At 74.0% G+C, this 57,671-nt stretch carries 47 protein-coding genes and 1 pseudogene (2 of these 48 running past the window's edge); 30 read left to right on the plus strand and 18 right to left on the minus strand.

From position 1 onward, the window contains the following. The 7 genes from OVA14_RS07510 to OVA14_RS07540 form a co-directional block, all read left to right on the plus strand. Positions 1-674: the end of an ABC transporter ATP-binding protein gene (locus OVA14_RS07510; protein ID WP_267503309.1), read on the plus strand. It extends 856 nt beyond the left edge of the window; only the last 674 of its 1,530 coding nucleotides appear in the window; the start codon falls outside the window, past its left edge; the stop codon is at positions 672-674. Next, the gene (locus OVA14_RS07515) at positions 671-2,095 is read left to right on the plus strand and encodes an ABC transporter permease (protein ID WP_267503310.1); all 1,425 of its coding nucleotides are present in this window, start codon (positions 671-673) and stop codon (positions 2,093-2,095) included. Before OVA14_RS07510 ends, OVA14_RS07515 begins: the two co-directional genes overlap by 4 nt. Then, positions 2,092-3,387 carry an ABC transporter permease gene (locus OVA14_RS07520; RefSeq protein ID WP_267503311.1) on the plus strand — a complete coding sequence of 432 codons (1,296 nt, stop codon included), beginning with the start codon at positions 2,092-2,094 and terminating at the stop codon, positions 3,385-3,387. The genes OVA14_RS07515 and OVA14_RS07520 overlap by 4 nt, the downstream gene beginning before the upstream one ends. Positions 3,388-3,391: 4 nt before the next feature. After that, a complete protein-coding gene (locus OVA14_RS07525; protein WP_267503312.1) occupies positions 3,392-3,805 on the plus strand; it encodes a cytidine deaminase in 414 nt (137 codons plus the stop codon). A gap of 135 nt (positions 3,806-3,940) precedes the next feature. Further along, complete coding sequence (locus tag OVA14_RS07530) at positions 3,941-5,230, plus strand: thymidine phosphorylase (RefSeq protein ID WP_267503313.1); 1,290 nt, start codon at positions 3,941-3,943, stop codon at positions 5,228-5,230. A 97-nt stretch (positions 5,231-5,327) separates the two neighbouring features. Continuing rightward, a complete protein-coding gene (locus OVA14_RS07535) occupies positions 5,328-6,446 on the plus strand; it encodes an adenosine deaminase (protein WP_267503314.1) in 1,119 nt (372 codons plus the stop codon). Continuing rightward, positions 6,443-6,880 (plus strand): PTS sugar transporter subunit IIA, encoded by a 438-nt coding sequence (locus OVA14_RS07540; protein ID WP_267503315.1) that lies wholly within the window; start codon positions 6,443-6,445, stop codon positions 6,878-6,880. The genes OVA14_RS07535 and OVA14_RS07540 overlap by 4 nt, the downstream gene beginning before the upstream one ends. A 45-nt stretch (positions 6,881-6,925) precedes the next feature. Here the strand turns inward: OVA14_RS07540 and panD are convergent, their stop codons facing one another. The 3 genes from panD to OVA14_RS07555 all read right to left on the minus strand — a co-directional run bounded on the left by panD (position 6,926) and on the right by OVA14_RS07555 (position 9,931). Further along, complete coding sequence (gene panD / locus OVA14_RS07545; RefSeq protein WP_267503316.1) at positions 6,926-7,345, minus strand: aspartate 1-decarboxylase; 420 nt, start codon at positions 7,343-7,345, stop codon at positions 6,926-6,928. A 112-nt stretch (positions 7,346-7,457) separates the two neighbouring features. Further along, positions 7,458-9,104 (minus strand): phospho-sugar mutase, encoded by a 1,647-nt coding sequence (locus OVA14_RS07550; RefSeq protein WP_267503317.1) that lies wholly within the window; start codon positions 9,102-9,104, stop codon positions 7,458-7,460. Further along, positions 9,101-9,931, minus strand: a complete 831-nt coding sequence (locus OVA14_RS07555; RefSeq protein WP_267503318.1) for a purine-nucleoside phosphorylase — start codon at positions 9,929-9,931, stop codon at positions 9,101-9,103. Before OVA14_RS07555 ends, OVA14_RS07550 begins: the two co-directional genes overlap by 4 nt. 59 nt (positions 9,932-9,990) lie before the next feature. Here OVA14_RS07555 and OVA14_RS07560 point away from each other — a divergent pair, with 59 nt between their 5' ends. The 4 genes from OVA14_RS07560 (at position 9,991) to OVA14_RS07575 (ending at position 13,924) form a co-directional block, all read left to right on the plus strand. Continuing rightward, positions 9,991-10,530: a YaeQ family protein gene (locus OVA14_RS07560; RefSeq protein ID WP_267503319.1), complete on the plus strand. Its 540-nt coding sequence runs from the start codon at positions 9,991-9,993 to the stop codon at positions 10,528-10,530. Between the two features lie 47 nt (positions 10,531-10,577). After that, positions 10,578-12,020 carry an NAD(P)H-quinone dehydrogenase gene (locus OVA14_RS07565; RefSeq protein ID WP_267505526.1) on the plus strand — a complete coding sequence of 481 codons (1,443 nt, stop codon included), beginning with the start codon at positions 10,578-10,580 and terminating at the stop codon, positions 12,018-12,020. Between the two features lie 199 nt (positions 12,021-12,219). Then, entirely contained in the window at positions 12,220-12,594 is a 375-nt protein-coding gene (locus OVA14_RS07570; RefSeq protein ID WP_267503320.1) for a hypothetical protein, read from the plus strand. Positions 12,595-12,646: 52 nt separating this feature from the next. Then, entirely contained in the window at positions 12,647-13,924 is a 1,278-nt protein-coding gene (locus OVA14_RS07575; protein WP_267503321.1) for a DUF6596 domain-containing protein, read from the plus strand. Here OVA14_RS07575 and OVA14_RS07580 read toward each other — a convergent pair. Next, a complete protein-coding gene (locus OVA14_RS07580) occupies positions 13,899-15,662 on the minus strand; it encodes an acetyl/propionyl/methylcrotonyl-CoA carboxylase subunit alpha (RefSeq protein ID WP_267503322.1) in 1,764 nt (587 codons plus the stop codon). The genes OVA14_RS07575 and OVA14_RS07580 overlap by 26 nt on opposite strands. A 199-nt stretch (positions 15,663-15,861) precedes the next feature. On the opposite strand from OVA14_RS07580, the gene OVA14_RS07585 reads away from it, so the two are divergent. From OVA14_RS07585 to OVA14_RS07595, 3 genes are read left to right on the plus strand one after another with little or no spacing between them, the layout of a single operon-like run. Next, on the plus strand, positions 15,862-16,437 hold the full coding sequence (locus OVA14_RS07585) for a TetR/AcrR family transcriptional regulator (protein ID WP_267503323.1): 576 nt from the start codon (positions 15,862-15,864) through the stop codon (positions 16,435-16,437). 34 nt (positions 16,438-16,471) lie between these two features. Then, entirely contained in the window at positions 16,472-18,196 is a 1,725-nt protein-coding gene (locus OVA14_RS07590) for an ABC transporter ATP-binding protein (protein ID WP_267503324.1), read from the plus strand. A 2-nt stretch (positions 18,197-18,198) separates the two neighbouring features. Continuing rightward, positions 18,199-20,241, plus strand: coding sequence for an ABC transporter ATP-binding protein (locus OVA14_RS07595; RefSeq protein WP_267503325.1), 2,043 nt, complete (start codon positions 18,199-18,201; stop codon positions 20,239-20,241). A gap of 73 nt (positions 20,242-20,314) precedes the next feature. On the opposite strand, the gene OVA14_RS07600 is transcribed toward OVA14_RS07595, so the two are convergent. Together OVA14_RS07600 and OVA14_RS07605 are read right to left on the minus strand one after the other, a co-directional pair. Continuing rightward, positions 20,315-21,106: a hypothetical protein gene (locus OVA14_RS07600; protein ID WP_267503326.1), complete on the minus strand. Its 792-nt coding sequence runs from the start codon at positions 21,104-21,106 to the stop codon at positions 20,315-20,317. A gap of 16 nt (positions 21,107-21,122) precedes the next feature. Continuing rightward, positions 21,123-21,758 (minus strand): Maf family protein, encoded by a 636-nt coding sequence (locus tag OVA14_RS07605; protein ID WP_267503327.1) that lies wholly within the window; start codon positions 21,756-21,758, stop codon positions 21,123-21,125. Positions 21,759-21,903: 145 nt separating this feature from the next. Between OVA14_RS07605 and OVA14_RS07610 the strand changes: the two genes are divergently transcribed. Further along, entirely contained in the window at positions 21,904-23,172 is a 1,269-nt protein-coding gene (locus tag OVA14_RS07610; RefSeq protein WP_267503328.1) for a class I SAM-dependent RNA methyltransferase, read from the plus strand. Positions 23,173-24,056: 884 nt separating this feature from the next. On the opposite strand, the pseudogene OVA14_RS07615 reads toward OVA14_RS07610, so the two are convergent. The 4 genes and pseudogenes from OVA14_RS07615 to OVA14_RS07630 all read right to left on the minus strand — a co-directional run. Then, positions 24,057-24,530, minus strand: a pseudogene (locus tag OVA14_RS07615) (FAD-dependent monooxygenase); the annotation flags it as partial. Positions 24,531-24,624: 94 nt separating this feature from the next. After that, positions 24,625-25,587: a DNA topoisomerase IB gene (locus tag OVA14_RS07620; protein ID WP_267503329.1), complete on the minus strand. Its 963-nt coding sequence runs from the start codon at positions 25,585-25,587 to the stop codon at positions 24,625-24,627. Between the two features lie 42 nt (positions 25,588-25,629). Then, entirely contained in the window at positions 25,630-25,848 is a 219-nt protein-coding gene (locus OVA14_RS07625; RefSeq protein WP_267503330.1) for an acyl-CoA carboxylase subunit epsilon, read from the minus strand. Then, positions 25,845-27,446, minus strand: a complete 1,602-nt coding sequence (locus OVA14_RS07630) for an acyl-CoA carboxylase subunit beta (protein ID WP_267503331.1) — start codon at positions 27,444-27,446, stop codon at positions 25,845-25,847. The genes OVA14_RS07625 and OVA14_RS07630 overlap by 4 nt, the downstream gene beginning before the upstream one ends. A gap of 125 nt (positions 27,447-27,571) precedes the next feature. Between OVA14_RS07630 and OVA14_RS07635 the strand changes: the two genes are divergently transcribed. The 4 genes from OVA14_RS07635 (at position 27,572) to OVA14_RS07650 (ending at position 31,340) form a co-directional block, all read left to right on the plus strand. Then, positions 27,572-28,297, plus strand: a complete 726-nt coding sequence (locus OVA14_RS07635) for a biotin--[acetyl-CoA-carboxylase] ligase (protein ID WP_267503332.1) — start codon at positions 27,572-27,574, stop codon at positions 28,295-28,297. A 17-nt stretch (positions 28,298-28,314) separates the two neighbouring features. Continuing rightward, on the plus strand, positions 28,315-28,797 hold the full coding sequence (locus OVA14_RS07640) for a PH domain-containing protein (protein ID WP_267503333.1): 483 nt from the start codon (positions 28,315-28,317) through the stop codon (positions 28,795-28,797). Between the two features lie 111 nt (positions 28,798-28,908). Continuing rightward, on the plus strand, positions 28,909-30,222 hold the full coding sequence (locus OVA14_RS07645; RefSeq protein WP_267503334.1) for a UDP-glucose dehydrogenase family protein: 1,314 nt from the start codon (positions 28,909-28,911) through the stop codon (positions 30,220-30,222). After that, entirely contained in the window at positions 30,219-31,340 is a 1,122-nt protein-coding gene (locus OVA14_RS07650; protein WP_267503335.1) for a 5-(carboxyamino)imidazole ribonucleotide synthase, read from the plus strand. Before OVA14_RS07645 ends, OVA14_RS07650 begins: the two co-directional genes overlap by 4 nt. A gap of 204 nt (positions 31,341-31,544) precedes the next feature. On the opposite strand, the gene OVA14_RS07655 is transcribed toward OVA14_RS07650, so the two are convergent. Continuing rightward, positions 31,545-32,495 carry a hypothetical protein gene (locus OVA14_RS07655; RefSeq protein ID WP_267503336.1) on the minus strand — a complete coding sequence of 317 codons (951 nt, stop codon included), beginning with the start codon at positions 32,493-32,495 and terminating at the stop codon, positions 31,545-31,547. Positions 32,496-32,715: 220 nt separating this feature from the next. On the opposite strand from OVA14_RS07655, the gene purE reads away from it, so the two are divergent. Further along, positions 32,716-33,216 (plus strand): 5-(carboxyamino)imidazole ribonucleotide mutase, encoded by a 501-nt coding sequence (purE, locus tag OVA14_RS07660; protein WP_267503337.1) that lies wholly within the window; start codon positions 32,716-32,718, stop codon positions 33,214-33,216. 23 nt (positions 33,217-33,239) lie between these two features. Beyond that, entirely contained in the window at positions 33,240-34,586 is a 1,347-nt protein-coding gene (locus tag OVA14_RS07665; RefSeq protein ID WP_267503338.1) for an LCP family protein, read from the plus strand. Positions 34,587-34,596: 10 nt separating this feature from the next. Here OVA14_RS07665 and OVA14_RS07670 read toward each other — a convergent pair whose 3' ends face one another. Genes OVA14_RS07670 through rfbB form a run of 3 tightly spaced genes read right to left on the minus strand, consistent with a single transcriptional unit; the run spans position 34,597 to position 37,536 of the window. After that, on the minus strand, positions 34,597-35,706 hold the full coding sequence (locus OVA14_RS07670) for a glycosyltransferase family protein (RefSeq protein ID WP_267503339.1): 1,110 nt from the start codon (positions 35,704-35,706) through the stop codon (positions 34,597-34,599). Then, the gene (rfbD, locus tag OVA14_RS07675; protein ID WP_267503340.1) at positions 35,703-36,548 is read right to left on the minus strand and encodes a dTDP-4-dehydrorhamnose reductase; all 846 of its coding nucleotides are present in this window, start codon (positions 36,546-36,548) and stop codon (positions 35,703-35,705) included. Before rfbD ends, OVA14_RS07670 begins: the two co-directional genes overlap by 4 nt. A gap of 4 nt (positions 36,549-36,552) precedes the next feature. After that, positions 36,553-37,536: a dTDP-glucose 4,6-dehydratase gene (rfbB, locus tag OVA14_RS07680; RefSeq protein ID WP_267503341.1), complete on the minus strand. Its 984-nt coding sequence runs from the start codon at positions 37,534-37,536 to the stop codon at positions 36,553-36,555. A 131-nt stretch (positions 37,537-37,667) separates the two neighbouring features. Here rfbB and rfbA point away from each other — a divergent pair, with 131 nt between their 5' ends. Next, complete coding sequence (gene rfbA, locus OVA14_RS07685; RefSeq protein WP_267503342.1) at positions 37,668-38,534, plus strand: glucose-1-phosphate thymidylyltransferase RfbA; 867 nt, start codon at positions 37,668-37,670, stop codon at positions 38,532-38,534. A gap of 10 nt (positions 38,535-38,544) precedes the next feature. Here rfbA and OVA14_RS07690 read toward each other — a convergent pair whose 3' ends face one another. Further along, entirely contained in the window at positions 38,545-39,441 is an 897-nt protein-coding gene (locus OVA14_RS07690; RefSeq protein ID WP_267505527.1) for a glycosyltransferase, read from the minus strand. A 184-nt stretch (positions 39,442-39,625) separates the two neighbouring features. On the opposite strand from OVA14_RS07690, the gene OVA14_RS07695 reads away from it, so the two are divergent. Both OVA14_RS07695 and OVA14_RS07700 read left to right on the plus strand, forming a co-directional pair. After that, entirely contained in the window at positions 39,626-41,437 is a 1,812-nt protein-coding gene (locus OVA14_RS07695; protein ID WP_267503343.1) for a rhamnan synthesis F family protein, read from the plus strand. Beyond that, a complete protein-coding gene (locus OVA14_RS07700; RefSeq protein ID WP_267503344.1) occupies positions 41,437-42,489 on the plus strand; it encodes a glycosyltransferase in 1,053 nt (350 codons plus the stop codon). Before OVA14_RS07695 ends, OVA14_RS07700 begins: the two co-directional genes overlap by 1 nt. 19 nt (positions 42,490-42,508) lie before the next feature. Here the strand turns inward: OVA14_RS07700 and OVA14_RS07705 are convergent, their stop codons facing one another. Then, positions 42,509-45,451, minus strand: coding sequence for a glycosyltransferase (locus OVA14_RS07705; protein ID WP_267503345.1), 2,943 nt, complete (start codon positions 45,449-45,451; stop codon positions 42,509-42,511). 52 nt (positions 45,452-45,503) lie between these two features. Between OVA14_RS07705 and OVA14_RS07710 the strand changes: the two genes are divergently transcribed. The 5 genes from OVA14_RS07710 (at position 45,504) to OVA14_RS07730 (ending at position 54,164) form a co-directional block, all read left to right on the plus strand. Next, positions 45,504-47,021 (plus strand): glycosyltransferase family 2 protein, encoded by a 1,518-nt coding sequence (locus tag OVA14_RS07710; protein ID WP_267503346.1) that lies wholly within the window; start codon positions 45,504-45,506, stop codon positions 47,019-47,021. A 31-nt stretch (positions 47,022-47,052) separates the two neighbouring features. Continuing rightward, positions 47,053-49,107 (plus strand): acyltransferase family protein, encoded by a 2,055-nt coding sequence (locus OVA14_RS07715; RefSeq protein WP_267503347.1) that lies wholly within the window; start codon positions 47,053-47,055, stop codon positions 49,105-49,107. Positions 49,108-49,185: 78 nt separating this feature from the next. Next, a complete protein-coding gene (locus OVA14_RS07720) occupies positions 49,186-50,055 on the plus strand; it encodes an ABC transporter permease (RefSeq protein WP_267503348.1) in 870 nt (289 codons plus the stop codon). Continuing rightward, positions 50,055-51,272, plus strand: coding sequence for an ABC transporter ATP-binding protein (locus OVA14_RS07725; protein ID WP_267503349.1), 1,218 nt, complete (start codon positions 50,055-50,057; stop codon positions 51,270-51,272). Before OVA14_RS07720 ends, OVA14_RS07725 begins: the two co-directional genes overlap by 1 nt. A 135-nt stretch (positions 51,273-51,407) precedes the next feature. Next, the gene (locus OVA14_RS07730) at positions 51,408-54,164 is read left to right on the plus strand and encodes a hypothetical protein (protein WP_267503350.1); all 2,757 of its coding nucleotides are present in this window, start codon (positions 51,408-51,410) and stop codon (positions 54,162-54,164) included. A gap of 132 nt (positions 54,165-54,296) precedes the next feature. Here OVA14_RS07730 and OVA14_RS07735 read toward each other — a convergent pair whose 3' ends face one another. Further along, positions 54,297-55,586, minus strand: a complete 1,290-nt coding sequence (locus OVA14_RS07735; protein WP_267503351.1) for an O-antigen ligase family protein — start codon at positions 55,584-55,586, stop codon at positions 54,297-54,299. A gap of 108 nt (positions 55,587-55,694) precedes the next feature. On the opposite strand from OVA14_RS07735, the gene OVA14_RS07740 reads away from it, so the two are divergent. Continuing rightward, positions 55,695-56,456: a polyprenol monophosphomannose synthase gene (locus OVA14_RS07740; protein ID WP_267503352.1), complete on the plus strand. Its 762-nt coding sequence runs from the start codon at positions 55,695-55,697 to the stop codon at positions 56,454-56,456. Between the two features lie 42 nt (positions 56,457-56,498). Here the strand turns inward: OVA14_RS07740 and OVA14_RS07745 are convergent, their stop codons facing one another. Then, a protein-coding gene (locus tag OVA14_RS07745; RefSeq protein ID WP_267503353.1) for an acyl-CoA dehydrogenase family protein crosses the window boundary here: on the minus strand, positions 56,499-57,671 show its 3' portion. 6 nt of this gene lie beyond the right edge of the window; 1,173 of the gene's 1,179 nt are visible here — the last part of the coding sequence; the start codon falls outside the window, past its right edge — the gene reads right to left on this strand; it ends in the stop codon at positions 56,499-56,501.

The following is a 57,671-nucleotide window of genomic DNA, read 5'->3' on the forward strand; positions in this document are numbered from 1 at the left end:
GCATCGCGGGCGTCCAGGGCAACGGCCAGACCGAGCTCACCGAGGCGATCCTGGGCCTCCAGCAGCGCGCCTCGGGCTCGATCTCGCTCAACGGCCGCGAGCTGCTCGGCCGCTCGGTGCGCGAGGTGCTCGACGCCGGCGTCGGCTTCGTGCCCGAGGACCGCAAGGTCGACGGCCTCGTCGGCGACTTCTCGATCGCCGAGAACCTCATGCTCGACCGCTATCAGGGCGCGCCGTTCACCAAGGCCGGCACGATCGACCGCGCGGAGCGCGACCGCTTCGCCGAGGAGAAGCTCGGCGCGTACGACGTGCGCGCGCAGGGCATCGAGACCCACGTCGGCACCCTGTCCGGCGGCAACCAGCAGAAGGTCGTGCTCGCCCGCGAGCTCGGCCGCCCGCTCGCGCTCTTCGTCGCGTCGCAGCCCACCCGCGGCCTCGACGTCGGCTCGATCGAGTTCGTGCACAGCCAGATCATCGCGACGCGCGACGCGGGCATCCCCGTGATCGTCGTCTCGACCGAGCTCGACGAGGTCGTGGGCCTCGCCGACCGCATCGCGGTGATGTACCGAGGCGGCGTGGTCGGCATCGTGCCGGCCGACACCAGCCGCGACGCGCTCGGCCTCATGATGGCCGGCGAGCGCCCTGCAGACCACGCGGAAGGAGCCGCAGCGTGAACGACCGGACGCGCGACGCCGACGACCCCATCCAGCCCGGCGACCGTCACGGCGACGGCGCCCCCGACTCCGGGGTGCAGCCGACGATCGTCCACGCCCCCGAGGTGACGGAGGTGGCGACGGCGACCCCTGTCGCCCCCACCGACGACCGCGTGGCCGAGGAGGAGGACCCCTGGGGCTCCGCCTTCCGGCGCATCATGGGCGGCAACCTCGTGATGTCGGTGCTCGCGGTGCTCGCCTCGCTCGTCGTCGGCGGCATCCTCATCGCCGCGACCGACGAGCGCGTGCAGGCCGCGAGCGGCTACTTCTTCGCGCGTCCGAGCGACGCGCTCGGCGCGGCCTGGGACGCGGTGTTCGGCGCCTACTCGGCCCTCTTCCAGGGCTCGATCCTCAACTTCTCGCGTGCCGACGCGGGCTTCGCCCAGCTCATCAAGCCGCTCACCGACACCCTGAACTTCGCCACCCCGCTCATCGCGGCGGGCCTCGGCGTGGCCATCGCCTTCCGCGTGGGCCTGTTCAACATCGGTGGCCGCGGCCAGATGCTGTGGGCCGCCGCCGCGGCCGGCTGGGTGGGCTTCTCGTTCGAGCTGCCGCCCGTGCTCCACGTGCTCGTCGCGATCGCCGTCGGCATCCTCGCCGGCGCGATCTGGGGCGGCATCGCCGGCGTCCTGAAGGCCTACACGGGAGCCCACGAGGTGATCGTGACGATCATGCTCAACTTCGTCGCGCTCTGGTTCATCACGTGGATGCTGCGCACCCCCGGGCTCCTGCAGGCGCCCGGCAGCAACAACCCGATCTCGCCGCCCATGCCCGAGACCGCGGTGCTGCCGTCGATCTTCGGCCCGCCCTTCGTGCTCCACTGGGGCTTCGTGCTCTCGGTCGGCGCCGTCGTGTTCTGCTGGTGGCTCATCGAGCGCTCGAGCCTCGGCTTCCAGTTCCGCGCGGTCGGCTTCAACCCGAACGCCGCGCTGAACGCCGGCATGGACGTCAAGCGCATCACGGTGCTCGCGATGCTCTTCGCGGGCGGCTTCATGGGCCTCGCCGGCGCGCAGCAGGTCACGGGCTCCGTCACGACGGGCTTCACCTCGGGCATCGACGCCGGCATCGGCTTCGACGCCATCACCGTCGCGCTGCTCGGCGGCTCCACGCCGTGGGGCACGCTCGCCGCGGGCCTGCTCTTCGGCGCCTTCAAGGCCGGCGGCTTCCGCATGCAGGCCGCAGAGGGCGTGCCGATCGACATCGTCCTCGTCGTGCAGTCGTTCATCGTGCTCTTCATCGCCGCGCCGCCCCTGGTGCGCGCCATGTTCGGCCTCCCGCAGCCGGGGAGGAAGTCGCGCAGGCAGCGGCGCGAAGAGGCCGCGCTCGCCGCGGCGCTCGCCCCGAAGGACGCCGCCACCGACCGGAAGGGAGCGGGCGCATGACCACCCAGCAGCCCATCGACGCCCGCACCGCCTCGCCCTCCGAGCCGGAGGCCCTCGAGCGCGCCGTCGTCAAGCACTGGAAGGGGCCGATCTCCTTCGCCGTGCTCACCGTCGTCGCCGCGATCCTCATGATCGGCCTGGGCCGCGACGGCTCGGCGACCCTGCGCCTCGCCTCCGGCGGCGACTTCGTGCAGATCCCCGACGCCGTGCTGCCCGCGCGGCCGACCGGCATCGTCGTCGTGCTGCTCCTCGCGGCGCTCACGGCGCTCTCGTTCTGGGCCACAGCGACCGTCCGCAGGCTCGGCCCCTGGCTGCCCGTGGCCTTCGGCGTGCTCTTCGTGCTCGGCTTCCTCACCTGGGCCGGCGCGGGCGCGATGATCCCGATCACGGGCCTGCTCTTCGCGACCGTGGGGCTCTCGGTGCCGCTGATCTTCGGCGCCATGGGCGGCGTGATCTCGGAGCGCGCGGGCGTCGTGAACATCGCGATCGAGGCGCAGCTGCTCGGCGGCGCGTTCACGGGCGCCGTCGTCGCCTCGGCGACGGGCTCGACGATCGTCGGCGTGCTCGCTGCGATGCTCGCCTCGGTGCTCGTCTCGATGGTGCTCGCGGCCTTCGCGATCCGCTACCTCGTCGAGCAGGTCATCGTCGGCGTCGTGCTCAACGTGCTCGTCGTGGGCCTGACGAACTTCTTCTACTCGTCGGTGCTCACGGGCAACCCCGCGCTCAACTCGCCCGACCGCCTCGACCGCATCCCGATCCCGGGCCTGTTCAACATCCCGGTCATCGGCCCGGCGCTGTTCAACCAGACGATCATCGTCTACGCGATGTACATCGTGGTGCCGGCGATCGCCTACGGCCTGTTCCGCACCACGTGGGGACTGCGCCTGCGCGCGATCGGCGAGCACCCGCTCGCGGCCGACACCGTCGGCATCCGCGTCAACCCGCTGCGGTTCTGGAACGTCTCGCTCGCGGGCGCGATCGCCGGCCTCGGCGGCGCCTACTTCACGCTCGACTCCAACGGCTCGTTCACGCGCGAGATGACGGCGGGCCTCGGCTACATCGCCCTCGCCGCCGTGATCTTCGGCCAGTGGCACCCGATCAAGGCGGCCGCCGCTGCGCTGCTGTTCGGCTTCGCCTCGGCGCTGCAGCAGACGCTCGGCGCGATCGGCTCGCCGGTGCCGAGCGAGTTCATGCTCATGCTCCCGTACGTCATCACGATCCTGGCGGTCGCCGGGTTCATCGGCCAGTCGCGCGCGCCCGCCGCGAGCGGCAAGGCCTACGTGAAGCAGTAGGGGCATGGCGGAGATCGACTGGCAGGCGCTGCACGAGGCGGCGGTCGCCGCGAGCGCGAAGGCCTACGCGCCGTACTCGCGCTTCGCCGTGGGCGCCGCGGCGCTCGTCGACGACGGCCGCATCGTCTCGGGCGCGAACATCGAGAACGCGGCCTACGGCGTGACGCTGTGCGCAGAGTGCTCGCTCGTCTCCGAGCTCGTCATGGGCGGCGGCGGCAGGCTCGTCGCCTTCGCGTGCGTCGACGGCAACGGCGACCGGCTCATGCCCTGCGGCCGCTGCCGCCAGCTGCTGTTCGAGCACGCGGCCGAGGGCTGCCTGCTCGACACCGTGAGCGGCATCCGCACGATCGACGAGGTGCTGCCCGACGCGTTCGGGCCGCGCACGCTCGAGGCGTACGCCGAGACCCGGCGGCCCTAGCCCACCCATCCATCCACCACGCCCGACCCCGACCGCCCACCCGGCGGCCGCGGTCGGGCGGCAGCATCCGGGCCGACGGGCGCCGGATGGAGATCCGCGGCCGACCGCCGCGACCCAGCGAAGCGAGGAAGCACCATGGCCGAGGCGTTCGACGTCGTCGACATCATCCGCACGAAGCGCGACCGGGGCACGCTCTCCACCGAGCAGATCGACTGGCTGATCGACGCCTACACGCGCGGCTACGTCGAGGACCCGCAGATGGCGTCGCTCGCCATGGCGATCCTGCTGAACGGCATGGAGCGGCGCGAGATCCACGACCTCACGAGCGCCATGATCGCCTCCGGCGAGCGCATGGACTTCTCGTCGCTCGAGGCGCCCACGGTCGACAAGCACTCCACGGGCGGCGTCGGCGACAAGATCACGCTGCCGCTCATGCCGCTCGTCGCGGCCTTCGGCGCCGCGGTGCCGCAGCTCTCCGGCCGCGGGCTCGGCCACACGGGCGGCACGCTCGACAAGCTCGAGTCGATCCCCGGCTGGCGCGCCGACCTCTCGAACGCCGAGATGCTCGAGCAGCTGCGCACGGTCGGCGGCGTCGTGTGCGCCGCGGGCACGGGCCTCGCGCCCGCCGACAAGCGCCTCTACGCCCTCCGCGACATCACGGGCACGGTCGAGGCGATCCCGCTCATCGCGTCGTCGATCATGTCGAAGAAGATCGCCGAGGGCACGGGCGCGCTCGTGCTCGACGTGAAGTTCGGCTCGGGCGCCTTCATGCAGGAGTTCGCCCGGGCGAAGGAGCTCGCCGAGACGATGGTGGCGCTCGGGCGCGACGCCGGGGTCGAGACGCGCGCGCTGCTCACCACCATGGACACGCCGCTCGGCCTCGCGATCGGCAACGCCAACGAGGTGCGCGAGTCGGTGGAGGTGCTCGCCGGCGGCGGCCCCGCCGACGTGGTCGAGCTCACGGTCGCGCTCGCGCGGGAGATGCTCGACGCGGTCGGCAAGGGCGACGCCGATGTCGAGGCCGCGCTGCAGGACGGCCGGGCGATGGACGTCTGGCGCCGCTTCGTCGTGGCGCAGGGCGGCGACCCCGACGCGGCCCTGCCGACGCCGAACGAGACGCACACGGTCGTGGCCGAGGCCGACGGCGTGCTCGTGCGCCAGGAGGCGCTGCCCTTCGGCGTCGCCGCCTGGCGCCTCGGCGCCGGCCGTGCGCGCGCGAGCGACCCCGTGGTGCACGCCGCGGGCATCGACCTGCACGTGAAGCCCGGCGACGCCGTGCGCGCGGGCGACCCGCTGTGGACGATCTCGGCCGACGACGCCACGCGCATCCCGCGGGCGCTCGAGGCGCTCGAGGGCGCCTGGGAGCTCGCCCCCGCGGGCACCGAGGTCGTCGTGCCCTCGATCGTGCGCGAGCGGATCGCCTGAGCCGGCGCTGCGCGGGCGGCGGGCGGATGCTCGCCGCCCGGCAACGTGCCCGCAACCTCCGACTTGTACGATCGGAGCCGCACCACCCCCTCGGACGATGGAGACCATGATGAGCCGCTACGAGGTCGACGGCGTCGACATCCAGAGCCTGCCGAAGGTCAGCCTCCATGACCACCTCGACGGGGGCCTGCGTCCGCAGACGATCCTCGAGCTCGGCGACGAGATCGGCCTCGAGCTGCCCGCGAGCGACGCGGCCGCGCTCGGCGCGTGGTTCGCGAAGCAGTCGAACTCGGGCTCGCTGCCCGAGTACCTGACGACCTTCGACATCACGACCGCGGTCATGCAGACCGAGCACGGCCTGCACCGCGTGGCGAAGGAGTTCGTGCTCGACCTCGCCGAGGACGGCGTCGTCTACGGCGAGATCCGCTGGGCGCCCGAGCAGCACCTGACCCGCGGGCTGTCGCTCGACGCGGCCGTCGAGGCCGTGCAGGCGGGCATCGACGAGGCGGTGGCGCTCGTCGCGACCCACGGCGGCGGCATCCGGGTGGGGCAGCTCATCAGCGCGATGCGGCACCTCGACCGCGCCGACGAGATCGCCGAGCTCGCGCTCCGCCACCGCGACCGGGGCGCCGTCGGCTTCGACATCGCGGGCCCCGAGGCGGGCTTCCCGGCCTCGCGCCTGGCCTCCGCCTTCGACCTCCTCGCGAAGGCGCACTTCCCGGCGACCGTCCACGCGGGCGAGGGCGCGGGGCTCGAGTCGATCCAGGACGCGCTCTTCGCGGGGCGCGCGCTGCGCCTCGGCCACGGCACGCGCATCGCCGAGGACATCGTGGTCGAGGAGGAGACCGCCGACGCCGTCGTCGTGCGCCTGGGCCAGACCGCCGAGTGGGTCAAGGACCGGCAGATCGCGCTCGAGGTGAGCCCGAGCTCCAACCTGCAGACCGGCACGATCGCGCAGTGGGGCGAGGAGCTCGTCGACCACCCGATCGACCTGCTGCTCCAGCTCGGCTTCGCCGTGACCGTCAACGTCGACAACCGCCTGCAGTCGGGCACCTCGCTCACGCGCGAGCTCGGCCTGCTCGTCGAGGCCTTCGACTGGGACCTCGACGACCTCGAGCAGGTGCAGCAGCACGCCGCGGCGGCCGCCTTCCTGCCCTTCGAGGAGCGCGAGGACCTCGCCGACGAGATCGCCGACGGGTTCGACCGCCTGCGATGACGCTGCCCCTCGCCGACGCCTCGTTCTCGCCCGGGGTGCACGCCGCCGACTGGCGCGCCGCCGTGCGCGCCGCGGGCGTCGACCTCGTGCACTCTGGGGCCGTCGGCCGCGCCTACGTCGACGAGATGGTGCGCCAGATCGACGACTCGGGGCCCTACTGCGTCGTCGCGCCCGGCGTCGCGGTGCCGCACGCGCGCGCGAGCGCCGTGGTGCGCCGCGACGCGCTCGCGATCGTCGTGCTCGACGCGCCCGTGCCGTTCGGGCATCCGCACCACGATCCCGTGCGGGTGGTGGTGGGGCTCGCAGCGACGAGCCCGCGCGGGCACCTGCGGATGCTCGCGGAGCTCGCGAACGAGCTCGACCGGCCCGGGGTCATCGACCGCCTCGCGGCGGCGGCGACGCGCGAGGAGGCGCTCGCGGCCCTCAGCGCCTGAGCGCGATCGACGGAGGTCGGCGAGCCGAGCTGCTGCGAGGGCGGCTCAGTCGGCCATGGGGCGCGCTGCGGTGCGCAGGTGCGAGCCCTCCGGCGCGTGGCCGGGGTCGCGGCCCGTCTCGACGACGCGGTTCGCGTCGTCGACGAACACGACCGAGGGGCGGTGCGCCCTGGCCTCGGCGTCGTCGAGCTGCGCGTAGGCGATGACGATGACGGTGTCGCCCACGTGCACGAGGCGCGCCGCCGCGCCGTTGACGCACAGGATGCCGGAGCCGCGCTCGCCGGGGATCGTGTAGGTCGTGAAGCGGGCGCCGTTGTCGACGTCGACGATGTCGACCTCCTGCCCGGGGAGGATGTCGGCCGCGTCGAGCAGGTCCTCGTCGACCGTGAGCGAGCCGACGTAGTGCAGCTCCGCCTGCGTCACCGTCGCCCGGTGGATCTTGCCCTGCAGCATCGTGCGCAGCATCCGGATGTCCCTCCCCGCCCGCCCGGTCGGGCGGCTCCGGGGCTCCATCCTGCCACCGACGGCGAGGGGCCGCGCTCCGCCCAGGGCGGAACGCGGCCCCTTGAGGCGGGCCTCAGCCCAGCAGCGGCCGCACGGCCTCAGCGATCGCCGCGACCTTCGCCTCGGCGGCGCGCACGCGCTGCGCGGGCGAACCCTCGTGCGAGACCGCGTCGATGTAGACCTTCACCTTCGGCTCGGTGCCGGAGGGGCGCACCATGACGCGCGTGCCGTCGCCGAGCGTGAAGCGCAGGATGTCGCCGATCGATCCGTGCTCGGCGAGCGAGAGGTCGTCTGCGGCGGTGACCGCGAGGCCCGCGAGCTCGGCCGGCGGCTCGGCGCGCAGCGCCGCCATGATCGCCGGGATGCGCGCGAGGTCGGTGACGCGCACCGAGACCTGGCCCGAGGCGAAGGCGCCGAACTCGCCCGCGAGCGCGAGCAGCTCCTCGGCGAGCGACGAGCCGCGGGCGTGCAGCTCGGCGGCGAGCGTCAGCACGCGCACGAGCGCCGAGATGCCGTCCTTGTCGCGCACCGTGCCCGGGTTCACGAGGTAGCCGAGGGCCTCCTCGTAGCCGTAGACGAGGTCGGGCACGCGCGAGACCCACTTGAAGCCCGTGAGGGTCTGCACGAAGTCGAGGCCGTGCGCCTCGGCGATCGCGCCGAGGCCGGGGGAGGAGACGATCGAGGCCGCGAGCGCGCCGTGGCCGCGGGCCGAGCGCGCGGCGTCCCAGCCGAGCAGGAGGCCCACCTCGTTGCCCGTGAGCATCCGCCAGGCGCCGCCCTCGGGCACCGCGACCGCGAGCCGGTCGGCGTCGGGGTCGTTCGCGAGCACGAGGTCGGCGCCCTCCGCCTCGGCGAGCGCGAAGGCGAGGTCGAGCGCGCCGGGCTCCTCGGGGTTCGGGAAGTCGACCGTGGGGAACGCGCCGTCCGGCTGCGCCTGCTCGGGCACCGCGACGACGGGCGCGAAGCCCGCGGCCGCGAGCACGGCCTCGACCGTCTCGAGGCCGACGCCGTGCATGGGCGTGTAGACGACCTTCGGGCCCGCGCCGCCGCCGGCGGGCGGCTGGCCGAGGCTCGCGGTGGCGGCGACGTAGGCCTCCCAGACGCCCTCGCCGGCCGTCTCGACCTCGCCGCGCGGGTACTCGGCCACAGGCGTCGCCGCGGCCTCCTCGATGCGCGCGGCGATCTCGCCGTCGACGGGCGGCACGATCTGGCTGCCCTCGTCGGCGCCGCCGAGGTAGACCTTGTAGCCGTTGTCGCCGGGCGGGTTGTGGCTCGCCGTCACCATGACGCCGGCGCTCGTGCCCAGGTGCCGCACCGCGAACGCGGTCACGGGCGTCGGCAGCAGGCGCGGCAGCAGGATGGCGCGCACGCCCGCGCCCGCGAAGACCTCGGCTGCGTCGCGCGCGAAGATCTCGGAGCCGCGGCGGCCGTCCCAGCCGATCACGACCGAGGGGTGCGGCTCGCGGCCCACGAGGAACGCCGCGAGGCCCGCGGACGCCTGCTGGACGGTGACGCGGTTCATGCGGTTGGGCCCGGGGCCGATCGCGCCGCGGAGCCCCGCGGTGCCGAACTGCAGCCGGCCGCGGAACGCGTCCTCGAGCTCCGCCCGCGCGGCCTCGTCGCCCGCCTCCGCGGCGGCGACGGTCGCCTCGAGCGCCGCGCGGGTCGCCTCGTCGGGGTCGGCGGCGGCCCAGGCGCGGGCCGTCTCCGCCGCGCTCACGCCGTGGCCCCGATCGCGCCGACGACGTCCGCGAGCAGGCGCGAGATGCGGCCCTCGGCGGCCTGCCCGGCCTCGATGACCTCCTCGTGCGAGAGCGGCGTCGTCTGGATGCCCGCCGCGAGGTTCGTGATGAGCGAGAGGCCCAGCACCTCCATCCCCGCCTCGCGGGCGGCGATCGCCTCGAGCGCCGTCGACATGCCGCAGATGTGGCCGCCGATCGCCTTCGCCATCTGCACCTCCGCGGGCGTCTCGTAGTGCGGGCCGCGGAACTGCACGTAGACGCCCTCGTCGAGGCTCGCGTCGACCGTGCGGGCGATGTCGCGCAGGCGCGGCGCGTAGAGGTCGGTGAGGTCGACGAACGTGGCGCCCTCGAGCGGGGAGTCGGCGGTGAGGTTGATGTGGTCGCTGATGAGCACGGGCTGGCCGGGCTCCCAGTGGTCCTTGATGCCGCCCGCGCCGTTCGTGAGCACCATCACGGTCGCCCCCGCGGCGGCGGCGGTGCGCACCGAGTGGACGACCCGGCGCACGCCGTGGCCCTCGTAGTAGTGGGTGCGGGCGCCGATCACGAGGGCGCGGCGGCCATCGGCGAGGAGGATCGAGCGGAGGGTGCCCACGTGGCCCTCGAGGGCGGGCTTCGAGAAGCCCGTGACCTCGGTCGCGGGGATCGTGTGCGTGGTCTCGCCGAGCAGGTCGGCGGCCTTGGCCCAGCCGGAGCCGAGCGTGAGGGCGATGTCGTGGGTCTCGACGCCCGTGATGCGGCGGATGTCGTCGGCTGCTGCGGCGGCGACTGCCTTCGGGTCGGCGGGGTGGTCCAGGGGGTGCGTCATGCCGCCCACTCTAGGCGGCGCGACGGGGCCGCGCGGCCCGCTCGCCTAGGCTCGATCGCATGGCCATCGGCGCGACCGTCCACACCTTCGAGGTGCAGCTCTCCGACGTCGATCGCGGGGTCTACGAGGAGCTCTCGCTCAAGGTCGCGCAGCACCCCTCGGAGACGACCGCGTTCATGGTCACGCGCGTGCTCGCGCTCTGCCTCGAGCACGAGGAGGGCATCGGCTTCGGCGACGGGGTCGCGGGCGGCGACGAGCCCGCGGTCGTCGCGCGCGACCTCACGGGCGCGCTCACCGCGTGGATCGAGATCGGCGCGCCCGAGGCCGAGCGCGTGCACCGCGGCTCGATGGCCGCGGAGCGCACGGCCGTCTACACGCACCGCGACCCCGACCGCGTGGCCGGGCGCTGGGCGGGCAAGCGCATCCACCGGGCCGGGGAGGTGCGGCTCGTGTCGTTCGACGCCGGCTTCGTCGACGCGGTGGCGGCGGCGGTCGCGCGCCGCACGAGCATGAGCGTCTCGCGCACCGAGGGCACGCTCTACGTCGAGGTGAACGGCACCTCGCTGTCGTCGGCCGTGCACGAGCGCGCCGCCGGCTGACACCGCCCGCCGTCGCGCGGCCATCCGCCGCTGCGAACTGCGGGATGATGGAGCACGTGAGTGCATTCGAGCGCAAGCAGCGCGTGGTGATCATCGGCGGTGGACCCGGCGGCTACGAGGCGGCGCTCGCGGGCGCGCGGCTCGGCGCGGAGGTGACGCTCATCGAGCGCACGGGCGTGGGCGGCGCGGCGATCCTCACCGACGTCGTGCCCTCGAAGTCGCTCATCGCCACCGCCGAGTCGGCGGCCGCGATCCGCGACGCCGCGCAGCTGGGCGTGCAGTTCTCGGTGCGCGGCGACTCCGGGAGGCCCCAGCGGCCCGAGGTCAACGTCAACCTGCGGGCCGTCAACCGCCGCCTGCTCTCGCTCGCCGCGAAGCAGTCGCTCGACATGAAGGCCGACCTCGAGAAGGCCGGCGTCACGATCGTGCAGGGCGAGGGGCGCCTCGACGGCACGGGCCGCGTGGTCGTCTCGACCGGCAAGCAGGGCGCCGACTTCGACGAGTTCGAGGCCGACACGATCGTCGTCTCGGTGGGCGCGACGCCCCGCCAGCTGCCGAGCGCGATGCCCGACGGCGAGCGCATCCTCACCTGGACCCAGCTGTACGGGCTCGAGGAGGTGCCGGAGCACCTCATCGTCGTCGGCTCCGGCGTCACGGGCGCCGAGTTCGCCTCGGCCTACTCGCTCATCGGCGCCGAGGTGACGCTCGTCTCGAGCCGCGACCAGGTGCTGCCCGGCGAGGACGCCGACGCCGCCGCGGTCATCGAGGAGGTCTTCACCCGCCAGGGCATGCAGGTGCTGTCGAAGTCGCGCGCGGAGCGCGTCGAGCGCACCGACGCCGGCGTCGTCGTGCACCTCACCGACGGCCGCACCGTCGAGGGCTCGCACTGCCTCATGGCGGTCGGCTCGATCCCGAACACCGCGGGCATCGGGCTCGAGGAGGCCGGGCTCGAGATGGCGCCGTCGGGCCACATCCTCGTGAACCGCGTCGCGCGCACGAACCTCCCGAACGTCTACGCGGTCGGCGACTGCGCCGACGCGCTGCCGCTCGCCTCCGTGGCCTCGATGCAGGGCCGCACGGCGATGTTCCACGCGCTCGGCGACGCCGTCGATCCGATCTCGATGCGCACCGTGGCCTCGAACATCTTCACGCAGCCCGAGATCGCGACGGTCGGCTGGTCGCAGAAGCAGATCGAGGAGGGGATCGCGCAGGGCGAGGTCTACCGCATCGACCTCGCGACGAACGCGCGCGCGAAGATGATGGGCATCGAGGACGGCTTCGTGAAGCTGTTCGCGCGCACGGGCTCCGGCACGGTCATCGGCGGCGTCATCGTGGCGCCGAAGGCCTCCGAGCTCATCTACCCGGTGACGATCGCGATGGAGCACCGCCTCACGGTCGACCAGCTCGCCCGAGTCTTCCCCGTGTTCCCCTCCCTCACGGGCTCGATCGCCGACGCCGCGCGCGCGATGCACCGCGTCGACGAGTCCTGACGCCGTCGCGCCGCGCCGCTCGCACCCGACGACCGCGGCTCCGGCGATCGACGACCCCGTCGCGGATCCGCGACCCGTACGACGAGGTCCCGGATGCGCGGAGGGGTCCCGGATCCGCCGCCGTGTCGAATCCTCGGGGGGTCGTGCGTCTTCCGTGCGAGACTGCCGCCAGCGCAGTCCGTGACGGAAGGATGCGGCCATGGCCGACCAGTACATGTTCCTGATCGTCGAGCCCGACTGGGACTCCGACGCCTACCTCGAGGACACCGACCGCATCGGCGCGGAGTTCCCCGAGTTCGAGGTCTTCGAGCGCAAGGTCGAGGAGCTCGGCGCGCGCATCGTCGGCGGCAACGCGCTGCAGCACCGCAAGCACGGCGGCGCCGTGCGCCCGGGCAAGGACGGGCGCGAGCTCGAGGACGCGCAGTGGACCGACGGCGCGAGCCTCGAGGGCGACGAGGTGATCACGGGCTTCTACCTGGTCGAGGCCGAGTCGCCGGAGGTCGCGAAGCAGCTCGCCGTGTTCGTGCCCACGGGCGGCCACATCGAGTGGCGCGCCGTGTTCGACTTCGGGTGATGGCCGGCGCGCGCTCCGCGCCGGACGGTCGACGACGGGCGATCGGCGCCCGGTGATCGACGAGGGGGCGCTGCGCGAGCGGTGGCCGACGGCCTGGCCGAGCGTCGTGCGGCAGCTCGCCGCGCACTCCGGCTCGGTCGACGCGGGGGAGGAGCTCGCGGCCGAGGCCTTCGCGCGCGCCGTCGCGCACCCCGAGCCGATCGACGACCTCGTCGCCTGGTGCGCGACCGTCGGCCGCCGCGCGCACCTCGACCGCGTCCGCCGCGCCGCCGTGCGCGAGCGGGCGGCGCCCGAGCTCGCGCTGCGCGCCGAGGCGGCCGCCGAGCACGCGCCGCCGGGCGCAGGGGGCGTCGACGACCGCCTGGCGCTCCTGCACGTCGCATGCGACCCCGCGCTCGGGCTCGGCAGCCGCCTCGTGCTCGCGCTGCGGCTCGTGTGCGGGCTCGAGACAGGGCGGATCGCCTGGCACCTCGGGATCGACCCGCGGGCGGCCTCGGCGCGGCTCACGCGTGCGAAGCGGCAGCTCGCCGAGGCTGCGGGGGCGTTCCGCGTGCCGGACCGCGACGAGCGCGCGTCGCGCCTGCCGGCGGTGCTCGAGTGCATCGCCGCCGTGCACGCCGTCGGCCAGCGCGACGCCCTGCAGCCCGGGAGCCCCGCCGACGACCTGGGGCGCAGCGCGCTCACCCTCGCGGTCGCGGCCTCGCGCGACCAGCCGGAGGACGCGGAGGCGCGGGCGCTCGTGGCCGTCGTGCTGCTCGCGCTCGCGCGCAGACCGGGCCGCTTCGACGCCGAGGGCGTCGCGCTGCCGCTCGACGAGGTCGACCGCCGGCGCTGGGACCGCCGGCTGGCGCTCGCGGGCCTCGAGCGGGCCGCCGAGGTCGCCGGCACCGGCGGCCGCTTCGCGCTCGAGGCGTCGATCGCGGCGCTGCACGTCATGGCTCGAAGCCCGCGGGCGACCGACTGGCGCACGATCGTCGCGCTCCACGAGCAGCTGCTCGTCGTGCGGCCCTCCGCGGCGGCGCGCGTCGCCGCGGCGGTCGCGCGCGGGCGCCTCGCGCTGGAGGAGGGTGGCGACGGTGCGGATGTGGCGGCCGAGCCTGGCCGCGCTCGAGCACGACGGCCCCGCGGCCTCGCGGCGCGACGCCGCGCTGGCGCTCGCCGACCTCGACTGGCAGCGCGGCTGGCGCGCCGAGGCAGCCGCCCGCTACGAGCGGCTCGCCCCGGAGGCTCCCGGCGCCGCTCGCGGCGTTCGCCCGGCGCCGCATCCGCGAGGCCTGAGCCAGGACGCCCGCGCCGGGCGCCCGCTACTCGGCGGCCGGCTCGATGGTGACGAGCGGGTGGCCCGAGGGGATCGTCTGACCGACGGGCGCGTCGACGAACGTGATCGTGCCGTCGATGGGCGCCTGCAGCGGCTGCTCCATCTTCATGGCCTCGAGCACGACGAGCAGGTCGCCCGCGACGACCCGATCGCCCTCGGCGACCGCGGCCTTCACGACCGTCGCCTGCATCGGCGAGACGATCGCGCCGCTCGTGGCGCCCGAGAGCGCCGCGCGCGTGCGCCGCGGCGCGGGACCCTTCGCGTCCTTCGCGTCCGAGAAGAGGCGCTTCGGCATCGACACGGCGATGCGCTTGCCGTCGGCCTCGACGACCACCTCGCGGCGTGGCTCCGGCCCGCCGATCTCGCCCGGCTCGCCGCCCCACGCCGGCAGGTCGTTGTCGAACTCGGTCTCGATCCAGGAGGTGTAGACCGAGAAGGGCTCGCCGCCCTCGGGCGCGAACGCCGGGTGGTCGACGATGCGGCGGTGGAAGGGGAGCACGGTGGGCAGGCCGTCGACCTCGAACTCGGCGAGCGCCCGCCGCGAGCGCGCGAGCGCCTCCTCGCGCGTGCGGCCGGTGACGACGAGCTTCGCGAGCATCGAGTCGAAGTTGCCGCCGATGACGTCGCCCGCGACCACGCCGGAGTCGACGCGCACGCCCGGGCCCGAGGGGGCGCGGTAGATGCGCACGGGGCCGGGCTGCGGCATGAAGCCGGTGCCCGGGTCCTCGCCGTTGATGCGGAACTCGAAGGAGTGGCCGCGCACCTCGGGGTCGTCGTAGCCGAGCGCCTCGCCCTCGGCGATGCGGAACTGCTCGCGCACGAGGTCGATCCCCGTGACCTCCTCGGAGACGGGGTGCTCGACCTGCAGGCGCGTGTTGACCTCGAGGAACGAGATGGTGCCGTCGGCGCCGATGAGGAACTCGCACGTGCCCGCGCCCACATAGGCGGCGGCGCGGAGGATCGCCTTCGAGGCGCGGCGCAGCTCGGCCTCCTGCTCGGGGGTGACGAAGGGCGCGGGGGCCTCCTCGACGAGCTTCTGGTGGCGGCGCTGCAGCGAGCAGTCGCGGGTCGAGACGACGACGACGTTGCCGTGGGCGTCGGCGAGGCACTGGGTCTCGACGTGGCGGGGCTTGTCGAGGTACTTCTCGACGAAGCACTCGCCGCGGCCGAACGCCGCGATCGCCTCGCGCGTCGCGGAGTCGAACTGCTGCGCGACCTCGTCGCGGGTGCGGGCCACCTTGAGGCCGCGGCCGCCGCCGCCGAACGCCGCCTTGATGGCGACGGGCAGCCCGTGCTCGTCGACGAACTCGAGCACCTCGTCGGCGCCCTCGACGGGGTTGATCGTGCCGGGCGCGAGGGGCGCGCCGACCGACTCGGCGATGTGCCGCGCGGACACCTTGTCGCCCAGCTGCTCGATCGCCTCGGGGCTCGGGCCGATCCACGTGATGCCCGCCGCGATGACCGCGCGCGCGAAGTCGGCGTTCTCGGCGAGGAAGCCGTAGCCGGGGTGCACCGCGTCGGCGCCCGAGCGGCGCACGACCGAGAGGATCTTGTCGATCACGAGGTACGACTCGGCGCTCGTCGCGCCGTGCAGCGAGTACGCCTCGTCGGCGAGCTGCACGTGCTGCGCGTCGCGGTCCGGCTCCGCGTAGACGGCGACGGAGCCGATGCCTGCGTCCTTCGCGGCGCGGATGATGCGGACGGCGATCTCGCCGCGGTTGGCGATGAGGACCTTGGTGATGCGGGGCATGGTTCCCCAGCCTAGGCGGCGCAGCGTGCGCGACTCGGCAATCACCTCCACAGGATTCCGGCCGATCGTTGTGGAGACCTCCAACGCCACCAGGGCCCGAGGTGAGCGCTGCCCCATGAGGCCGCGCGACACGCGGCATCCTGCGCGGATCCGACCTCGATGCTTGGTGAGTGAGCGCTCACTCACCTAGCATCGCACCGTGACCCCTCGGATGAGCCAGGACGACCGGCGCGCGCAGATCCTCGACGCCGTGCTGCCCGTCGTCCTCGAGCGCGGGCTCGCCGTCACCTCGAAGCAGCTCGCCGAGGCGGCCGGCGTCGCCGAGGGCACGCTCTACAAGTCGTTCGGCGACAAGGAGTCGCTCCTGCGGGCGCTCGTCGCCCGCGAGGGGCGGCGCGAGGACGACGCGACCGCCTGGCTGCAGGCGGGCGGGGGCGAGGGCGCGACGCTCCACGAGCTCGTCGAGGGCATCGCCCTCCGCGGCATCGCGCAGTACGGCCGCCAGTTCCGCCTCTTCCAGATGCTCGGCGCCCTGATGCAGCATCCGACCGGCGAGGAGCTCGCCGAGTGGGAGCGCATGCTCGACCCGTGGATCGCGGCGCTCGCCGAGCGCGGCGACGAGCTCGGGCTCGCGCCCGACCGGGCCGCCTCGATCCTCCGCATGCTCGTCGTCGCCGCCTCGCACGAGGGCGGCTGGGGCGTCGCGATGCCGGCCGACGACGTCTGCCGCGTCTTCCTCCACGGCGTTGCCGCACCCGCGGCCGTGCCCGCCTGACCCCTCACCCCCGACCGCCGGGAAGGATCCGCCCATGCTGTGGACGCTCATGGTCCGCTCCGTGAAGCCGAGCTGGCTGCTGCTGCTCGGCGTCATCGTCTTCCAGTTCGTGCAGGCGCTGCTCTCGCTCATGCTGCCCACGATCAACGCCGACATCATCGACGAGGGCGTCCTCCAGGGCGACACCGCGACCATCTGGCGCCTCGGCGGCGAGATGCTCGGGATGAGCCTCGGGCAGGTGGTCGCGAACCTCCTCGCCATCCTGCTGGGCGCGCGCCTCGCGATGCGCGCGGGCCGCGACATGCGCGCCGAGGTCTTCGCGCGCGTCGGCGACTTCTCGGAGCAGGACGTGCAGCGCTTCGGCGCCGCGAGCCTCATCACCCGCACGACGAACGACGTGCAGCAGGTGCAGATGCTCATCCTCATGTCCTGCACGATGCTGCTCGCCGCGCCGCTGCTCGCGGTCGGCGGCATCGTCATGGCGATCCGCGCCGACGGCACGCTCGCCTGGCTGATCGCGGTCGTCGTGCCCGTGATGCTCGGCGTCATGCTGCTCGTCGTCGCGCGCCTCGTGCCGATCTTCCGGCTGCTGCAGGAGCGCATCGACCGCATCAACCGGGTGATGCGCGAGCAGCTCACGGGGATCCGCGTCGTGCGCGCCTTCGTGCAGGAGCCGCGCGAGCGCCGCCGCTTCGACGAGGCCAACGAGGGCGTCTACGACGCGATGCTGCGCACCGGCAACCTCTTCGTGCTGCTCTTCCCCGTCGTCATGCTCATCCTCAACGGCTCGTCGATCGCCGTCATCTGGTTCGGCGGCCAGCTCGTCGACGCCGGGGAGCTGCAGGTGGGCACCATGATGGCGTTCCTGCAGTACCTCATGCAGATCCTCATGGGCGTCATGATGGTGAGCTTCCTCACGATGATGATCCCGAGGGCCGCGGTCTCCGCGCGCCGGATCGGCGAGGTGCTCGGCACCGAGCCCTCGATCGAGCGCGGCGAGGGCGGTGCCGCGCCGGAGCCCGACGGCCGCGTCGTCTTCGACGACGTCACCTTCGCCTACCCGGGCGCCGACGAGCCCGTGCTGCGCGGCGTCTCCTTCACGGCCGAGCCCGGCCAGACGGTCGCGATCATCGGCTCCACGGGCGCCGGCAAGTCGACGGTCGTGGGCCTCCTCGCCCGCCTCTTCGACGTGACGGGCGGCGCCGTCCGGATCGGCGGCGTCGACGTGCGCGAGGCCGACGCCGAGGCGCTCTGGGCGCAGATCGGCCTCGTGCCGCAGCGCCCCTACCTCTTCTCGGGCACCGTCGCCTCGAACCTCCGCTACGGCGACCCCGAGGCGAGCGACGAGGAGCTGTGGCGCGCGCTCGAGACCGCGCAGGCCGCGGGCTTCGTGCGCGAGCGGGACGGGCAGCTGGAGTCGCCGATCGCCCAGGGCGGCACCGACGTCTCTGGCGGCCAGCGGCAGCGGCTCTCGATCGCGCGGGCGCTCGTCAAGCGGCCCGCGGTGCTCGTCTTCGACGACTCCTTCAGCGCCCTCGACCTCACGACCGACGCGCGGCTGCGGGCCGCGCTCGACCGCGACGCGGCAGGGGCCACCCGCATCGTCGTCGCCCAGCGCGTCTCGACGATCGTCGACGCGGACCGCATCGTCGTGCTCGACGACGGCAGGGTCGTGGGGCTCGGCACCCACGAGGAGCTGCTCGCCACGAACGACACCTACCGCGAGATCGCCGACTCGCAGATGGCAGTGGAGGCCTGAGCATGGCGCGCAAGGACACCCGCGGCACCGCCGCGGCACCCGTGGACGACACCCGGACCGAGGCCGAGCGCCTCGAGGAGGAGCAGGCGGAGGCCGCCCGCCAGGGCGCCGACGACTGGGGCCCGCCGCCCGGGCGGGCGAAGTCCTTCGGGCCGTCGATCAAGCGCCTGCTGGGCCTCCTGCACCCCTACCGCGCGCTCATGCTCGGCGTGCTCGCCGTCGGCGCGATCGGCGTCCTGCTGTCGGTGATCGGCCCGCGCATCCTCGGCGAGGCCACCAACCTCATCGTGCAGGGCCTCGTGCAGCGGCAGATGCCGGCCGGCCTCACGCAGGACCAGGTGGTCGAGGGCCTGCGGCAGCAGGGCCAGGACGAGTTCGCGAACATCATCGCCGCGATGCGGGGCTTCGAGCCCGGCGCCGGCATCGACTTCGAGGCGCTCGGCGGCATCCTGCTGCTCGTCATCGGCATCTACGCGCTCGCCTCGCTCTTCCAGTGGATCCAGGGCCGCACGATCAACGGCATCGTGCAGCGCACCGTGCGGGGCCTGCGCGAGCAGGTGGAGGAGAAGGTGCACCGCCTGCCGCTGTCGTACTACGACCGGACGCCGCGCGGCGAGCTGCTCAGCCGGCTCACGAACGACCTCGACAACGTCGGGCAGTCGATGTCGCAGACCATCTCGCAGATCGTCACCGGCGTGCTCTCGATCGTCGGCGTGCTCGTGATGATGCTCACGATCAACGTGTGGCTCGCGCTCATCGCGCTCATCTCGGTGCCGCTCACGGGCCTCATCGTCGGCGTCGTCATGGGCCGCGCCCAGTCGCTGTTCAAGGAGCAGTGGCGCCGCACGGGCCGCCTCAACGCGATCGTCGAGGAGACCTTCACGGGCCACGCGCTCGTCAAGGTGTTCGGCCGCGAGCGCGAGGTGCGCGAGCGCTTCCGCGAGGAGAACGAGGAGGTCTTCCAGGCCTCGTTCAAGGCGCAGTTCCTCTCTGGCCTCGTCTTCCCGCTCATGACCTTCGTCGGCAACGTCGGCTACGTGCTCGTCGCCGTCGCGGGCGGCCTGTTCGTGGCCGCGGGGCAGATCCGGGTGGGCGACGTGCAGGCGTTCATCCAGTACTCGCAGCAGTTCTCGCAGAACCTCGGGCAGATCGGCCAGACCTTCGCCATGGTGCAGTCGGGCGTCGCGAGCGCGGAGCGCGTCTTCGAGCTGCTCGACGCCGAGGAGGAGCCCTCGGACGCGGGCGGCGCGACGCCCGCACCGGGCGCCGGCCGCGTCGAGTTCGAGCGGGTGCGCTTCGCCTACTCGCCCGAGCGCCCGCTCATCGACGACCTCTCGCTCTCGGTCGAGCCCGGGCAGACGGTCGCGATCGTCGGGCCGACGGGCGCGGGCAAGACGACGCTCGTCAACCTCCTCATGCGCTTCTACGAGCTCGACGGCGGGCGCATCCTGCTCGACGGCGTCGACACGCGCACGATGACGCGGGACGCGCTGCGCAGCCAGACCGGCATGGTGCTGCAGGACACGTGGCTCTTCGGCGGCACGATCCGCGACAACATCGCCTACGGCCGCCCCGACGCGACCGAGGAGGAGATCCTCGAGGCGGCGCGCGCCACCTACGTCGACCGCTTCGTGCACTCGCTGCCCGAGGGCTACGACACCCTGATCGACGAGGACGCCTCGAACCTCTCGGCCGGCGAGAAGCAGCTCGTGACGATCGCGCGCGCGTTCCTCGCGCGGCCGAGCGTGCTCATCCTCGACGAGGCGACCTCGAGCGTCGACACCCGCACCGAGCTGCTGCTGCAGCACGCGATGGCGGCGCTGCGGAGCGACCGCACCTCGTTCGTGATCGCGCACCGGCTCTCGACGATCCGCGACGCCGACCTCATCCTCGTGATGGAGCGGGGCTCGATCGTCGAGCAGGGCTCGCACGACGAGCTCGTGGCGGCGCGCGGGGCATACTGGCGCCTGCTCAACGCGCAGTTCGAGCAGGCGGTCGCGGGCCTCGATCCGGAGGCCCCCGCGCCCGCGCAGCAGACCACCTGACCCGCGCCTCCCGCCCCACGCGCTGTGCGACCCGGCCGCGCGTGGGCGGTGCCGAGCGGAGGGGCGCGCGGGGTCAGGGGAGCGCGCGCCAGTGCTCGGCATCGTGCACGGCGACGCCGGACCAGCCGTCGGCGCCGCGGAGGGCCGCCACGATCGCGGCGAGCTCGGCGTCGAGCACGGCGCGGCCGTCGTCGGCGAAGGTCTCGTCGGGCGAGGCGCTCGGGAGGGTGTCGACGGCGATCCGCCAGGGCCGGCCGAGCCCGGCGAGCGCGGCGCGCGCGCCGGCGCTCGCGGCGAGCACGGCCGCGGCGCGGTCGCGATAGGCCATGAGCGTCACCGCGTCGGCGCTGCGCGCGACGCCCTCGAAGGATCGCGGGTGCTCGACCGCGAGCCAGGGCACGAGGTCGACCTCGACGGGCAGCGCCGTCGCTGCGGCGACCTGCCGCACGGCGCGCTCGAGGCCGAGGAGCAGGGCGCCCTCGCGGCCCGGCCAGTCGGTGCGCGTCCACGGCTCGACGTCGAGGTGGACGGCGTCGAAGAGGCCCTCGGCGGTCGCGCGCCGCGCCCACGCGACCGCGTGCGCCGCGCCCGCGGGCGCGTCCCCGGCCTCCGCGTCCGCGGCCTCCACGTCCCCGGCCTCAGCATCCGCGTCGGCCCAGCCCGGCTCGCCGCCGAGCGCGGCGACCCGCAGGCCGAGCCGGCGGAGCGCCGCGACGCACGCGCGCACCCGGGCATCCGGGCCCGACCAGGGCACGCTGACGAAGACCTCGTCGACGCGCTCGGCGGTCAGGTGCGCGACGAGGGCATCGAGGTCGAGGGGCCGATCGGGGTGCAGCCAGACCCAGGTCGCGCGCGCCACGCCCACGTCCGGAGCCCTGTGCCTAGGCCGTCGCGAGGCGCGGCCAGGCGACGCCCAGCTCGCGCGCGAGCCGGCGCACGGCGGGGATCGACATGCCGATCACCGTCGAGGGGTCGCCCGAGATGGAGTCGATGAAGGCGGCCCCGCGGCCGTCGATCGTGAAGGCGCCCGCCACCTGCAGCGGCTCGCCCGTGGCGACGTAGGCGTCGATCTCGGATTCGTCGATGTCGGCGGCGAAGCGCAGGCTCGTCGCGGTCGCGACGTGCGCGGAGTCCTCGATGCGGCCGCCGCGCACCCGCAGCATCGAGTGGCCCGAGTGCAGCACCGCCTCGCGGCCGCGCTGCTGCAGCCAGCGCTCGCGGGCTCGCTCGGGCGTGTGCGGCTTCCCGAGCATCGCGCCGTCGAGCTCGAGCGAGGAGTCGCCGCCGAGCACGAGGCCGTCGAAGCCCGTGAGCGGATCCTGGTCGAGCAGCGCCTCGGCCTTCGCGCGCGCGAGCAGCAGCACGTAGGCGTCGGGCGCGAGCGGGCCGTGCTCGGCCTCGTGCGCCTCGACGAGCAGGTCCTCGTCGACGTCGGTGGGGCGCACGACCGGCTCGATGCCCGCCTGCCGCAGCAGCGCGAGGCGGGCGGGGGAGGCGGAGGCGAGGATCAGCTGCACCCGTCGATCCTCGCATCCCGTCGTGTCCCGCGCCCGGCGCCGGATCCGCACGTCGGCGCGGGGCCGAGCGCGATGTGCGGTCGACGGCCCGCTCACGTGCTGATCCGGCCGAGCGGAGGCTCCGCCGGGTGGGAGGATGGGGACCATGCCCTCCGACATCCAGCCCGGTCAGATCGTCGAGCTCCAGATCGACAACGTCGCCCACGGCGGCCGCTTCGTCGGTCGCCACGGCGCCACCGACGGCGAGCGCGGCCGCGTCGTGTTCGTGCCCGACACGATCCCCGGCGAGCGCGTGCGCGCGCAGGTGGTGGAGGTCAAGAAGTCGTTCGCCTCGGCCGTCGCGCTCGAGGTGCTCGAGGCCTCGCCCGACCGCGTCGCCCACGTGTGGCCGGAGGCGTCGATCGAGCGCCGCCCGGCGGAGCGCGCCGGAGGGGCCGAGCTCGGCCACATCCTCCTCGCCCGACAGCGCGCGCTCAAGCAGCGCGTCCTCGAGGACGCCCTGCAGCGCACCGGCGGCATGACCCGCGAGGTGCCCGTGCAGGCCGCGCCCGGCGACGACGAGCGCGGCGGCCTCGGGTGGCGCACCCGCGTGCGCCTGCACGTCGACGACCGCGGCCGCCAGGGCCCCTTCGCGCCCCGCAGCCACGAGGTCGTGCCGGTCGAGGGCCTGCCGCTCGCGACCCGCGGCATCCAGCTGGCCGCGCAGCTCGACCAGCGCCTCCCCGGCGTCACGGCCGTCGACTACGTCGAGCGCTCCGACGGCGAGGTCGACGTCATCGCCTTCGAGGGCGAGCCCGACCGCGGGCGCACCGCCACGATCGTCGAGACCGTCGGCGAGCGCGCGTTCCAGCTCGACCGCGCCGGATTCTGGCAGGTGCACCGCGAGGCGCCCGGCGTGCTCACCGACGCCGTGCGGCGCGCGATCGACGTCGACCGCATCGACCCCGCCGGCTGGAACCTCGACCTCTACGGCGGCGTCGGCCTGTTCGCGGCGACCATCGCCGAGGCGCTCGGCGACCGCACGCGCATCACGAGCGTGGAGGCCGACGAGGTCGCCACCGACCACGCCGCCGAGAACCTCGCGGAGTGGCTGGGCGCCGTGGCCGAGACCGCACGCGTCGACCGCTGGCTGCAGGCCGTCGTCGACCGCGCGAGCCGCGCCGAGCGCGACCGCTTCGCCGCCGGCGTCGTCGTGCTCGACCCGCCGCGCGCGGGCGCCGGCCGCGAGGTCATCGAGCGGCTCGACGCGCTGCACCCCGCGCAGCTGGTCTACGTCGCCTGCGACCCCGTCGCGCTCGCGCGCGACGCGAAGCTGCTCGTCGACGCCGGCTGGGAGGTCGAGTCGCTGGAGGCGTTCGACCTGTTCCCGCACACCCACCACATGGAGGCGGTGGCCTCCTTCCGCAAGGCGTAACGGTTCGCCGGGCCCGGGACGGGCCCGGCGCTGGGGTCGCGGCGGAGGTCCGCAAGGACCTCCGCCCTCAGCTCCACCGCGCACACGCACCACATGGAGGCCGTCGCCTCCTGCACGGCGCAGCGGCTACGAAGCCCTGGTCTCAACCGGCTCAGCGGTTCGCCGAAGGGACTATCCGTTCGGCCGACCACTGACCCGGTTGAGGACGTGCGGCGGCGGGCTAGGCGCGGCGGGCGACGCCGCCGGAGGCCCGCGCCACGAGCCTGCGTGACGCCCGGCACGGCGGCCGCGCGCCAGAGCGCGCGCTGCGCCTCGAGCTCCACGCGCGTCGCGGGCGCGATCGCCGCGGCCGCGCGGCGGCCCCGCGCCTGCTCGCGCTCGACGACCGGCCGCCAGTCGCGGTCGAAGGCCGCGAGGCCCTCGCGCACGTCGCTCGGATGCTTCGCGTACGCAAGCTCGTCGGCCAGCCGCGCCGCGCCCGCGAGCGCGAGCGACGCGCCCTCGCCCGCCGCGAGCGAGACCGAGGCCGCCGCGTCGCCCAGCAGCACCGAGCGTCCGCGCACCCACGGCGCCACGCTCGTCTGCGCCACGGCCGCCACGTAGGGGTGCCGCACGGCGCGCACCGCGCGACGGCCGAGCACGCCCATCGCCGCGATCTCGCGCCGTGCATCCGCGGCCGCGACGCCGCGCAGCACCGCGAGGCCCGCCACCTCGCCGTCGCCGATCGGCGCCACGAGCAGCTGGCGGCCCAGCTCCACCTGCGAGGCCACGCGGCCCGAGAGGTCGGCGGCGAGCTGCGGATCCTCGCCCACCCACGCGACCGCCACGAGCTCGCCGAGCGGCCGCACGGCACCCGCATCGGCGCCCCAGACGAGCCGCCGCACCCGCGAGCCCACGCCGTCGGCGCCCACGAGCACGTCGCCCTCGAGCCGCCCGCCGTCCGAGAGCAGCACCGTGGCGCGCTCGCCGTCGTCGTGCGCCGTCTCCACCTGCGCGCCGCGCAGCACCCGCGCGCCCTCGGGCAGCGAGGCCTCGAGGGCCGCGACGAGCTCGGCGCGCAGCACCGTGAGCCAGCGCCCGTCGAGCGCGCGATCCTCGCCGATCGGGGCGCGGCCGCGCACGCGCCCCGCGGCGTCGACGGCGCGCAGCTCGGCGAACGACTCCGCGCGCTCCGCGATCGCCGCGAGCACGCCCAGCTCCTCGGCGGCGTCGTAGCCGAAGCCGCGGATGTCGAGCAGGTAGCCCGCGCGGCGGGGCGCGGGGGCGCGCTCCACGACGTCGACCGTCCAGCCGTCGCGCGCGAGCCGCCCGGCGAGGGCAAGGCCCGCCACGCCGGCTCCCGAGACGATCGCGTGCATGCATGGACGCTAGCCGCCCGGGCTGAGCGGGAGCGCCGCACGCCCGGCGCGAGCCGAGGTGCGCCCCGGACCGAGCAGCCGCATGCGCCGGGCCTCAGCGCAGCAGGTCGAGCAGCGCCCGCTCCCGCGCCCCGCGCAGGCCGATCGTCTCCCCGTCCTCGAAGCGCGCGAAGACCTCCGGGTCGATGTAGGACGCCCGCGCGACCGTGGGCGTGTTCCCGAGCGCCTCGGCCGCCTCGTCGACCGCGGCCTTCATCGCGCGCTTCCGCTCGGCCGCCGTGCCCACCTCGCGGGCGCGCGCGAGCGCGACCGCGGCGACGATCGTGCCGTGCAGGGTGCGGAAGTCCTTCGCGGTGAACTCGCCGCCCGTCGCCTCCTTCACCGCGGCGTTCAGCGACGCGTCGCGCAGCGGGTGCGCGCCCTCCTCGTCGCGCCAGGCCAGCAGGCGCGAGCGCGCGGAGCGGCCGGCCTTCAGGTCCTCGATGCAGCGCGCGAGCGGGCCGTCCTCGATCGTCGTGTCGAAGCGCTGCCCCGACTTCGCGGGGAACTTCAGCCGGATCGCGTCGCCCGTCACGGTCGCGTGCCGGCACAGCAGCGTCATGAGGCCGTGCGAGCCGTGCTCCTCGGCGTAGGCGTCGCCGCCCGCGCGGATCGCGACGAGGTCGAGCAGGCGCAGCGCCGCGGCGAGCACCCGCTCGCGCGGCAGGGCCTCGAGCGCGAGCTCTCGCGTCACGCGCCGCCGCATCGCGGGCAGCGCCTCCGCGAGGTCGAGCGCGCGCTCGTGCTTCATCCGGTCGCGGCGCTCGCGCCAGGCCTCGTGGTAGCGGTACTGCGTGCGGCCGGCGTCGTCGACGCCGATCGCCTGGATGTGCGCGCGCTCGTCGGCGGCGATCCACACGTCCCTCCAGGCCGGCGGGATGGCGAGCGCCTGCGCGCGCTCGCGATCGGCGACCGAGACCGGGCGCCCGCTGTCGTGCCGGAACGACCAGCCGGAGCCCGACCTCCGACGGCGGATGCCCGGGTCCTCGTTCGGCGTCGCGCGCCGCAGCCTCACCATGCCGGCGATGCTAGACCGCGACGGGGGACAGGAGGCTGGGCGTCAGTCGGCCTTCCAGCGGCCGCCCTCGGCGCTGCGCGACTTCGACTGCCACTCGCTCTCGGTGTCGAGCACGCGCCGGTGCTTCGTCTCCGCCCACTCGTCGGCGAGCCCCACGAGCACCGCCTCGACGGCGGCGCGCTCCTCAGCGGTCGGCGAGCCGCCGACGACCTCGAGGATGGGGCGGTCGTCGCGCGGCTCGGTGGCGGCGGGGTCGTTCACAGCGGGATGTTCCCGTGCTTGCGCTCCGGCCGCTGCACGCGCTTCGTGCGCAGCGCGCGGAACGCGCGCGTCACGGCCACGCGGGTCTCGGCCGGCTCGATGATGCCGTCGAGCTCGCCGCGCTCGGCCGCGAGGAACGGCGAGGCCACGTTGTAGGTGTACTCGCTCGCGAGGCGCGAGCGCACCGCGGCGACGTCCTCGCCCGCGGCCTCGGCCTCCTTGATCTCGGTGCGGTAGAGGATGTTCACGGCGCCCTGGCCGCCCATGACCGCGATCTCGGCCGAGGGCCACGCGATGTTGATGTCGGCGCCGAGCTGCTTCGAGCCCATCACGATGTAGGCGCCGCCGTAGGCCTTGCGCGTGATGACCGTGACCATCGGCACGGTCGCCTCCGCGTAGGCGTAGAGCAGCTTCGCGCCGCGGCGGATGACGCCCGACCACTCCTGGTCGGTGCCGGGCAGGTAGCCGGGCACGTCGACGACCGTGAGGATGGGGATCGAGAAGGAGTCGCAGAAGCGCACGAAGCGCGCGGCCTTCTCGCCCGCCTCGATGTTGAGCGTGCCCGCCATCTGCTTCGGCTGGTTCGCGATCACGCCGATCGTGCGGCCCTCGAGGCGGCCGAAGCCGATGACGATGTTGGGCGCGTAGAGCGGCTGCACCTCGAGGAACTCGCGGTCGTCCATGAGCGTCTCGATGATCGTCAGCACGTCGTAGGGCTGGTTCGGCGAGTCGGGGATGACCGTGTTGAGGCGGCGGTCGGCGTCGTTCACGACCCGCTCGGCCGTGTGGTCGTAGGCCGGCACCTCCGACTGGTTGTTGTCGGGGAGGTAGGCGAGGAGCGCCCGCACGTAGTCGAGCGCGTCGTCCTCGTCGGCGGCCAGGTAGTGGCTGACGCCCGAGACGGTGTTGTGGGTGCGGCCGCCGCCGAGCTCCTCGAAGCCGACCTCCTCGCCCGTGACCGTCTTGATGACGTCGGGGCCGGTGACGAACATGTGGCTCGACTTGTCGACCATGACGACGAAGTCGGTGAGGGCGGGGGAGTAGACCGCGCCGCCGGCCGCGGGGCCCATGACGATCGAGATCTGCGGGATGACACCGGAGGCAGCCGTGTTGCGGCGGAAGATCTCGCCGTACTTGCCGAGCGCGACCACACCCTCCTGGATGCGCGCGCCGCCCGAGTCGAGCATGCCGACGATGGGCACGCCCACCTTCATCGCGTAGTCCTGGATCTTGATGATCTTCTCGCCCGCGACCTCGCCGAGCGAGCCGCCGAAGGTCGTGAAGTCCTGCGCGTAGACCGCGACGCGGCGGCCGTGGACGGTGCCGATGCCCGTGACGACCGCGTCGCCGTAGGGGCGGTTCGCCTCCATGCCGAAGGCGCTCGTGCGGTGGCGCACGTAGGCGTCGAACTCGACGAACGAGCCCTGGTCGACGAACTGCTCGATGCGCTCGCGGGCCGTCTTCTTGCCCTTCGCGCCCTGCTTGTCGCGGGCCTTCGCCTCCTTGTCGGTCACCGCCTCGCGGTGGCGGTCGCGGAGATCGGCGATGCGCGACGCCGTCGTCGATGCGGGCACGGCTGCAGTGGTCTCGTCGGTCACGGCTACGAGCCTAGACGCCGCCCCATGCCAGTCGTTTGTGGACTCCCACAGCGTCCTGGGCCGAACCTCAGGCGGATCCCTCCAGGCTTCCGGTGCGCGGACGCGCCGCCGCCTAGCCTGGTCGCATGCTCTTCCCCGGCGCAGCCCGCATCGCGACCGTCATCGAGCTCGGGGCCGTCGGCTCGACCTTCGACGCCGTCGACGAGCGCGCCGACCACCTCACCACCTGGGCCACGCTCGACCAGCGCGCCGGGCGCGGCAGGCTCGGCCGCGAGTGGGTCTCGCCCGCCGGCAAGTGCCTCGCCGCCACCGTGCTCGTGCGCACGAAGGGCCTCTCCGAGGAGGCGGTCGGCTGGCTGCCGCTCGCCGCGGGCCTCGCGCTCGCCGATGCCCTCGACCCGCTCGTCGCCGACCGCGCTCGCATCAAGTGGCCGAACGACGTGCTCGTCGAGGGCAGGAAGGTCGCCGGGATCCTCTGCGAGCGCCGCACCACGGGCGTCGCCGTGGGGTTCGGCGTCAACCTGACCCTCACGCGCGCGGAGCTGCCGACCGACGCCGCGACCTCCCTCACGCTCGAGGGGGCCGACGCGACCGCGACGGTGCTCGCCGACTGCGTGCTCGCGCACGTCGTGCGCTCGCTCGGCGACCTGCTGCCCGCGCTCGGCTCCGAGCCGCTGCGCGCCGCCGTGGCCTCGCAGCTCGCCACGATCGGCCGCGACGTGCGGGTGACGCTGCCCGCGGGCGAGCTGCGCGGCCGCGCGGTCGGCCTCGGGCCGCACGGCGAGCTGCAGGTCGAATCCGAGGGCGAGATCGTCGACGTGCGGGCCGGTGACGTCGTCCACGTCCGCTGATCCGGCATGATCGTCGCGTGCCAGCCGGGGAGGAGCGCGTGATCGCGCGCATGCGACCGCATGCGCGGGTCCTCGTCGTGCCCGTGCTCGTGCTCTGGGCGGCGATCGGGCTCGGCACCCTGCTCGTCGACCGCGTCGACTGGCCGCTGTGGAACACCGCGGTCTGGACGGTCGCGGGCCTCGTCGTCGCGCTGCTCACGGTCGTGCCGACGCTCGCGTGGCTCTCGCGCGGCTTCGTCTTCACGACCGAGCGCGTCGTCATCCGCTCGGGCTTCGGCGGCACGCGGCGGGAGACGATGCTCTCGCGCGTGCACGACGTGACGGTGCGCCGCCGCGGGCTGCAGGCGCTCTTCGGTGCCGGCGACGTGCTGCTCTCGACGGGCGGCGACCGCGCCGTCGTGCTCGCCGACGTGCCGCTCGCGTCGCTCGTGCAGCGCATGCTCTCGGAGCAGCTCGGCGCGCGGGGGATCGCGATGCCGGAGCCCCCGCCCGGCCGCTGACCCCGCCGCCGTCGTCGTGCGGCGCCGCCGATGTGCGATGGAGCCGCGGATGCGGGAGGATCAGAGGCACGCGCGTGCCCGCGAGGGGCGCGGGACCTACGAGGAGCATCCATGAAGATCGCTGTGATCGGCTGCGGCTACCTGGGCGCGGTGCACGCCGCCGCGATGGCGTCGCTCGGCTACGAGACCGTCGGCGTCGACGTCGACGAGGCCAAGGTCGACCGCCTGCGACGGGGCGAGCCCCCCTTCTACGAGCCCGGCCTGCCGGAGCTCCTGCGCGCGGGCGTCGACGCCGGCACGCTGCGCTTCACGACGGACATCTCGGAGGCCGCGGGCAGCGACGTCGTCTTCATCGCCGTCGGCACGCCCCAGAAGGCGGGTTCCGACGCGGCCGACCTCACCTACGTCGACGCCGCGGTCGAGTCGCTCCTGCCGCATCTCGCGGCCGGCACCCTCGTGGCCGGCAAGTCGACGGTGCCCGTCGGCACCGCGCAGCGCCTCGCCGACCTCGTCGCCCCCACCGGCGCCTCGCTCGCCTGGAACCCCGAGTTCCTGCGCGAGGGCTTCGCGGTGGAGGACACGCTGCGCCCCGACCGGCTCGTCTACGGCGTCGCCGACGGCGACGACTCGGCCATCGCCTCCCTCGACGCTGTCTACGCCTCCATCCTCGAGCGCGGCACCGACCGCCTCGTCGTGAACTTCGCCACGGCCGAGCTCGTGAAGGTCTCTGCCAACGCCTTCCTCGCGACGAAGATCTCGTTCATCAACGCGATGGCCGAGCTCTCGGAGACCGTGGGCGCCGACGTCACGCAGCTCGCCGACGCGATCGGCCTCGACGCGCGCATCGGCCGCCGCTTCCTGAACGCCGGCCTCGGCTTCGGCGGCGGCTGCCTGCCCAAGGACATCCGAGCCTTCCAGGCCCGCGCCGACGAGCTCGGCCACGGCGAGACGCTCGGCTTCCTGCGAGAGGTCGACCAGATCAACCTGCGCCGCCGCGACCGCATGGTCGCGCTCGTCGAGCAGGAGCTCGAGCGCGTCGGCGGCGACCGCGTGGCCGTGCTCGGCCTCGCCTTCAAGCCCAACAGCGACGACGTGCGCGACTCGCCCGCGCTTGACGTCGCCCGCCGCCTGCAGGAGGGCGGCCGCGTCGTGCGGGCCTTCGACCCGGAGGCCAAGGGGACCGCGCTGCGCATCGTCCCGACGCTCCCGATCGTCGACTCGGTCGAGGAGGCCGTCGACGGCGCCGACGTCATCGCGCTCGGCACCGAGTGGCAGCACTTCCGCGACATCGACCCCGTGCGCCTCGCGGAGCTCACCCCCGCGCGCGTCGTGATCGACGGCCGCAACGCGCTCGACGCCGCCGCCTGGTCGGCCGCCGGCTTCACCGTCCTGGCGCTCGGCCGCCCCGACACCCCCGCCGCATGATCGTCGGCGTGGTCGGAGGCGGGCAGCTCGCCCGCATGATGATCCCCGCGGCCGTGGCGCTCGGCATCGAGCTGCGCGTGCTCGCCGAGGGCGAGGGCATGTCGGCGTCGCTCGCGGCGACCGCCGTCGGCGACTACCGCGACGAGGCGGCTGTGCTCGCCTTCGCGGAGGGCGTGGACGTCATCACCTTCGACCACGAGCACGTGCCGCAGGCGGTGCTCCGCGCGCTCGTCGAGGCAGGCCACCAGGTGCACCCGGGCCCCGACGCGCTGCGCTTCGCCCAGGACAAGCGCGAGATGCGCGCCCGCATGGCCGAGCTCGGCGCGCCGCAGCCCGACTGGGCGCCCGTCGACTCGGCCGACGACCTCGCCGCCTTCGTCGCCGAGCACGGCGGCGCAGGAGTGCTGAAGACCGCGACCGGCGGCTACGACGGGAAGGGCGTGCGCGTCGTGCGCTCGGTCGAGGAGGCTGCCGACTGGCTCGCGGGCGCCGCGGCCGGCGGCCCGCGCCTGCTCGTCGAGGAGCTCGTGCCGTTCCGCCGCGAGCTCGCGCAGCTCGTGGCGCGTCGTCCGTCGGGCGAGACCGTCGTGTGGCCGCTCGTGCAGACGATCCAGCAGGACTCGATCTGCGCCGAGGTGCTCGCGCCGGCGCCGGACGCCGCGAGCATCCAGCCCGTCGTCGACGACGTCGCGCGCTCGATCGCCGAGGGCCTGGGCGTCACGGGCGTGCTCGCGGTGGAGCTGTTCGAGACCTCCGACGGCCGCGTGCTCATCAACGAGCTCGCGATGCGGCCGCACAACTCGGGTCACTGGACGATCGACGGCGCCACGACGAGCCAGTTCGAGCAGCACCTCCGGGCCGTGCTCGACCTGCCGCTCGGTGCGACGGGCGTGCTCGCGCCCGCGGCCGTGATGGTGAACGTCATCGGCGGCCCCGCCTCGGGCGCGATGGCCGACCGCTACGCGGGCGCGCTCGCGGCGCACCCGGACGTCAAGGTCCACTCCTACGCGAAGTCGACGCGGGTCGGCCGCAAGGTCGGGCACGTCACCGCGATCGGCGACGACCTCGACGAGGTCGCCTACCGGGCCCGCGCCGCCGCCGCGCACTTCGACGCCTGACCGGCGCGCGGCGACGCGCCGCGCGCCGCGCCCCCGCCCGCCGCGCCTCCGCCCGCCGCCGGAGCGGCGATCGCCTCCGTGCGGTCGCTTCCGGCCCTCCGTGTGGTCGCTTCGCGCCCCGAAGTCGCCCTGTGGAGGGCGCGAAGCGACCACACCTCGATGGGTGGGTCGGGGCGTGCGGGCGCTGACACGGGTGGTCGGACCTCAGCGTCGGAGGACGTCGGGCGCCAGGCAGGTGGACCAGAAGCCCCGGCGCTCCACCGCTCGCGACGCCGCCTCGCGACGGCGCTCGCGGACCTCTCGCGCGAAGGCCTCCACGGCGGCACGCCCCTCTGCCCGATGGTGGTGGGCGCCGAAGCGTCGGATGCGCCACCCCAGCGCCTGGGGCGCCTCGAGGCGATCAAGATCGATCGCGCGCTGGCGCGGATCGGACCAGTGCTGCAGGCCGTCGTACTCCCAGCCCATCCGGAGCTCGGGCCATCCGCCGTCGAGCCGCAGCAGGAAGCGGCCGGCCTCGTCGAAGACGGAGAGGTTCAGGTGGTCGGTGCGCGCGCCGAGGCCGTCGAGGAGCAGGCGGTGCTCCGTCTCGCGCGGCGACTCCGCGCCGACGGCGCAGTCGCGCACCGCGGCGATCGCCCGTCCGATGCGGGGAGCGCCCCGCCGCCGCTCGCAGTGGTGGAGCAGGTCGCCGCGATCGATCCGGGCGTCGCCGCGTCGGTGCGAGACGAGCCAGTCGGCGACCGCCACGAGCGCGCGGTGCTCGAGCAGCGTGGCGAGGTGCACGAAGGTGTCGATCGGGGCCGTCACGCGCAGGCCCGCGGCCGTCGTCGTGCTCGTGCGCAGCCGGTGCCCGACGACGCCGGCGCGCCGCATCCTGCTCCCCGCCGTCGGCGCGGCCACGTGGATCGGCTCCGCGGGCCCGAGCGGCGGCAGCGGCATGCCGAGGAGCCGCGCGGCGGTCGTGTGCGAGAAGCAGTGGTCGGCTCGCGCGACGAGCGCGATCGCGTCGAGGAGCAGGCGCTCGTCGTCTCCCGCGAGGCTCCGCAGCGCGCGCACGCCCCGCGCCGGGATCGAGAACCTGGCGGCGCGCAGGCGCTTGGCGGTCGCGCCTGCAGCCATGGCGTCCGCGACGAGGAACGGCTGGTGGTCACGCATCCGAGCATGGTGACGACCCCGGCGCCCGCTCGCTCGCAGCGGTCGGCGCGCTGTGGATCAGCACCGGCTCGAGCGGCGTGGCTGTGGTCGCTCCGCGCCCGCCGAGATGCTCCAGGAGGGCGCGGAGCGACCACACCATGGGCGGGAGGTGACCATACCCCTGCGGCGCGGCGCGCGCCGGGTGCGGGCGGGCCTGCGCGGCACGCGTACCCTGGAGTGCATGCCTGCGGTCAGCATCATCATGGGTTCGGACTCCGACTGGCGGGTCATGGAGGCGGCCAAGGCCGTGCTCGATGAGCTCGGCATCGAGGCGGAGGTCGACGTCGTCTCGGCGCACCGCACCCCCGAGAAGATGGTCGGGTTCGCGCGCGGCGCCGCCGACCGGGGCGTCCGCGTCATCATCGCCGGCGCCGGGGGCGCCGCCCACCTGCCCGGCATGGTCGCCTCGATGACGCGCCTGCCCGTCGTGGGCGTGCCCGTCCCGCTCGAGCGGCTCGACGGCCTCGACAGCCTGCTCTCGATCGTGCAGATGCCCGCGGGCATCCCCGTCGCCACCGTGTCGATCGGCGGCGCCCGCAACGCCGGCATCCTCGCCGCGCGCATCCTCGGCACCGCCGACGCGGGGATCGCGGCCAGGCTCGACGCCTTCGCCGCCGACCTCGAGCGCCAGGTGGGCGAGAAGGCGCGCGCCCTGCAGGAGCGGGTGGGCGGCACCGCATGACGCTGCTGCGGGCAGGATCGCCGATGCGTCACCCGAACACGGGCGACGCGGCCGTGATGCAGCGTCGCGGCTGGTGGCTCGTCGCCATCGGCTTCCTGCTGCCCGGCAGCGCCCAGGTGCTCGCGGGCAACCGCAGGCTCGGGCGCGTCGGCATCGTCGCCACGATCGCGCTCGTCGCGCTCGTCGCGGTCGCCGCGATCCTCTGGGTCGCGTGGCGCGGGGCGCTGCTCGCGCTCGTCGGCACGGTCGCGGGCCTGCTCGTCGTGGAGGTCGTCCTCATCGCCTACGCGGTGCTGTGGCTCGTGCTCGGCCTCGACACGCTGCGCCTGGCGCGCCTGCCCAGCGTGCGAGGCCGAGCCCGCGCAGGCATCGCCGCCCTCGCGATCGTCGCGACCGTCGCGCCGGCGGCCCTCGCGGGCTACGGCGCGAGCCTCGTCGACACGTCGCGCACCGTCGTCGCCGACCTCTTCCAGGCCAGCGGCCCTCCTGTCGAGCCCATCGACGGCCGCTACACGTTCCTGCTCCTCGGCGGCGACGCCGGGGACGACCGCGTGGGCCTGCGCGCCGACTCGATGACCGTCGTCACCGTCAACGCCGAGACGGGTGCCGCGACGATGATCGGCGTGCCGCGCAACATGCGCAACGCGCCCTTCTCGGAGGGCTCGCCCATGTGGGGGCCGTGGCCGAACGGCTTCGACTGCGAGTCGAGCGACTGCCTGCTGAACGGCACCTACACCTACGGCGAGGCCCATCCCGAGCTCTACCCGGACGCCGTCGCGAACGGCTCGAGCCCCGGCATCGAGGCGACCCGCGATGCGGTCGAGGGCGTGACGGGCGTGCCGCTGCAGTTCTTCGTGCTCGTCGACATGCACGGCTTCGAGGACCTCATCGACGCCCTCGGCGGCATCGAGATCGAGGTGACCGAGCGGGTGCCGATCGCCATCGAGGGCGAGCCGGTGCGCGAGTGGATCGAGCCCGGCACCCGCACGCTCGACGGCCACGACGCGCTCTGGTACGCCCGCAGCCGCGCGGGCTCCTCCGACTACGCGCGCATGGCGCGCCAGCGGCAGGTGCAGGAGGCGCTCGTGGCGAACTTCACGCCCGACGTGCTGCTCACGAAGTACTCCGAGCTCGCGTCGGCCGGCGTCGACATGGTGGAGACCGACATCCCGCAGTCGATGGTCGGCAGCCTGTCGGAGCTGGCGCTCGAGACGCGCCGGTCCGAGATCACGAACCTCGAGCTCGTGCCGGACTCGGGCGTCAACACGGGCGACCCCGACTTCGAGCAGATCCACGCCATGGTGCAGCAGGCGCTCGCGGCCGCGGACGCCGTGCCCACGCCCACGCCCACGCCCACGCCGAGCCCGTAGCGGCGCGCCGCTACAGCTCGGCGTGCAGCTGCCACACCTGGGCGGCGGCGGCCTCCCAGGTGAAGGCGCGGGCGCGGTCCTGCGCGTGCAGGCCGAGGCGCGTGCGCTCGTCGCCGTCGTCGAGCAGGCGGCCGAGGGAGGCCGCGAGGCGGTCGGGCCCGCCGACGACGGGCACGCTCGCCTCGCCGCCGATCTCGAGCAGCGAGCGGGTGGCGGCGTGCACGGTGGGCGTGCCGAGGGCGGCTGCCTCGAGGAGCGTGAGCCCCAGCGCGTCCGCCTCCGAGACGTGGAGGTGCGCGAGGGCGCGCGCGTAGGCGACGGCGAGGTCGGCGTCGTCGAGGTCGCCGACCATGATGATGCGGCCCGCGGGGATGCCGGCCTCCACGGCGAGCGCCGCGAGGGTCGTCTCGCCCCAGCTCACGGGCCCGGCGACGACGACCCGGACGTCGGGCATGGAGCGGCTCGCGACGGTCGCGACGAGGCGCTCCGCCTGGCCGCGCGCGCCCGGCGAGGTCACGGCGAGCACGTACTCGTCCGGCAGGCCGAGGCGCCGCACCGTCCCGGCGTCGTCCTCGGGCGCCCGCAGCCAGGCGGCGGGGGCCGGGTGGATGACGCGCGCGCGATCGCCCACGTCGAAGCGCTCCGCGAGGTCCTCGGCGACGGCGGTCGTCGGCACGACGATGCCGTCGGCGCGCCGCACCGAGCGGTGCAGCGCGCGCTCGAACCAGCGGGCCTTCCGCTCGGAGCGGTCCGAGAGCGGCTGGAGGCCGTGCAGCGTGACCGTCACCTGGTCGCCCGTGCCCGCGTCGAGGCCGGTGGGCGCGAGCAGGCTCGTGGAGTGCACGAGGCCGCGCACGGGCAGCGTCGTGAGCGAGCGGAGCCACGCCTGCCGCAGCTCCCTGGCGGGCACGGCGGTCTGGCGCAGCTCGGCGAGCCCCGGGACGAGGGCGTGCACGCGCTCCTCGCGCGCGGGGGAGATGCGTGCGGCGAGTCCTGCGACCTCGAAGCCATCGGGGGCGGTCGCCACGAGGGCGCGGGCGATCTCGGCGCCGTAGCGGCCGACCATCGTCGTGGAGCGCTCGCCGACCTCGTCGAGGACGACCGTGAGGCGGCCGGTCACGCCGCGACCTCGCCGCGCGCGACCGCCTCGTGGAGCGCCTCGCGCCAGGGGCGCATGGGCGCGAGGCCACGGGCCGCCCAGGCATCGTGCGCGAGCACGGACCACGCCGGTCGAGGCGCGGCGCGCACGAAGGAGGCGGAGTCGGTGGGGCGCACGCGCTCGGGGTCGAGGCCCGCCTCCTCGAGCACGGCGCGAGCGAGGTCGAACCAGGTCGCCTCGCCGGCGTTCGTGCCGTGGAAGGTGCCCGAGCGCACACCCGCCTCGAGGAGCGCGCGGATGGCGCCGGCGAGGTCGCGGGTCCAGGTGGGCTGGCCGCGCTGGTCGTCCACGACGTCGAGCGTCTCGCGCTGCCCGGCGAGCCGGAGCATCGTGGCGGGGAACGAGGGGCCTCCGCGGCCGTACAGCCACGCCGTGCGGACCACGATCGTGTCGGGGTTCGCCTCGACCGCGAGCCGCTCGCCCTCGGCCTTGGTCCGACCGTACGCCGAGACGGGATCGACCGCGGCGTCCTCCGCGTAGGGTTCGCGCGCATCGCCGCGGAAGACGTAGTCCGTGGAGACCTGCACCAGCACGGCGCCCTGCTCGGCGGCGGCGGCGGCGAGGTTCGCAGCGCCCTGCGCGTTGAGCGCGAAGGCCGCCTCCTCGTCGGCCTCGGCATCGTCGACGCGCGTGTACGCGGCGCAGTTCACGATCGCGTCGATGCCGCGCACCGCGTCGCGGCAGGCCTCGGGATCGCGGATGTCCAGCTGGGCCGAGCCGGTCGAGACCACGTCGTGGTGCGAGAGCGCCTCGACGAGGTCGATGCCGAGCATGCCGGTGCCGCCGGCGATGAGGATGCGCATGGGCCTAGAGCGCCGCCCGCTCCTTGAGCGGCTCCCACCAGGAGCGGTGGTCGCGGTACCACTGCACGACGTCGGCGAGGCCCTGCTCGAAGGGCACCTGGGGCGCGTAGCCGAGCTCCGCCTGGATCTTCGAGATGTCGACCGAGTACCGGCGGTCATGGCCCTTGCGGTCGGCGACGGCGTCGACCGAGGACCAGTCGGCGCCCGTCGCCTCCAGCAGCAGCTCGGTGAGCCGTCGGTTGGTCAGCTCGGTGCCGCCGCCGATGTTGTAGACCTCGCCGGGGCGGCCGCCGCTGAGGACGAGCGCGATGCCGCGGCAGTGGTCGTCGACGTGGAGCCAGTCGCGCACGTTCTCGCCGTCGCCGTAGAGCGGGACGCGGTGTCCGTCGATGAGGTTCGTGACGAAGAGCGGGATGAGCTTCTCGGGGAAGTGGTAGGGCCCGTAGTTGTTCGAGCAGCGCGTGATCCGGACGTCCATGCCGTGGGTGCGGTGGTAGGAGCGGGCGAGCAGGTCGCTCCCCGCCTTCGACGCCGAGTAGGGGCTGTTGGGCTCGAGCGGGCGGTCCTCGCTCCAGGAGCCCTCGTCGATCGAGCCGTAGACCTCGTCGGTGGAGACGTGCACGAAGCGGCGCACGTCGTGGCGGAGCGCCGCGTCGAGGAGCCGCTGCGTGCCGACGACGTTCGTCTCGACGAACACCGAGGCGTCGCGCACGGAGCGGTCGACGTGGCTCTCGGCGGCGAAGTGCACGATGGCGTCGACGCCGGGGAGGATGCGGTCGAGGAGGCCCGTGTCGCGGATGTCGCCATGGACGAACGCGTAGTGCGGGTGCTCGGCGATGGGCGCCAGGTTCTGCGGGTTGCCGGAGTAGGTCAGTGCGTCGAGCACGGTGATCGATGCGCCCTCGAGGCCGGGCAGGCGGTCCGCCAGGGCCATGCGGACGAAGTTCGAGCCGATGAAGCCGGCGCCGCCGGTCACGAGGATCTGCACGCGTCGTTTCCTTTCCCATGCCGGCGGACCGGCGTACGGCGACCCATCCTACGCGGGGGCGCCCTCGGGAGGGCCGCCCTGGGCGGGCACGGGTAGGCTCGCTGGCGGCAGACCACGGAGGAGGGGCGTCGATGCGCGGCATCATCCTTGCGGGCGGCTCGGGCACGCGCCTGTGGCCCATCACCCGCGGCATCTCGAAGCAGCTCGTCCCGATCTTCGACAAGCCCATGATCTACTACCCGCTGTCGACGCTGATGATGGCCGGGATCCGCGAGGTGCTCGTGATCACGACGCCCGAGCACCACGAGCAGTTCGAGCGGCTGCTCGGCGACGGCTCGGAGCTCGGCATGCGCATCGAGTACGCGCAGCAGCCGAAGCCCGAGGGCCTCGCGCAGGCCTTCCTCATCGGCGCGGACTTCATCGGCGACGAGCCCGTCGCGCTCGTGCTGGGCGACAACATCTTCCACGGCACGGGACTGGGCTCGAGCCTCCGGCAGCACGACGACGTCGAGGGCGGCCTCATCTTCGCCTACCGCGTGGCGAACCCGCGGGCCTACGGCGTCGTGGAGTTCGACGAGCACGGTGCCGCCGTCTCGATCGAGGAGAAGCCCGAGTCGCCGAAGTCGAGCTACGCGGTGCCGGGCCTCTACTTCTACGACGCGAGCGTCGTCGAGGTCGCGCGCACGATCACGCCGAGCGCCCGCGGCGAGCTCGAGATCACCGCCATCAACGACCACTACCTCCGCGAGGGCCGGCTGCAGGTGCAGGTGCTCGACCGGGGCGTCGCGTGGCTCGACACGGGCACGTTCGAGTCGATGATGGCCGCGAGCGAGTACGTGCGGGTCATCGAGCAGCGGCAGGGCACCAAGATCGGCTGCATCGAGGAGATCGCATGGCGCGCCGGCTGGATCGACGACGAGCGGCTGCGGGCCCTCGCGCAGCCGCTCCTGAAGTCGGGCTACGGCGAGTACCTGGAGCGCCTGCCCGAGCAGCGCTGAGGCTCCCGCCTCACCAGAGGCCGAGCGTGAGCGCGAGGGCGAGCCATCGCCGCTCCGCCGGTTCGCGCCGCAGCTCCCCGGCGAGGCGCCGCAGCGCCATCCGGGACCCGAGGTCGCTGCGCTCGAAGAGCGGCGCCACGCGCGCCAGCCGGGGCTGCAGCGGCGGCTGCGCGAGCGCGAGCGCGAGCCGCGCGATCGCGCGGCACTGCGAGCGGTAGTGGCCGCTCGCCAGGCGGCGCGCTCGCACGAGCGCGGGCCGGATGCCGCGGTTCGCCCCCATGACGTTGGTGCCGTGCTGGCGGTAGTCGAGCGTGGGCTCCGGGTCGATGTGCCAGCGGCGGCCGGTCGCGCGCGCGATCGCGTAGAGCGTCCAGTCGTGCGGCACGGTCGTGTCGACGAGCGGGTGCGTGCGGACGACCTCGCGGATGCCGGTGAACGCGGCGGCGGTGAGCACGAACGTGCAGCCCGGGCCCGCCGACTCGAGCAGGAAGTCCAGGTCGGTCTGCGGCTGCGACTTCTCGACGTACGCGGTGCGCTCCGAGCCGTCCGGGTCCGTCCAGAACGCGGTGACGCTCGAGGAGACCGCATCGACCTCGTGGCGCGCGATGAGCGCGAGCTGGCGCGCGAGCCGGTCGTGGTGCCAGCGGTCGTCCTGGTCGGCGAGGGCGATCGCCGTCGCGCCGGTCACGTCCGCGTCGCGCACGAGCCGGAGGAAGTTCGCGGAGGCCGAGCCGGAGCGCTCGGGCGGGAGCAGGACGATGCGCTCGTCGCCCATCCGCTCGAGGATCGCGAGCGTGTCGTCGCTCGAGCCGTCGTCCGAGACCACGATGCGCACGTCGACGCCCTCCTGGTCGAGGATCGTGCGCAGCTGCTCCTCGATGAAGGCGGCGCCCTCGTAGGTCGCCATGAGCACGGCGACGAGCGGGCGCGCGGCGCGCGCGGCGGGCTCGGTGTCGCTCAGGATTGCCTCCGTGATCCGTCGGAGCGCGGGGGCGCGGTCCGATGAGGAAGCCTACCCGCGGGGGCTGCTGCCGACGCCCTGCATCGACTGTGCGGCGACCATGGGAAGGGCGCCGGATAGCCTGAGCACGATGAGCATCGAGGCAGCCGGCGCACGCATCGCGATCGTCGCCCACCGCGACCCGCGCGGAGAGGTCGGCGAGCGCGTCGACCTGCTCGTCGAGGGGCTGCGACAGATCGTCGACCGCGTCGTGCTCGTCGCCGACGCCCTCATGCCCGCCGGCCGCCAGCGCGCGGAGGCCGTGGCCGACCGCGTCGTCGTCGCGCCGGCGCCGACCGCGATCGCGCTGCTGGCCGCAGGCCTCGCCGCCGTCGACGACGAGGTGCGCGCGGCGTCGTCGGTGCTCGTCACCGACACGGAGCGATACGGGCCGCTGCGCGGGATCGAGCAGCCAGAACCGGAGCGCTGGGTCACGCGCGAAGGCGCCGCTGCGGACGCGTGGCTCCTCGTCCCGACCGCGCCGCGACACGCCCTCGAGCCCTCGCCGTGGCTGTGGTCGGGCACCGTCCATCGCAGCGCGACGTGGCGCGAGTGGTGGCACGGGGCCCGGACCGACACAGGCTCGCTCGGCATGCACGACCTCGTCCTGGCGCTCCGCGAGGCCGGGCTCGACGTCGTGTCGCGGCTCGGGGCGGTGGACCGCGCCGAGCGGGTGACCCTCGAGTCGCCCGGCCACGGCGGCTTCGTCGAGCGGGTGCTGCTGACGGCGGACCCGCTCGTGATCGAGGACCTCGCCCTCGACAGCGGAGCGGCCGCGCGAGTGCTCGGCTGGGACTACTCGGGCCGAGTGCTGGCGCGCGACCTTCAGCACGTCGCACCGCCGCGGCAGGTCCACACCGCGATGCAGGGCCTGCGGATCCTCACGGGCTTCCCGGAGATCGGGGGCGGCATCCCGCCGCGGCTCGGCGTCCTGACGCACATCTACTACCCGGAGGCGCTGCCGACCGTCGGCGTCTCGCTGCAGCACATGCCCGTCGACTGGACGTGGATCGTCACCACCGGCTCCGAGGAGTCGAAGGCGGCGATCGAGCATCGCTTCGAGGTCGAGGTCTCGCGGTGGCTGCAGCGCCTGCAGCGCTTCGAGGTGCGCGTGGTCGAGTCGAACCGGGGACGCGACATCTCGGCGTTCCTCATCGGCTGCGCCGACCTGCTGCGGCCCGGCGCGGACGGCCGCTACGCCTTCGACGTCGTGCTGAAGCTGCACTCGAAGCAGTCGCCGCAGGATCCGCTGCCCCGCGGGACGCGCTTCCAGCGTCATGCGCTCGGGAGCCTCCTCGGGCAGCAGCACCAGCAGAACGCCCTCCTCCAGCTCTTCATCGACGAGCCCGAGCTGGGCATGGCCATGCCGCCGCAGATCCACGTCGGCTACCCGACGCTCGGCCGTGCCTGGTTCGGCAACCGCCCCGCCGCGGAGCGCATGGCGAGCCGCCTCGGCATCGACGTGCCGTTCGACGAGGGCTCGCCGCTCGCGCCCTTCGGCTCGATGTTCGCGGCCCGACCCGAGGCGCTCCGGCCGCTCGTCGACAGCCTCGGCTGGCGCGACTTCCCGGACGAGTCCGGCTACCGGGACGGCGGCACCGCCCACGTCGTGGAGCGGCTCTTCGCCTACGCCGCCATCAGCGAGGGCTATACGGTGCGCACGGTGACGAGCCCCGAGCTCGCCGCCGAGTCGCACCAGCTGCTCGAGTGGAAGCTGCAGGAGATCCTGCGCGACGTGCCCGGCACCGCGCGCCAGCAGGTGCAGCTCGCGCACGCCGCGACGCGGGCCGCCGCGATCCCCGCGGGCGCGGCCGTGCGCGCGGCGCGCGTCGCGGGCCGCGGCGCGGCGGGCCTCGTGCGCGGCGCCCGGGAGGCGATGCGCCGCCTCCGCGAGGACGGCTGATGCGCGTCGTCGTCTTCCCCGCGTACCGCGAGAATCCGTTCCTCGGCCTCCTGCTCTCGGGCGCCGAGCGCGAGGGCGCGACGATCGTCGACGCCCGCACGCTCGACGAGCTCGCGGCGGCGCTCGCGGTCGGACCCGCCGAGACCGTGCTCTCGATCCACTGGACGAACCCCGTCGCGCAGTCGACGCGCAACCCCGCGGTCGCCGTGCGGAACGCGCTCCGCCTGCGCCGACTGCTCCGCGCCGCGAAGGCGCAGGGTGCTCGCGTGGTCTGGACCGTCCACAACGTGCTGCCGCACGGCGCGCGCTTCCCCCGCATCGAGCGCTGGCTGCACCGGATGCTGGCGGCGGAGGCCGACCGCGTCCACGTCATGCACCCCGACACCGCGGCGCTCGCGGCGCCCCGCTACCGCCTCCCGGCCGATCGGGTGCGACACATCGCGCACCCGAGCTACGCGGGCGCCGTCGCGCCGGCCGCCGACCGCGCCGCCGAGCGCGCGCGCCTCGGCATCGGCGAGCGCGAGGCCGCGGTGCTGTTCCTCGGGCAGATGCGCGCCTACAAGGGCGTGCTCGAGCTCGTCGCGGCGGCAGGGGAGGCCCGGCGCGCCGACGGCATCGTGCTGCTGCTCGCAGGCAACGCGACGCCCGAGGAGGCCGCCGCGATCGAGGCGGCGCTCTCGGACCATCCCGGGCTGCGCGCGATCCGCGAGCTGCGCTTCGTCGACGACGCGGCCGTGCCGGGCTGGTTCGCGGCCGCCGACGCGGTCGCGCTGCCGTACCGCCGCATCCTCAACTCGGGCAGCGTGCTGCTGGCGGCCACGTACGGCGCACCGGTGCTGCTGCCCGACGAGCCGCACCTGCGGCGCGAGCTGGGCGACGAGCGCTGGGTGACGCTCTTCGACGGCCCCGAGGGCCTGCGAGCGGCGATCGAGGCGGTGGTCGTCGACGACGCCGAGGCGCGCGCCGCCGCGCTCGCCCACGCGGCCGCGTGGACGGGCGAGCAGGCGGGAGCGGCCTACCTCGCGCTCCTCCACGAGGCGCGCGAGGCCTGAGCCACGGGACGCGTCCGCGTCAGCGGCGGCGCAGGAAGCGCCGACGGCGCGGGCGCGCCGGCTCGGTCGAGCGGCGGGCGGCGGCCACCGCCTCGACCTCGTCGAGCAGCGCCAGGTAGTCCTCGCCCATCGCGTACGGCGAGCGCTCGCGCGCGTAGGCGAGCGCCGACTCCCGCACCGCCGGGTCGCGGTACCAGCCGGAGGCCAGCAGCTCGGCGATCGACGCCGCCGGGTCCTCGGTGTCGAAGAACCGGATCCAGGCCTCGTCGCCGTAGTCGGCGGTGATCGTGTGCTCGTCGGGCAGCATCACCGGCAGGCCGAAGGTGGCCGCGAGGTGCATCGTGCCCGAGTTGAGGATGTTGCGGTACGGCAGCACCGCGACGTCGGCGGCCGAGAACCAGGCGGCGATCTCGTCGTCCTCCATGTAGCGGAGCGCGGCCGTGACGTCGACCTCCGAGTCGACGAAGCGCTGCACCTCGTCGCGGATCTTCGGCGCGGGCTTGCCGGCGAGCAGCACCTCGATCGGCGTCTCGGTGCCGTGCAGCCGGCGCGCGGCCTCGAAGAGGTGCTCGAGGCCCTTGTAGGGGCGGATCTGGCCGAAGAACAGCGCCTGCGTCGTGCCCTGGCCCGCGCCGATCTCCTCGCGCGCCGCCGCCTGCTCGAGCCGTGCGCCGTAGATGCCGGCGTAGCTCGAGTGCGGCAGCACGCGCACCTTCTCGGGCGGCAGCACGTAGAGGTCGCCGATCGCCTCCTGCGTCGTCGTGCCGAGCGTGTGGATGAGATCGGCCCGGTCGGCGATGCCCTGGTGGAGGCGGATCGCGGCGTCGCGGAAGCGCGAGTCGTGGGGGAGCACGTTGTGCACGGTCCAGAGGATCGGGCGGCCGTGCGCGCGCGCGGCGTCGAGGCCCGCGAGCACCCCGTCGACCGTCGCGTCCGCGTCGGCCTGGTCGTGCGCCCGCTCGGTGATGGGGCTCGTCCACTGGATGTGGACGATGCCGTCGGCGCTCGGCTTCTCGAGGTCGCCGATGAGGGCGTCGGGGCGCTCCGAGCCCGGGATGCCGATGCCCGCGCCGCGCGCGGCGAGCTGCAGCATCGCCACGTAGGGGTTCTCGCCCCAGTCGGGGAACGAGTAGACCCTGCGGTGCTCGCGCTCCGGGCGCGGGGCGGCGGTGACCGCCTCGTGCCGGCGCTCGACCGTCCACCGCAGCGGCGCAGGTGCCGCGAACCCCACCTCGACGCGCACGCGGTCGATGGGGTCGTCGATGTCGAGGCGGACGGGCGGCTCCGTGGCCGCGAGGGGCAGCTCGATCGGGCCGCGCTGGCGGCGGTCGCGTCGGAGCCATGCGCGCAGCGCTCGCCCCGCCACGCGAGCGTCGGTCGGCAGCGGGGCGCTGAACGCCGCGAGCGCCGGATCCTCCGCGCTCGGCGTGGCCCAGACCGGCACCTTCCGGCGCACGCTGCCGTCGGCCGAGCGGAGCACGACGCTGAGGCCGTCCGCGCTCGTGAGGGGGGCGCCGAGGTCGACCCGGCCGCGCAGCACGAGCCCGCGGTGCTCCAGGCGGGCCCCGGTCACCGCCGCGGTGCGCAGCGGGAGGCGCTCGAGCAGCGTCCAGGCGAGTGCGGCGACCTCCGTCCCGCGGAGGCGGTCGGGCGCCGCGGGCGACGCGACGTCCGCGAACGCCTCGCGGGGCAGCGCCGCGACGGCCTCCTCCGCCTCGGCGATGAGCGCTCCGGCGTCCTCGACGAGCTCGTGCGCGATCGGCGCGACGACGCGCGAGACGAGGATCTCGGCGGCGAGCCTGGCCTCGATCGGCTCGGAGGCGTCGAGCAGCGCCGCGGCCCGGAGCGCCGCGACCGCGGTCACGGCGGCCGCCTTGGGCGTCGGCGCGGCGAGCGGGCTCGCGACGACGGACTCGACGCCCTCCCAGGCGCGCCGCTCCTCGTCGCCGAGGCCTGCGAGCGCGCGCCCGAGGCCGCTCCACCGGCGCGTGGCGACGCCGCGCGCGAACGCCAGCAGCGCGATCCCCCGCACCGGGTCGAGCAGGTCGACGTCGTCGCCCAGCACCTCGACCATCCGCGCGGCGAGGCGCTCGATGCCCGCGAGGAGCGCAGGGTCGTCGACCAGGTGGACCAGCTCCGCCCGGGTCCACCACTGGCCGAGGGTGTGGCTCCCCACGTAGTGCACGGTCGCGGCGCGGTCGCCGTGCGCCTCGACGGCGTCGATCGTCTCGATCGCCTGGTCCACCCAGTCGCCGAGGGTGGAGGGCCGCAGGTAGTCGGCGCTCACGGTGGCCTCGTGCCTGCGGTGGAGGTAGACCTCGCGCGGCACGACGGCGATCGTCTCGGCCGCGAGCTGCATGCGGAGCATCGGGGCGATGTCCTCGCAGTGGATGCCCTCCGGGAACCGCAGGCCGATGCGGTCGAGCAGGTCGCGGCGGAAGAGCTTCGCCCAGACGACGTGATCCTCGAGCAGCGACGGCATGTCCGCGAGGCGGTAGGAGCCCCAGCCGCGCGAGAACTGCTCGCCCGCCATCGTCCAGTAGCGCACGCGGCGGCCGTTGGGGAAGAAGTCGGTGCCGATGCCGGTCGCGATCTCGGCGCCGGTGCCCTCGAGCGCGGTCACGAGCGACTCGAGCGCATCCGGCGTCAGGACGTCGTCCGAGTCCGAGAAGGCGAGGAGCGAGCCGTTCGCGTGGTCCAGCCCGACGTTGCGGGCACGACCGATGCCGCCATTCTCGGTCGCGATCACCCGGAATCGCGCGTCGCGCCGCTCGTACGAGCGCGCGACGGCCTCGGAGGCGTCGGGCGAGCCGTCGATGACGAGCACGGCCTCCCAGTGGTCCCAGGTCTGCGCGAGCATCGAGTCGAGCAGCTCGGGCAGGACGGCCTCGACGTTGTAGACGGGTACGATGATCGAGATCAGAGGCCGGTCGCTCCGCTCGTGCGTCGAGGCATTCGACAAGGGATGCTCCATCGGTCGGGGGCGGGGTACCGGTCAAGTGTAGGGAGTCCGTTTGAGCCAGAGCACGTTCCCGTCGGTCGTCGACGGCGAGAGCCCGACGCCCGTCGTCTCGGTGATCATCCCCACGAAGAACGTGGGGGAGTGGATCCCGCAGACCGTGGAGTCGCTCAAGGGCCAGGACCTCCAGGACCTCGAGGTGATCGTGGTCGACGACGCCTCGACCGACGACACGGTGGAGCGCTTCGAGGAGGCGGCGGCGGGCGACCCGCGCTTCCGCATCATCGCGAACCCCGGCAGCGGCGGGGCCCAGGCTCGCAACCACGCGATCACCCTCGCGCGGGGCGAGTTCCTCGCCTTCGCGGACGGGGACGACATCGTGCCCTCGGGCGCCTACCGCACCCTGGTCGACCAGGCTCGGGCATCGGGCGCCGAGATGGTGGTCGGGAACCACCTCATCATGGCGCCGCAGCAGATCAGCTCGCGCGACCGCTCGGTGCCGCTCTACCGCGGGGTGCGCACCGGGATCACGCTGCTGGACGAGCCGCGCTTCCTCCGCGATCGCGTCTGCTGGAACCGCATCATCCGTCGTGCCTCGTGGCACTCCGCCGGGCTCGCGTTCGCCGACTCGCGCCGCTCGAACGACATCCAGGCCATGACCCACGCCTACTGCGCGTTCGCGTTCGACGTGGTGCCCGAGCCGGTGTACGCCTACCGGCGACGCATCGGGCGCACGTCGATGACCTCGGCCAAGCACCAGCCCGGCCCGCTGCTCGACCACTTCCGCCAGGAGCTCGCGTGCTTCGAGGCGGTGCGGCGCCTCGGCGACGAGCGCGTGCTGGAGCAGTACTTCGCGGGCATCCTCGAGTTCGACATCTGGGCGCACGGCGTCGTGGCGATCGAGTCGGAGGACGACGAGTTCGAGGAGGTGCGCGACCTGCTCGTCGAGCTCGTCACCGCCGCGCCCCAGCGGGCGCGCGACCGGCTCCCGCTGCGCCCGAGGCTCGCGTACGGCCTCGTCGCGAAGCGCCAGTGGGCCGCGGCCCGCACGATCCTGGGCGAGCCGGGGTCGGCGATGGCGGAGGCGATCGAGCGCAGCGACGTCGAGACCTTCGTGCGCGCGTGCGTGGAGTCGGACCCCGGTGCGCACGAGGCGCTCGCCGATCTCGTGCGCTCCGCATGCCTCGCGCCCATCGCGAGCGGCACTGCGGACGAGGCCCACGTGGCGCGGCTGCACGCCCTCGCGCGGAGGATGCACCGCGCCGGCATCGCCGACCAGGCCTTCACGCGACGCGAGCTCCACCTGCTCGCGATCGAGGGCGAGGTCTCCGCCGACGAGGTGCGCGCGCGGGCCGCGGAGGCGCTGCCGGCGGAGACGCTGCAGGCGACGGCCAACGCCGCCCGGGACGCGCTCGCGCGCATCCGCCGCGGCGGCATCCGGGAGGCGGCTCGCGTCGCGGTGCGCGTCCGGCCCCGCCACCTGCTCGTGCTCGCGCGGGAGACCCGTCCCCGGCACGTCGCGGCGGCGGCCCGGAAGGCGGCGCGCTACGCTCGCCGTCGCCTCGGCCGCTGACGCGCCCCGCTCCGACCACCGAAGACGTGCCATGACCTCCCTCCCCGCTGCCGCGCACCTGCCGAAGGACGATCGGCGCAGCCCCAAGCCGGGTCAGCGCCGCGACATCCAGGGGCTCCGGATGCTCGCTGTGGTGAGCGTGATCGCGAACCACGTGTCCGGCTGGCCGCTCGGCGGCTTCGTCGGCGTCGACGTGTTCTTCGTGATCTCCGGCTTCCTCATCACCGGTCTCCTCCTGCGCGAGCACGAGCGGTCGGGCCGCATCTCCTTCTCGGACTTCTACCGGCGTCGGATCAAGCGGCTCATGCCCGCAGCGCTGACCGTCCTGCTCGTCACGGTCGTGGTCGGGGCCTTCGCGCTGCCCCACACGCGAGCGGTCCAGGCCGCGGTCGACGCCGTCTTCGCCGCGCTCTTCACCGTCAACTGGCGCCTCGCGACCGTGGGCACCGACTACTTCTCGGCCGGGCAGGCGCCCTCCCCGGTGCAGCACTACTGGTCGCTGTCGGTGGAGGAGCAGTTCTACGTCGTGTGGCCGATCGTCATCGTGCTGGTGCTGTGGCTCGCCGGGCGCGCCGCCCTGGGGCGAGCAGGGCGCGGCGGCATCGTGCTCGCGGCCGCCACGGCCCTCACCGTCGCCTCCTTCGCGTGGGCGATGCACGAGACCCGCACCGACGAGGCGTTCGCCTACTTCTCGACGCTCTCCAGGGCGTGGGAGCTCGGCGTCGGCGCCATCGTCGCGATCCTCGCCCAGTACTCGACGCGGCGCGTGCCGCACGCCGTCGCGCCGTGGCTGGGCCTCGCGGGGACCGCGGGCATCCTCGTGTCGTGCTTCGTCATCGCGCCCACGCCCGGGTTCCCGGCGCCGAGCGGGCTGCTGCCGGTGCTCTCGACCGCGCTCGTGCTCGCCGCAGGGCTCTCCGCCGGCCGCCGCTACGACCGCGTGAACCTGCTCCTGACGAACCGCGTCGCGAACTACGTCGGCGACATCTCCTACTCCCTCTACCTCTGGCACTTCCCCGTCATCGTCCTCGGCGCGGCCTTCGTGGCGCAGGAGTCGCGCTGGTTCCTGCTCGGCGCCGTGACGCTGACGGTCGTCCTCGCCTCGCTCAGCTACCGCTTCATCGAGGATCCGGCGCGCCGATCCGCCTGGCTGACGCCCCGCTGGCGGTGGACCCCGCGCCGCACGACGGCGTGGATCGCCGCGGGCGCGATCGTGCTCGTCTCGGGCGCCGTCGCGGGCGCGAGGCTCGCGACCCCTCCCGCCGAGCCCGAGCCGACGGACGTCGCGGTGCAGGGATGCGTGGGGTACGACGCGCTGGCCAACGGCTGCGACCCCGCGACGCTCTCCGGCGAGGTGACCCCCAGCGCAGACCTCCTCGCGGACGACACGGGCGACGCCTACGCCTGCTGGCGCGAGGAGGGCGGCGCGCTGGAGTCCTGCACGCTCGGCAGCGAGGCCGCCGACGCGCGCCGGGTCGCGATCGTCGGCGACAGCCATGCCGCGATGCTCATGCCGGCGATCGAGCCGAGCCTCGACGATCTCGGCTGGAGCCTCGACACCTACATCGGCTACGGCTGCCAGTGGCGCACGCCCGAGCCCTCGAGCGATTGCGCCGAGGTGATCGGGCAGGCCTCCGAGCGCCTCGCATCGGGGGACTACGACCTCATCATCACGACCGCCGCCCGCTGGGCCTCGAGCGACGCCGCCGCCGCCGACGCCTATGCCGAGGCGTGGGGCCGCGCGACGGCGGCGGGCTCCACCGTCGTGGTCGTCGGCGACGCGCCGACGGTGAGCGAGGAGGCGCTGGCGTGCGTCGCCCGCGTGGGCTACGACCCGCGGACGGACGACTGCTCGACGCCCCTCGAGGCCGCGATGAGCCCTGCGGATCCGCTGCTCGCGGCCGCCGAGGCGACCGACGGCGCGGCGATCGTCGACGTGACCGACCTCTACTGCACCGAGGCGTCCTGTCCCGCGTCGATCGGCGGCGTGCTCGTCTACCGCGACGCGGTCGGCCACGTCACCGCAACGTACATGCGCTCGCTCGCCCCGACGCTGCTCGAGCGCATCGTGACGGCGGCGGGCTGACGTGGGGCGCAGGGGCTCCGCAGGTATCATCCAGGGCAGTGCATCGCCCGTCCGGGTGTGCCGGATGGCTGGAGGAGCATGACCGCGGGCGTGGAGCGCGAGCGATCGGGATCGCGCGCGATCACCTTCAACCTCCTCAAGAACCTCACCCTGCGCGAGGTGCGCTCGGAGTACAAGCGCACCGCGCTCGGCAGGCTGTGGTCGTTCATCAACCCGCTCGCGCAGATCGCGATCTACGGCATCGTCTTCGGCGTCATCTTCGGCGCCGAGCCCGAGCCCGGCATCAACTCGGGCATCCACCTCTTCGCGCTGTGGCTCGGCGTCGGCATCGTCACCTGGGGCTTCATCAACGGCGGCATCCGCGAGGCGATGCAGTCGTTCCTCAGCTACCAGGGCCTGCTCAAGAAGGTGTCGCTGCCCCGCTGGACGCTGCCCGCCTCGAAGGTGCTCTCGAAGGGGATCACCTACCTGACGGAGATCGCCGTGGTCGCGGTGATCTGCGGCTTCCTGGGCGGCTGGGAGATCCTCCTCCGCATCTGGATGCTCGTGCCGCTGCTGCTGCTGACCGCCGCGTTCATCTACGGCATCGGGCTCGTGCTCGCGATCGGCATCGTCTACTTCCGCGACATCGAGCACTTCTGGGGGATCCTCACCCAGATCTTCTTCTACGCCTCGGGAATCATGATCCCCCGGACGACCGTCGCGAGCGTCCAGTCGAGCCTCGACGCCGCCGGCCACACCTTCCTGGGGGGTCCGATCCCGCTCCTCGCGCTCTTCGAGGCGAACCCCGTCTACCAGTTCCTCACCGCCTACCGGCGCGTCGTCTACGACTTCGCGTTCCCGGAGTGGCAGATCATGCTGTCGCTGACGCTGTGGTCGCTCGGAGCCGTCGTCGTGGGGCTGTTCGTCTACACGAGGTACCAGGCGAAGATCGTGGAGGAGCTCTAGTGGCGCAGAACGCCGTCGAGGTGCGGAACGTCTCGAAGACCTTCCGCGTCTACCACGACCGCAACCAGTCGATCAAGGCGACGATCCTCAAGGGCGGGCGCGCGAAGTACGAGGACTTCTGGGCGCTGCGCGACGTCTCGCTCGACGTGCCGCAGGGCGGCACGTTCGGCCTGCTGGGGCTCAACGGCTCGGGCAAGTCGACCCTCCTCAAGTGCATCGCGGGCATCCTGCAGCCCAACGACGGCGAGATCACGACGCGCGGCCGCATGGCGGCGATGCTCGAGGTGGGGTCCGGCTTCCACCCCGAGCTCTCCGGGCGCGAGAACGTCTACCTCAACGGCGCGATCCTCGGGATGAGCGACAAGGAGGTCGACCGCAAGCTCGAGTCGATCATCGACTTCGCGGGGGTCGAGCGGTTCATCGACCACCCGGTCAAGAACTACTCGAGCGGCATGTACGTGCGGCTGGGGTTCTCGGTCGCGATCCACACCCAGCCGGAGCTGATGCTCGTCGACGAGGTCCTGGCCGTGGGCGACAAGGACTTCCAGGCGAAGTGCCTCGGGAAGTTCGACGAGCTCAAGTCCGAGGGCAAGACGGTCGTGGTCGTCTCGCACTCGATGGGCACCATGCGCACCTTCTGCGACCGGGCGGCGTGGCTGCAGCACGGCGAGCTCCAGTCGGTGGGCACGGCCGCCGAGGTGGTCGACCAGTACGCGGGCTCCGGCGAGCCCGTCGTCGAGCTGCCGGGCGGCGGCAAGCGGCGCGGCTCGGGGGAGGCGCTCTTCACGCGCATCCAGGTGCTCGGCGCCGACGGGCGCCCCGTCGACGAGGTGTCGCCCGACGAGCCCGTCCGCCTGCGGCTCGACTTCGAGGCGCGGGAGCGGATCGAGCGTCCCGTCTTCTCGGCGTCCGTCGTGAACGCCCAGCAGCTCAACATGTTCCGCATCAACGGCATCGATCGCCAGTGGATCCCGGACGTGCTCGAGCCGGGCCACGGCTCGCTCGAGATCGAGGTCGCCTCGCTGCCGTTCGCATCCGGCGAGTACCACGTGAACGCCGAGCTGCGCGAGCAGGGCAACCCGATCCCCGCGGACGACCTCCGCGAGTCGTGCGCGATCCGGATCCGCCGCGGCGAGCAGTGGACGGCCCGCTCGCTCGTGTACGTGCCCTCGGCCTTCGAGCGGCTCGACGCCGGCCTCTCGGCGCCCCGCGACTGACGCCGAGGGTCGCTGCGGACTGCTGAGCCGTCCTCGGCGACACGCCGATCCGGAATCGACTCCCGGAAACCCTCGAGGGATACTTCAAGGTTCGCTACCCTGTGGAGGTCCCAGCCGTCCGACCATCGGATCCACATGCGCCTCGCCCGAGTCACGCTCGCCCTGCTGCTCGCCGTCGTCACCGTCGCCGCCGGGCTCGTCGTCGCCCCGTCGGCGGAACGCGCAGAGGCCGCCGTCGCGAGCGACTTCGACCCCGGCTACATCATCAGCGACGAGCAGTTCTTCGACGGCCTCGCGATGAGCGGCGTCCAGATCCAGTCGTTCCTCGACAGCCAGGTGCGGACCTGCGCCGCGGGCTACACGTGCCTCAAGGACTACGCGCAGGCCACTCCGGCGATGCCCGCGAGCATCTACTGCGACGCGATGCCGCAGCGGTCGGACCAGTCGGCCGCGGCGATCCTCTACCAGGTCTCGCGCGCCTGCGACATCAGCCCGAAGGTGCTGCTCGTGCTGCTCCAGAAGGAGCAGAGCCTGGTCACGCTCACGGCGCCCTCGGCCACCCGCTACGCGCGCGCCACGGGCTTCGCCTGCCCCGACACCGCGCCCTGCGATGCGAGCTTCGGCGGCTTCTTCTACCAGATCTACTACGCGGCGCGGCAGTTCCAGCGCTACGCGGCGCACCCCACGAACTACCAGCACCGGGCCGGGCAGACGAATCGGGTGCTCTACAACCCGAACGCGGGCTGCGGCTCGAGCCAGGTCTTCATCCGCAACCAGGCCACCGCGGGCCTCTACAACTACACGCCGTACCAGCCCAACGCGGCGGCGCTGCGCAACCTCTACGGCACGGGCGACGGCTGCTCGGCCTACGGCAACCGGAACTTCTGGCGCATGTGGAGCGACTGGTTCGGCTCCCCGACGGGCGTCGGCCCGCTCGTGAAGGTCGAGAGCACCGGGGAGCAGTACCTCATCGACGGCTCGACGCGGTACCGGTTCGAGTCGGCATCGATCGCCTCGGAGTACTCGCGCCTCGGCTCGGTGCAGACCGTCTCGCTCGCCTGGCTCCGCTCGACGACCGACGGCGGCCAGGTCGGCCGCGTCCTGCGATCCGGCGACGGCCGCACCTTCTTCGTCGACGAGGGCAAGCGGTTCCAGTTCGCCTCCTGCGCGCAGATGGCGGCGTGGGGCTACGCGTGCTCGGGCACGACGCTGAGCGCGCGCATCCTCGACGCGCTGCAGGACGGCGGCAGGCTCAACGACGTCGTCGGCTGGGACGGCGCCTGGTGGCGCGTGTCCGGCGGCAGCCGCCAGGAGATCGGCGACACGGGCGTGCTCGGCGCCGCCGGCCTCTCGTACGCGAACTCCTGGCTGTCCCCCGGGGCGATCGACCACCTCCCGATCGCGTCGCCGCTGCTCGCTCCCGGCTGGGGCGTGCGCGACGGCGGCAGGACCGTCGGCCTGATGGGCGGCGGCAACGGCAGCGTGGTCTCCCTCGACCAGGGGCAGGTGCGCCTCAGCGCCTTCTCGAGCTTCGCGGTCGTCTCGAGCGCATCGCTCGCCGCCGGCCGCGCGTCGGCCAGCGCGCTGCCGAACCGCATCGACTACGGCGACTCCGCGTGGATCGTGACGGATCGTGGCCTCCTCGAGGTGTCGAAGGCGCAGTACGGCGGCGACGCGTTCTTCACCGACCTCGCCTACCCGTTCCTCCGTGGGATGCCCCAGGCCGGCAGCACGTCGACGCGCGACCACTTCCAGGCCGAGGTGGGCTCGAGCACGGTGTGGATGATCACCGGCGGCCAGCGCCAGCCCGTCGCTGCCTCGCAGGTCGCGTCCCTCGCATCGCAGCGCGGTCTCTCGCCGACGATCCACCGCGGCGCGGCCGGCTACCTCAACTGGATGCCCGAGCGCTCGAACTTCGCGCCGGGGACGCTCCTCCGGGACGGCATCTCGGGACAACTGCTGCTGACCTCCCGCGATGTCACGATCCGCGTCGACTCGCTCGCCGCGCTCGGGCAGCTCGGCCTGAGCACTGCCCCGCGCACCGTCACGCGCTCGGTGCGGAACGGCCTGCCGCCGATCGGTCCCGCGATCACCGATCCCGGGGTCTGGTGCGGGAGCAGCACCTACCTCGGCAGCGGAGGCCGTGCGATCGGCTTCACGAACCCGGCGTCGCGCGACGCGTGGGGCTTCACCTACGAGGTGCTGCCGGCGGATGTCTGCGCGCTGCTGCGCCCGACCGGAGAGCGGACCGGTCCGATCGTCGCCGCGCCCGACGGCGGGCTCTGGCTCATCGAGGGCGGCGTCCGGCGCCCGATCGACTCGAGCCGCACGGCGGACACGCTCCCCGGCGCGTCGGCGGCCCGAGCCACCGTGAGCGGGACGACGCTCTACCTGCTGCCGCGCGGCACGATGGTCACGCCGTACTGGTACACGGGCACGCACGTGCAGGCGCATGGCGCCTCGACGTCCTACCTGGTGGACCAGGGTCGCCTCATGCAGACGAACTCGACCGTCATGTGGGAGCTCGGGCTCTCGCACCGGCCGACGGCCGTGCCGAACGAGGCGATCCAGGTGTCCAACACGACGGGCTCCCTGCGGACGACGCTCGTCGCCTGCGGCGGCATCTCCTACGCCGCGGTCGACCAGCGACTCGTGCGCTTCCCATGGCGCGTGGCCGCGGAGTTCGGGAACGACCGATTCACCGAGGTCTCTCCGACGCTGTGCGGCAAGGTGCGCGACTCGTCGCAGTGGATGTCGCCGTACATCCGCGACTCGAACGGTCAGGCCTGGCTGGTGGACGGCGGCACGCGCACGCGCGTCTCGTCCGTGCCCTCGGGCAACTACGCCCCGATCGTCGACCAGACGATCCTCAGCGCCATCCCGGCGCGGTAGGCGTCAGGCGCAGGAGGGGCGGGCCCGGAGGGTCCCGCCCCTCCTGCGTGCACGTGGAGCGCGTCGTCCCCGGTGCGCGCTCGACGCCCGCGGCGCCGCGGGACCCGCGCGCGAGCCTGCGCGTCGAGCGGGCTAGGGCGCGGAGACGGTCGGGATCGCCTCGGTCCGCGGAGCCCGGGGCGCGATCTGCCGCCGCAGCGGCCCGATCGCGAAGATCGTCAGCAGGATCATGCCGAACTCGATCCACGGTCGCGACTCCGCGAGGCCCTGCACGAAGAGCGCGACCCAGAGCAGCAGCGGGATGGCGTTCAGGGCTCGCTCGCCGATCGGGGCGCGGTAGAGCGCGCCGAGCGAGTTCGCGACGGCTCGGTACTGGAGGCCGCCCCAGAGCAGCACGCCCACGATGCCCAGCTGCATGAAGACGTCGAGCCAGACGTCGTGCGCCTGGAGGTACACCATGCCGTGGAGCTCGCCCAGGCGGTCGAACGGCGGCACCCACGGCAGCCAGTAGCCGAGGTAGCCGACCCCGACGACGGGGCTCGTGAGCCCGAGGTCGATGACCCGGCCCCAGATGTCGAACCGCCCGGTCATGTCCGCGTCGCGGCCGAGGAAGTCGGTCACGGTCGCCCAGTTGCCCACGATGAGCCCGACGCAGACCAGGCCGATCGCGACGGCGATGCCGAAGATCCGGTAGAACGCGGCGCCTCGCCATCGCACCCACGCGACGACGAGGAAGACCAGCACCGCCACCATGGCGGTGGCGAACAGCACCGTCGCGCTGCGCGTGAGGGCGTGGATGAGGATGGGCAGCGCGACCCATGCCGGCCAGGTGCGGCGGTCGAGGCCCGCAGCGGCGCGGCAGCCGGCGACGACGAGGGCGATGAGCGCGACCATGCCCAGCAGGTTGGCGTTGCCCATGACGCCGGAGATGCGTCCGCCCTCGAACATGACGCCGCTCGACCAGTGCAGCTCGCCGGACACGTCGTCGGGGTAGTCGGCCCAGAGCGGGAAGAGCGGACGCCGCAGCACGAGCGCGACGAACGCCTCGAACAGCAGCGAGGCGATCAGGAGCCCCTGCATCGTCCAGTGCACGATGTCGAGGATGGTGCGGTACGGCAGCGAGGCGACGAGCACCGCCGAGAGGATCGTGCCGATGAGCACGATCGAGCCGACGAGGGACCATCCCGGGGAGATCGCCCAGGCCGCCGAGACGGTCGCCATCGCCGCGAACGCGACGAGGGGGACCGGGAGGCGCCACAGCCGCACCCGGAGCAGCCAGAGCTCGACGCCGACCCAGAGGAAGGTGAGCCCGACGAGCACGCCCCAGGCCGGGTAGCCGATCACGTTCCGGACGGCGTCGCCGCACGCGGCGTTCGCGACGATCCACGTCGCGAGGAGCGTCCTGCGTGTCTGGGCTGGCACGGATCCATCGTCCCACGCCGCGCCTCGGCGCGTGCCCGCCCTCCACGGCTCCGCCTCCCGCGCGTGTGGCAGGATCGGCCCAACTGTCCCGCCGACCTCCGGAGCCGCATGCGCGTCGTCGTCCTCGTGCCCACGTACAACGAGCTCGAGGCGCTGCCCGCGACCATGGACTCTCTGCTCGCGGCGAACCCGGACGTCGAGGTCGTCGTGGTCGATGACGCGAGCCCCGACGGCACCGGGGCGCTCGCCGACCGCATGGCCGCAGCCGATCCCCGGGTGACGGTGCTGCACCGCCCCGCCAAGCAGGGACTGGGCGCCGCCTACATCGACGGCATGCGGCACGCCCTGGACCGCGGCGCCGACGTCGTGGTCGAGTTCGACGCCGACGGCTCCCACCCGGCGACCGCGCTCCCGCGGATGCTGTCCCGGCTGTCGCCGGAGGGCCCCGCCGACCTCGTCATCGGCTCGCGCTGGGTGCGGGGCGGCGGCATCGTCGACTGGCCGAAGCACCGCGAGGCGATCTCGCGCCTCGGCAACGTGTACGCCCGCACCCTGCTCGGCTCGCCCGTGCGCGACATGACCGCCGGGTACCGCGCGTACACGGCCGAGCTGCTGCGCGCGATCCCGCTGGATGCGGTGCGCAGCCAGGGCTACTGCTTCCAGATCGACATGACCAGGCGCGCCCATGAGGCGGGCGCGGTGGTGGAGGAGGTCCCGATCCTCTTCCGGGAGCGGGAGCACGGCGCCTCGAAGATGACCTCCGGCATCGTCCGGGAGGCACTGGTCCACGTCACGGGCTGGGCCGCCGGCCGGCTGCTGCGCGGCGCGCGGGAGGCGCTGGGGATGCGGCGGCTCGAGCGCGTGGGCTGAGCGCGGGCGGGCCGGGGCGGCGGTCCGCCCCGGCCCGGTCGCTCAGGCGAAGGCCGACTGGCCCGTGATCGCCTTGCCGACGATGAGGGCGTTCATCTGCGCGGTGCCCTCGTAGGTGTAGAGCGCCTCCGCGTCGACGAAGAAGCGGGCGACGTCGTAGTCGGTGACGATGCCGTTGCCGCCGCAGACCTCGCGGCACCAGGCGACGACCTCGCGCATCCGCGCGGTCGTGAAGGCCTTCGCGAGCGCCGAGTGGGCGTCCTCCTGCCGGCCCTCGTCGAGCATCCGGGAGACCTGCACGCACAGCGCGATCGAGGCCGTGATGTGGCCGAGCGACTTCGCGAGCAGGTCCTGCACGAGCTGGTGCCCGGCGATCGGCCGACCGAACTGCACGCGCTCGGTCGTGTAGCGGACGGCGGCCTCGTAGGCGCCGACCATGACGCCCACGGCGCTCCACGCGACCTCGGCGCGGGTCAGGCGCAGCACCCGCGCGGTGTCGCGGAAGGAGGCGGCGCCCTGCAGGCGGTGCGACTCGGGCACGCGCACGCCCTCGAGCTCGATGTCGGCGTTCTGCACCATGCGCAGCGCGATCTTGCGCTCGATCTTCGAGGCGCGGAAGCCCGGCGTCGTCGTCGGCACGATGAAGCCCTTCACCTGGCCGTCCTCGACGTCCTTCGCCCAGATGACGACGACGTCGGCGTGCGTGGCGTTGCCGATCCAGCGCTTCGCGCCGTCGAGCACCCACTCGTCGCCCTCGCGACGCGCGGTGGTGCGCAGGCCCTGCGCGGAGTCGGAGCCCGAGAGCGGCTCGGTGAGGCCGAACGCGCCGATCACCGAGCAGTCGGCGAGGCGCGGCAGCCACTCGGCGCGCTGCTCGGGGCTGCCGGCGACGCCGATCGAGCCGGCGACGAGGCCGTTCTGCACGCCCACGAAGGTCGCGACGGAGGCGTCGACGCGGCTCATCTCGAGCGCGACCCAGCCGCGGTAGACGGCGGAGTTCTCGAACCGGGCGGTCTCGGCCCAGCCGGGTCCGACGACGCCGAGCTCGGCGATGCCGGGGATGAGCGACACCGGGAAGGCGTCCGCGTGCCAGTGCTCCTGGATCTCGGGGCGCACCCGCTCCTCCATGAACGCCCGCACCTCGGCGAGCGATGCGCGCTCCGCGTCGGTCAGGTCGGCGGCGAACCCGTAGAAGTCGCTCGTGAGCGGCGTGAA

Source organism: Agrococcus sp. SL85 (genome assembly GCF_026625845.1).
In the GTDB taxonomy this organism is placed as follows: domain Bacteria; phylum Actinomycetota; class Actinomycetes; order Actinomycetales; family Microbacteriaceae; genus Agrococcus.

Bases quoted from the DNA above. Each gene is read 5' to 3' on its own strand.
- OVA14_RS07570 (WP_267503320.1), top strand. From the start codon at position 12,220: ATGGCCGACCAGTACATGTTCCTGATCGTCGAGCCCGACTGGGACTCC.
- purE (WP_267503337.1), top strand. From the start codon at position 32,716: ATGCCTGCGGTCAGCATCATCATGGGTTCGGACTCCGACTGGCGGGTC.
- OVA14_RS07535 (WP_267503314.1), top strand. From the start codon at position 5,328: ATGGAGACCATGATGAGCCGCTACGAGGTCGACGGCGTCGACATCCAG.
- rfbA (WP_267503342.1), top strand. From the start codon at position 37,668: ATGCGCGGCATCATCCTTGCGGGCGGCTCGGGCACGCGCCTGTGGCCC.
- OVA14_RS07700 (WP_267503344.1), top strand. From the start codon at position 41,437: ATGCGCGTCGTCGTCTTCCCCGCGTACCGCGAGAATCCGTTCCTCGGC.
- OVA14_RS07740 (WP_267503352.1), top strand. From the start codon at position 55,695: ATGCGCGTCGTCGTCCTCGTGCCCACGTACAACGAGCTCGAGGCGCTG.
- OVA14_RS07620 (WP_267503329.1), bottom strand. From the start codon at position 25,587: ATGGTGAGGCTGCGGCGCGCGACGCCGAACGAGGACCCGGGCATCCGC.
- OVA14_RS07720 (WP_267503348.1), top strand. From the start codon at position 49,186: ATGACCGCGGGCGTGGAGCGCGAGCGATCGGGATCGCGCGCGATCACC.
- OVA14_RS07595 (WP_267503325.1), top strand. From the start codon at position 18,199: ATGGCGCGCAAGGACACCCGCGGCACCGCCGCGGCACCCGTGGACGAC.
- OVA14_RS07645 (WP_267503334.1), top strand. From the start codon at position 28,909: ATGAAGATCGCTGTGATCGGCTGCGGCTACCTGGGCGCGGTGCACGCC.
- OVA14_RS07695 (WP_267503343.1), top strand. From the start codon at position 39,626: ATGAGCATCGAGGCAGCCGGCGCACGCATCGCGATCGTCGCCCACCGC.
- panD (WP_267503316.1), bottom strand. From the start codon at position 7,345: ATGCTGCGCACGATGCTGCAGGGCAAGATCCACCGGGCGACGGTGACG.
- OVA14_RS07520 (WP_267503311.1), top strand. From the start codon at position 2,092: ATGACCACCCAGCAGCCCATCGACGCCCGCACCGCCTCGCCCTCCGAG.
- OVA14_RS07655 (WP_267503336.1), bottom strand. From the start codon at position 32,495: ATGCGTGACCACCAGCCGTTCCTCGTCGCGGACGCCATGGCTGCAGGC.
- OVA14_RS07635 (WP_267503332.1), top strand. From the start codon at position 27,572: ATGCTCTTCCCCGGCGCAGCCCGCATCGCGACCGTCATCGAGCTCGGG.
- OVA14_RS07555 (WP_267503318.1), bottom strand. From the start codon at position 9,931: ATGACGCACCCCCTGGACCACCCCGCCGACCCGAAGGCAGTCGCCGCC.
- OVA14_RS07690 (WP_267505527.1), bottom strand. From the start codon at position 39,441: ATGGCGACCTACGAGGGCGCCGCCTTCATCGAGGAGCAGCTGCGCACG.
- OVA14_RS07560 (WP_267503319.1), top strand. From the start codon at position 9,991: ATGGCCATCGGCGCGACCGTCCACACCTTCGAGGTGCAGCTCTCCGAC.
- OVA14_RS07580 (WP_267503322.1), bottom strand. From the start codon at position 15,662: ATGCCCCGCATCACCAAGGTCCTCATCGCCAACCGCGGCGAGATCGCC.
- OVA14_RS07540 (WP_267503315.1), top strand. From the start codon at position 6,443: ATGACGCTGCCCCTCGCCGACGCCTCGTTCTCGCCCGGGGTGCACGCC.
- OVA14_RS07525 (WP_267503312.1), top strand. From the start codon at position 3,392: ATGGCGGAGATCGACTGGCAGGCGCTGCACGAGGCGGCGGTCGCCGCG.
- OVA14_RS07665 (WP_267503338.1), top strand. From the start codon at position 33,240: ATGCGTCACCCGAACACGGGCGACGCGGCCGTGATGCAGCGTCGCGGC.
- OVA14_RS07590 (WP_267503324.1), top strand. From the start codon at position 16,472: ATGCTGTGGACGCTCATGGTCCGCTCCGTGAAGCCGAGCTGGCTGCTG.
- OVA14_RS07730 (WP_267503350.1), top strand. From the start codon at position 51,408: ATGCGCCTCGCCCGAGTCACGCTCGCCCTGCTGCTCGCCGTCGTCACC.
- OVA14_RS07715 (WP_267503347.1), top strand. From the start codon at position 47,053: ATGACCTCCCTCCCCGCTGCCGCGCACCTGCCGAAGGACGATCGGCGC.
- rfbD (WP_267503340.1), bottom strand. From the start codon at position 36,548: ATGCGCATCCTCATCGCCGGCGGCACCGGCATGCTCGGCATCGACCTC.
- OVA14_RS07650 (WP_267503335.1), top strand. From the start codon at position 30,219: ATGATCGTCGGCGTGGTCGGAGGCGGGCAGCTCGCCCGCATGATGATC.
- OVA14_RS07530 (WP_267503313.1), top strand. From the start codon at position 3,941: ATGGCCGAGGCGTTCGACGTCGTCGACATCATCCGCACGAAGCGCGAC.
- OVA14_RS07610 (WP_267503328.1), top strand. From the start codon at position 21,904: ATGCCCTCCGACATCCAGCCCGGTCAGATCGTCGAGCTCCAGATCGAC.
- OVA14_RS07565 (WP_267505526.1), top strand. From the start codon at position 10,578: ATGGAGCACGTGAGTGCATTCGAGCGCAAGCAGCGCGTGGTGATCATC.